Origin of the sequence: Rhizobium sp. Root149 (assembly GCF_001427345.1) — a bacterium.
Classification (GTDB): domain Bacteria; phylum Pseudomonadota; class Alphaproteobacteria; order Rhizobiales; family Rhizobiaceae; genus Neorhizobium; species Neorhizobium rhizoryzae.
In genome coordinates this window covers 393138-450160 of the sequence record NZ_LMGD01000021.1, presented here as the reverse complement: position 1 = coordinate 450160, position 57023 = coordinate 393138, and the positions used below count along the sequence as shown (strand labels likewise).

General features: G+C 58.5%; 53 protein-coding genes (1 of these 53 only partly in view). 30 read left to right on the top strand and 23 right to left on the bottom strand.

Going from position 1 to position 57023, the window contains the following annotated elements:
• Window positions 1-214: 214 nt before the first annotated feature.
• From ASD54_RS17560 to ASD54_RS17550, 3 genes are read left to right on the top strand one after another with little or no spacing between them, the layout of a single operon-like run.
• Complete coding sequence (locus tag ASD54_RS17560; protein ID WP_062555893.1) at window positions 215-1138, top strand: nucleoside hydrolase; 924 nt, start codon at window positions 215-217, stop codon at window positions 1136-1138.
• The gene (locus ASD54_RS17555; RefSeq protein WP_062555892.1) at window positions 1135-2925 is read left to right on the top strand and encodes an adenine deaminase C-terminal domain-containing protein; all 1791 of its coding nucleotides are present in this window, start codon (window positions 1135-1137) and stop codon (window positions 2923-2925) included. Before ASD54_RS17560 ends, ASD54_RS17555 begins: the two co-directional genes overlap by 4 nt.
• 60 nt (window positions 2926-2985) lie before the next feature.
• A complete protein-coding gene (locus ASD54_RS17550) occupies window positions 2986-3429 on the top strand; it encodes a hypothetical protein (protein ID WP_156379269.1) in 444 nt (147 codons plus the stop codon).
• A 13-nt stretch (window positions 3430-3442) separates the two neighbouring features.
• Here the strand turns inward: ASD54_RS17550 and ASD54_RS17545 are convergent, their stop codons facing one another.
• Window positions 3443-4177: a response regulator gene (locus ASD54_RS17545; protein ID WP_062555890.1), complete on the bottom strand. Its 735-nt coding sequence runs from the start codon at window positions 4175-4177 to the stop codon at window positions 3443-3445.
• Window positions 4178-4305: 128 nt separating this feature from the next.
• Here ASD54_RS17545 and ASD54_RS17540 point away from each other — a divergent pair, with 128 nt between their 5' ends.
• A complete protein-coding gene (locus tag ASD54_RS17540; protein WP_062555889.1) occupies window positions 4306-5058 on the top strand; it encodes a helix-turn-helix domain-containing protein in 753 nt (250 codons plus the stop codon).
• A 25-nt stretch (window positions 5059-5083) separates the two neighbouring features.
• Window positions 5084-6997 carry a PAS domain-containing sensor histidine kinase gene (locus ASD54_RS17535; protein WP_062555888.1) on the top strand — a complete coding sequence of 638 codons (1914 nt, stop codon included), beginning with the start codon at window positions 5084-5086 and terminating at the stop codon, window positions 6995-6997.
• A 21-nt stretch (window positions 6998-7018) separates the two neighbouring features.
• On the opposite strand, the gene ASD54_RS17530 is transcribed toward ASD54_RS17535, so the two are convergent.
• The 3 genes from ASD54_RS17530 to ASD54_RS17520 all read right to left on the bottom strand — a co-directional run bounded on the left by ASD54_RS17530 (window position 7019) and on the right by ASD54_RS17520 (window position 12473).
• Window positions 7019-9208 carry an EAL domain-containing protein gene (locus tag ASD54_RS17530; protein ID WP_062555887.1) on the bottom strand — a complete coding sequence of 730 codons (2190 nt, stop codon included), beginning with the start codon at window positions 9206-9208 and terminating at the stop codon, window positions 7019-7021.
• 106 nt (window positions 9209-9314) lie between these two features.
• Entirely contained in the window at window positions 9315-11069 is a 1755-nt protein-coding gene (locus ASD54_RS17525; protein ID WP_062555886.1) for an ABC transporter ATP-binding protein/permease, read from the bottom strand.
• A gap of 198 nt (window positions 11070-11267) precedes the next feature.
• Window positions 11268-12473: a pyridoxal phosphate-dependent aminotransferase gene (locus ASD54_RS17520; protein WP_062555990.1), complete on the bottom strand. Its 1206-nt coding sequence runs from the start codon at window positions 12471-12473 to the stop codon at window positions 11268-11270.
• A 284-nt stretch (window positions 12474-12757) separates the two neighbouring features.
• Here ASD54_RS17520 and ASD54_RS17515 point away from each other — a divergent pair, with 284 nt between their 5' ends.
• The 4 genes from ASD54_RS17515 to ASD54_RS17500 all read left to right on the top strand — a co-directional run bounded on the left by ASD54_RS17515 (window position 12758) and on the right by ASD54_RS17500 (window position 16050).
• The gene (locus tag ASD54_RS17515; protein WP_062555989.1) at window positions 12758-13531 is read left to right on the top strand and encodes an ATP-binding cassette domain-containing protein; all 774 of its coding nucleotides are present in this window, start codon (window positions 12758-12760) and stop codon (window positions 13529-13531) included.
• 87 nt (window positions 13532-13618) lie between these two features.
• Window positions 13619-14401, top strand: a complete 783-nt coding sequence (locus ASD54_RS17510) for a transporter substrate-binding domain-containing protein (protein ID WP_062555885.1) — start codon at window positions 13619-13621, stop codon at window positions 14399-14401.
• Between the two features lie 108 nt (window positions 14402-14509).
• Complete coding sequence (locus ASD54_RS17505; RefSeq protein WP_062555884.1) at window positions 14510-15241, top strand: ABC transporter permease subunit; 732 nt, start codon at window positions 14510-14512, stop codon at window positions 15239-15241.
• On the top strand, window positions 15238-16050 hold the full coding sequence (locus ASD54_RS17500) for an ABC transporter permease subunit (protein ID WP_062555883.1): 813 nt from the start codon (window positions 15238-15240) through the stop codon (window positions 16048-16050). The genes ASD54_RS17505 and ASD54_RS17500 overlap by 4 nt, the downstream gene beginning before the upstream one ends.
• Here ASD54_RS17500 and ASD54_RS17495 read toward each other — a convergent pair.
• Window positions 16034-17215 carry an MFS transporter gene (locus tag ASD54_RS17495; protein ID WP_062555882.1) on the bottom strand — a complete coding sequence of 394 codons (1182 nt, stop codon included), beginning with the start codon at window positions 17213-17215 and terminating at the stop codon, window positions 16034-16036. The two genes, ASD54_RS17500 and ASD54_RS17495, sit on opposite strands and share 17 nt — an antisense overlap.
• Window positions 17216-17222: 7 nt before the next feature.
• Entirely contained in the window at window positions 17223-18596 is a 1374-nt protein-coding gene (locus tag ASD54_RS17490; RefSeq protein ID WP_062555881.1) for an LLM class flavin-dependent oxidoreductase, read from the bottom strand.
• 90 nt (window positions 18597-18686) lie between these two features.
• Between ASD54_RS17490 and ASD54_RS17485 the strand changes: the two genes are divergently transcribed.
• Window positions 18687-19256, top strand: a complete 570-nt coding sequence (locus ASD54_RS17485; protein WP_062555880.1) for a helix-turn-helix domain-containing protein — start codon at window positions 18687-18689, stop codon at window positions 19254-19256.
• A 113-nt stretch (window positions 19257-19369) separates the two neighbouring features.
• Here ASD54_RS17485 and cydB read toward each other — a convergent pair whose 3' ends face one another.
• From cydB to ASD54_RS17470, 3 genes are all read right to left on the bottom strand, one after another.
• Window positions 19370-20374 carry a cytochrome d ubiquinol oxidase subunit II gene (cydB, locus tag ASD54_RS17480; RefSeq protein WP_062555879.1) on the bottom strand — a complete coding sequence of 335 codons (1005 nt, stop codon included), beginning with the start codon at window positions 20372-20374 and terminating at the stop codon, window positions 19370-19372.
• The gene (locus ASD54_RS17475) at window positions 20364-21791 is read right to left on the bottom strand and encodes a cytochrome ubiquinol oxidase subunit I (RefSeq protein WP_062555878.1); all 1428 of its coding nucleotides are present in this window, start codon (window positions 21789-21791) and stop codon (window positions 20364-20366) included. Before ASD54_RS17475 ends, cydB begins: the two co-directional genes overlap by 11 nt.
• A 218-nt stretch (window positions 21792-22009) precedes the next feature.
• Window positions 22010-22825: an endonuclease/exonuclease/phosphatase family protein gene (locus ASD54_RS17470; protein WP_062555877.1), complete on the bottom strand. Its 816-nt coding sequence runs from the start codon at window positions 22823-22825 to the stop codon at window positions 22010-22012.
• Window positions 22826-22915: 90 nt separating this feature from the next.
• Here ASD54_RS17470 and ASD54_RS17465 point away from each other — a divergent pair, with 90 nt between their 5' ends.
• A complete protein-coding gene (locus tag ASD54_RS17465; RefSeq protein WP_244484787.1) occupies window positions 22916-23866 on the top strand; it encodes a UPF0104 family protein in 951 nt (316 codons plus the stop codon).
• Here the strand turns inward: ASD54_RS17465 and ASD54_RS17460 are convergent.
• Window positions 23840-25333: a phospholipase D-like domain-containing protein gene (locus tag ASD54_RS17460; RefSeq protein WP_244484786.1), complete on the bottom strand. Its 1494-nt coding sequence runs from the start codon at window positions 25331-25333 to the stop codon at window positions 23840-23842. The genes ASD54_RS17465 and ASD54_RS17460 overlap by 27 nt on opposite strands.
• A gap of 92 nt (window positions 25334-25425) precedes the next feature.
• Window positions 25426-25584, bottom strand: a complete 159-nt coding sequence (locus tag ASD54_RS26985; protein WP_165134491.1) for a hypothetical protein — start codon at window positions 25582-25584, stop codon at window positions 25426-25428.
• 97 nt (window positions 25585-25681) lie between these two features.
• Between ASD54_RS26985 and ASD54_RS17455 the strand changes: the two genes are divergently transcribed.
• Complete coding sequence (locus ASD54_RS17455; protein WP_062555987.1) at window positions 25682-26188, top strand: ferritin-like domain-containing protein; 507 nt, start codon at window positions 25682-25684, stop codon at window positions 26186-26188.
• A gap of 2 nt (window positions 26189-26190) precedes the next feature.
• Here the strand turns inward: ASD54_RS17455 and ASD54_RS17450 are convergent, their stop codons facing one another.
• Window positions 26191-26385: a hypothetical protein gene (locus ASD54_RS17450; RefSeq protein WP_062555875.1), complete on the bottom strand. Its 195-nt coding sequence runs from the start codon at window positions 26383-26385 to the stop codon at window positions 26191-26193.
• A 180-nt stretch (window positions 26386-26565) separates the two neighbouring features.
• Window positions 26566-26778 (bottom strand): hypothetical protein, encoded by a 213-nt coding sequence (locus ASD54_RS17445; RefSeq protein ID WP_062555874.1) that lies wholly within the window; start codon window positions 26776-26778, stop codon window positions 26566-26568.
• 431 nt (window positions 26779-27209) lie between these two features.
• Between ASD54_RS17445 and ASD54_RS17440 the strand changes: the two genes are divergently transcribed.
• The 7 genes from ASD54_RS17440 (at window position 27210) to ASD54_RS17410 (ending at window position 36862) form a co-directional block, all read left to right on the top strand.
• Window positions 27210-28997 carry a sensor histidine kinase gene (locus tag ASD54_RS17440; protein WP_062555986.1) on the top strand — a complete coding sequence of 596 codons (1788 nt, stop codon included), beginning with the start codon at window positions 27210-27212 and terminating at the stop codon, window positions 28995-28997.
• A complete protein-coding gene (locus ASD54_RS17435) occupies window positions 28994-30367 on the top strand; it encodes a sigma-54 dependent transcriptional regulator (protein ID WP_062555873.1) in 1374 nt (457 codons plus the stop codon). Before ASD54_RS17440 ends, ASD54_RS17435 begins: the two co-directional genes overlap by 4 nt.
• 212 nt (window positions 30368-30579) lie before the next feature.
• Window positions 30580-31560, top strand: coding sequence for a tripartite tricarboxylate transporter substrate-binding protein (locus tag ASD54_RS17430; RefSeq protein WP_062555872.1), 981 nt, complete (start codon window positions 30580-30582; stop codon window positions 31558-31560).
• Between the two features lie 233 nt (window positions 31561-31793).
• Window positions 31794-32255: a tripartite tricarboxylate transporter TctB family protein gene (locus ASD54_RS17425; protein ID WP_062555871.1), complete on the top strand. Its 462-nt coding sequence runs from the start codon at window positions 31794-31796 to the stop codon at window positions 32253-32255.
• Window positions 32256-32265: 10 nt separating this feature from the next.
• Complete coding sequence (locus tag ASD54_RS17420; protein ID WP_062555870.1) at window positions 32266-33771, top strand: tripartite tricarboxylate transporter permease; 1506 nt, start codon at window positions 32266-32268, stop codon at window positions 33769-33771.
• A 258-nt stretch (window positions 33772-34029) separates the two neighbouring features.
• The gene (locus ASD54_RS17415) at window positions 34030-35721 is read left to right on the top strand and encodes a sensor histidine kinase (protein WP_062555869.1); all 1692 of its coding nucleotides are present in this window, start codon (window positions 34030-34032) and stop codon (window positions 35719-35721) included.
• Between the two features lie 91 nt (window positions 35722-35812).
• On the top strand, window positions 35813-36862 hold the full coding sequence (locus ASD54_RS17410; RefSeq protein ID WP_062555868.1) for a DNA topoisomerase IB: 1050 nt from the start codon (window positions 35813-35815) through the stop codon (window positions 36860-36862).
• Between the two features lie 71 nt (window positions 36863-36933).
• Here the strand turns inward: ASD54_RS17410 and ASD54_RS17405 are convergent, their stop codons facing one another.
• Both ASD54_RS17405 and ASD54_RS17400 read right to left on the bottom strand, forming a co-directional pair.
• Window positions 36934-37494 (bottom strand): type 1 glutamine amidotransferase domain-containing protein, encoded by a 561-nt coding sequence (locus ASD54_RS17405; protein WP_062555867.1) that lies wholly within the window; start codon window positions 37492-37494, stop codon window positions 36934-36936.
• Window positions 37495-37529: 35 nt separating this feature from the next.
• A complete protein-coding gene (locus ASD54_RS17400; RefSeq protein ID WP_062555866.1) occupies window positions 37530-37727 on the bottom strand; it encodes a hypothetical protein in 198 nt (65 codons plus the stop codon).
• Window positions 37728-37967: 240 nt separating this feature from the next.
• Between ASD54_RS17400 and coxB the strand changes: the two genes are divergently transcribed.
• From coxB to ASD54_RS17375, 5 genes are read left to right on the top strand one after another with little or no spacing between them, the layout of a single operon-like run.
• Complete coding sequence (coxB, locus tag ASD54_RS17395) at window positions 37968-38972, top strand: cytochrome c oxidase subunit II (RefSeq protein WP_244484785.1); 1005 nt, start codon at window positions 37968-37970, stop codon at window positions 38970-38972.
• Window positions 38969-41488 carry a cytochrome c oxidase subunit I gene (gene ctaD, locus ASD54_RS17390; protein ID WP_062555865.1) on the top strand — a complete coding sequence of 840 codons (2520 nt, stop codon included), beginning with the start codon at window positions 38969-38971 and terminating at the stop codon, window positions 41486-41488. Before coxB ends, ctaD begins: the two co-directional genes overlap by 4 nt.
• Before the next feature lie 4 nt (window positions 41489-41492).
• Window positions 41493-41876, top strand: a complete 384-nt coding sequence (locus ASD54_RS17385) for a hypothetical protein (RefSeq protein ID WP_062555864.1) — start codon at window positions 41493-41495, stop codon at window positions 41874-41876.
• The gene (locus ASD54_RS17380) at window positions 41873-42514 is read left to right on the top strand and encodes a cytochrome c oxidase assembly protein (RefSeq protein ID WP_062555863.1); all 642 of its coding nucleotides are present in this window, start codon (window positions 41873-41875) and stop codon (window positions 42512-42514) included. Before ASD54_RS17385 ends, ASD54_RS17380 begins: the two co-directional genes overlap by 4 nt.
• Window positions 42514-43557 (top strand): c-type cytochrome, encoded by a 1044-nt coding sequence (locus ASD54_RS17375; protein ID WP_062555862.1) that lies wholly within the window; start codon window positions 42514-42516, stop codon window positions 43555-43557. Before ASD54_RS17380 ends, ASD54_RS17375 begins: the two co-directional genes overlap by 1 nt.
• Window positions 43558-43784: 227 nt before the next feature.
• On the opposite strand, the gene ASD54_RS17370 is transcribed toward ASD54_RS17375, so the two are convergent.
• Entirely contained in the window at window positions 43785-44051 is a 267-nt protein-coding gene (locus ASD54_RS17370; protein WP_062555861.1) for a hypothetical protein, read from the bottom strand.
• 119 nt (window positions 44052-44170) lie between these two features.
• Here ASD54_RS17370 and ASD54_RS17365 point away from each other — a divergent pair, with 119 nt between their 5' ends.
• Window positions 44171-44449, top strand: coding sequence for a hypothetical protein (locus ASD54_RS17365; RefSeq protein WP_062555860.1), 279 nt, complete (start codon window positions 44171-44173; stop codon window positions 44447-44449).
• Window positions 44450-44734: 285 nt separating this feature from the next.
• Window positions 44735-46816 (top strand): glycogen debranching protein GlgX, encoded by a 2082-nt coding sequence (gene glgX, locus ASD54_RS17360; protein ID WP_062555859.1) that lies wholly within the window; start codon window positions 44735-44737, stop codon window positions 46814-46816.
• Window positions 46817-46935: 119 nt separating this feature from the next.
• Here the strand turns inward: glgX and glgA are convergent, their stop codons facing one another.
• Window positions 46936-48402, bottom strand: a complete 1467-nt coding sequence (gene glgA / locus ASD54_RS17355) for a glycogen synthase GlgA (protein WP_062555984.1) — start codon at window positions 48400-48402, stop codon at window positions 46936-46938.
• A gap of 317 nt (window positions 48403-48719) precedes the next feature.
• Complete coding sequence (locus ASD54_RS17350) at window positions 48720-49199, bottom strand: DUF2934 domain-containing protein (protein WP_082547259.1); 480 nt, start codon at window positions 49197-49199, stop codon at window positions 48720-48722.
• Window positions 49200-49293: 94 nt separating this feature from the next.
• On the opposite strand from ASD54_RS17350, the gene ASD54_RS17345 reads away from it, so the two are divergent.
• Entirely contained in the window at window positions 49294-49515 is a 222-nt protein-coding gene (locus ASD54_RS17345) for a hypothetical protein (protein ID WP_062555857.1), read from the top strand.
• 47 nt (window positions 49516-49562) lie between these two features.
• On the opposite strand, the gene ASD54_RS17340 is transcribed toward ASD54_RS17345, so the two are convergent.
• The 3 genes from ASD54_RS17340 to ASD54_RS17335 form a co-directional block, all read right to left on the bottom strand.
• Window positions 49563-50060: a ferritin-like domain-containing protein gene (locus tag ASD54_RS17340; RefSeq protein ID WP_062555856.1), complete on the bottom strand. Its 498-nt coding sequence runs from the start codon at window positions 50058-50060 to the stop codon at window positions 49563-49565.
• A 154-nt stretch (window positions 50061-50214) separates the two neighbouring features.
• A complete protein-coding gene (locus ASD54_RS26665; RefSeq protein WP_156379266.1) occupies window positions 50215-50391 on the bottom strand; it encodes a hypothetical protein in 177 nt (58 codons plus the stop codon).
• A gap of 164 nt (window positions 50392-50555) precedes the next feature.
• Window positions 50556-50927, bottom strand: a complete 372-nt coding sequence (locus ASD54_RS17335) for a hypothetical protein (protein WP_062555855.1) — start codon at window positions 50925-50927, stop codon at window positions 50556-50558.
• A 165-nt stretch (window positions 50928-51092) separates the two neighbouring features.
• On the opposite strand from ASD54_RS17335, the gene ASD54_RS17330 reads away from it, so the two are divergent.
• Window positions 51093-51899 (top strand): Ku protein, encoded by an 807-nt coding sequence (locus ASD54_RS17330; RefSeq protein ID WP_062555983.1) that lies wholly within the window; start codon window positions 51093-51095, stop codon window positions 51897-51899.
• 3 nt (window positions 51900-51902) lie between these two features.
• On the opposite strand, the gene ligD is transcribed toward ASD54_RS17330, so the two are convergent.
• Both ligD and ASD54_RS17320 read right to left on the bottom strand, forming a co-directional pair.
• Complete coding sequence (gene ligD / locus ASD54_RS17325; RefSeq protein WP_062555854.1) at window positions 51903-54389, bottom strand: DNA ligase D; 2487 nt, start codon at window positions 54387-54389, stop codon at window positions 51903-51905.
• A gap of 3 nt (window positions 54390-54392) precedes the next feature.
• Window positions 54393-55265, bottom strand: a complete 873-nt coding sequence (locus ASD54_RS17320) for a Ku protein (protein ID WP_062555853.1) — start codon at window positions 55263-55265, stop codon at window positions 54393-54395.
• A 193-nt stretch (window positions 55266-55458) separates the two neighbouring features.
• Here ASD54_RS17320 and ASD54_RS17315 point away from each other — a divergent pair, with 193 nt between their 5' ends.
• Together ASD54_RS17315 and ASD54_RS17310 are read left to right on the top strand one after the other, a co-directional pair.
• Window positions 55459-55962: a sigma-70 family RNA polymerase sigma factor gene (locus tag ASD54_RS17315; protein ID WP_244484784.1), complete on the top strand. Its 504-nt coding sequence runs from the start codon at window positions 55459-55461 to the stop codon at window positions 55960-55962.
• A gap of 128 nt (window positions 55963-56090) precedes the next feature.
• Window positions 56091-57023: the start of a glucose/quinate/shikimate family membrane-bound PQQ-dependent dehydrogenase gene (locus ASD54_RS17310; RefSeq protein WP_062555981.1), read on the top strand. 1416 nt of this gene lie beyond the right edge of the window; the window shows 933 of its 2349 coding nt (coding positions 1-933); its start codon is at window positions 56091-56093; its stop codon lies beyond the right edge, outside the window.

Genomic DNA, 57023 nt, shown 5'->3' with positions numbered 1-57023 from the left:
TGGTTGTGATTTGTAGTACGTTTCTAGCATTCAGCATCCCCCGATTCAAAGCTGGTCAGGTTCGCGACCTGTTCCTCATTGCCGGTCCTACTCCGGAAGCGGCGGAGTTTGCCCGGTCGTCGCGCGCGATGCACACGGCATCAGGTCTTTTCCGTGTCATCGTGCGCGGCCTTTTTGGGTCGCAGCCACGCCCATCCCTGCCGGGAGCGGCTTGATGGGCGTGTGGATCGACACCGACATGGGTTTCGACGACATCGTTGCCTTGCTGGTCGTTTGTCACAGCACGGAGGTCATCGATGGCGTGTCGCTGGTTTTCGGCAACGCACCGCTTGCGCAGGTGGAAAAGAATGCCGCTGGCGCCGCTTATGTTTTTGACTGGCGCTTTCCCATTCATCGCGGTCGGGCACTGCCTGTTCTGAGCGTTCTTGAAACGGCACAGAGCATTCTCGGAACCGGAGGCATGCCGTCAACGGGGCTGCATCTGCCGATGGAGTTGACCCTCGATGACACGTCCTCCGCTTTCGATGCCTTGTCCGGCTATCTTCAATCGGGCGAAGACCGACGCATTCTCGCGCTTGGTCCACTGACCAATCTGGCTGCACTCGTTCTTGCCCGACCCGAACTGGCGTGTCGCATCGGCGAGCTTGTCTGGATGGGCGGAGGACTGACAACCGGCAACCATACCGCTTCTGCAGAATTCAACGCACTGGCCGATCCTGAGGCGCTTGCCATCCTGCTTGCCCAGAATGTGCCGGTCCGGATGGTGGATCTTGACCTTTGCCGAAAGGTGCTGGCCGGTCCCTCCGACGTTCCTTCCATCCGCCATGCGGGTGGCAAGAACGCGAGACTGCTTGCCGATCTTCTGGAAGGCTTCATCAATATCGCCATCAGCCGCGGGCGTAGCGCCATGTCGCTTTACGATGCCGTTGCAGCCGTTGCCTTCACGCGGCCGGAGCTCGTGTCCTGGCGAGCGGCTCGCCTTGACGTAGAGCTTTCCGGCACCCACACCCGTGGCAGGACCGTGATCGAGTCCCGCACCGGCCGGTCACCCTTCAACGCCTTTTTTGCGCAAGACATCGATGTCGATGCCGCGCGCGATCTCATCTTGCAAGTTCTGAAAGTCGAAGCCAGCCGATGACCCGCCCCTTTGAACTGATGGATCTCAACCTGCCGGAACTGCGTCGCAGGGCGGTGCAGGCTGCGCGTGGAGAGGTGCCCTTCGACTGTCTCCTGAAAGGCGGTACGGTTCTCGACGTCATTACCGGCGAGAGACGGCTAGGCGATGTCGGGCTTGTCGGTCCCCTGATCGCAAGTGTCCATGAACCGGGTCGGTTCGAAAACGCCGCTTCCGTTGTCAATGCCACTGGAACCTTCATTGCTCCGGGCCTGATCGACACGCATATGCATATCGAAAGCTCGATGGTGACACCCGCTGCCTATGCCCAGGCCGTCGTGCCACGGGGCGTGACCACAGTGGTCTGGGACCCGCATGAGTTCGGTAATGTCGTGGGAATAGCCGGTGTGAACTGGGCGGCCGATGCGGTGATCGATCTTCCGCTTCGTGTCATGCTGCTTGCGCCATCGTCCGTGCCATCCGCGCCGGGACTGGAGCGGGCAGGTGCCGATTTCGACGCGACCGTGCTGGAGGATCTGCTCGCCCGGCAGGAGATTGCCGGTATCGCCGAAATGATGAACATGCGCGGCATCATCGAAGGCAATGCCCGTATGGAGGGCATCGTCCAGGCTGGCCTTACGACGCGCAAGCTTGTCTGCGGCCATGCGCGTGGGCTGTCCGGACCCGATCTTCAGGCATTCGTCACGGCAGGCGTTTCGTCCGACCACGAACTCGTTTCCGCCGATGACCTCCTGGAAAAGCTGCGCGCCGGTTTGACGATCGAGCTACGGGGAAGCCACGATCATCTGCTGCCGGAATTCGTTGCCGCGCTCAACCGGCTGGGGCATTTGCCGCAAACGGTGACGCTGTGTACCGACGACGTCTTTCCCGATGACCTTCACAAGGGCGGTGGACTGGACGATGTCGTCCGACGGCTGGTCCGCTATGGCATGAGACCGGAATGGGCGCTGCAGGCTGCGACAATCAATGCTGCACGCCGGCTCGAACGGCAGGATCTTGGCCTGATTGCACCGGGTCGCCGTGCCGATCTCGTGCTGTTCGAGGACCTTGAGAGCTTCGAAGCGCGTCGTGTTTTCGTTTCCGGGCGCGAAGTGGCGGCCGGAGGTGCGCTGCTTCAGCCCGCTCTCGAGGCATCGAGCGAAATTCTGCAGGGGACTGTCAAGCTTTGCCACCTGTCGCCGGATGATTTCCGAGTTGCAGTCGACAGTCCCAATGCGCGGCAGGTGAAAATTGCCACGATCGATCGTCCGCGCTTCACGCAGTGGGGAGAAGCGATCGCCGACGTCGTCGATGCTCACGTTGTCCCGCCCGAGGGAACGACGCTGATCTCGGTCATCCATCGTCATGGATTGGCCGAGCCGATCGTACAAACGGGCTTCCTCACCGGCTGGGGGGATTGGCGGGGCGCCTTTGCGTCCACCGTCTCTCACGATAGTCACAATCTGACAGTTTTCGGGCGCAATCCTGTCGATATGGCGGTTGCGGCCAATGCTGTCATCGATGCCGGTGGCGGCCTGGCGGTTGTTTCGGACGGCATCGTGCAGGCGCTGCTTCCGCTTCCGCTGGGCGGACTTGTGTCGCAGGCTCATCTCGGCGAGGTTGCTGCGCAGTTTTCCGCAGTCCGGCAGGCCATGGATGGAATTGTCGACTGGCAACCGCCTTATCTGGTCTTTAAAGCCTGCTTTGGTGCGACGCTCGCGTGTAACGCAGGTCCGCACCAGACGGATCTCGGTATCGCCGATGTTGAGACCGGGCGTCTCCTGCCTTCCCCGATCCTTCAGATTTTTTGACCTGCAAATTTGTCGCAGTTGATTCTGCGCAAAGCATATCTGATTGTCGCAGGCTATCTCATGATCAAGGACAAGCGCGCCAGTGATGGGTCGCGCGTCGAGACGAAGGGGGTAATGCCCCTCGAAGGAATGATCATGGATCTTGCCTATCAAGTTGCCGACATGACGATCCCGGAAATCGATCGCGCGTTTCCGCTTGCCACGGCTGGCCGGATTGCAACGGATCTGTCGCAATGGCGACAGTTTTGCGAAACCATTATCAAAGGTCATGACCAGCCTGACCGTAACGAGCGGCTGATCGTTTGTGCCAATGGACGAGGTTATCTGAAGGCTCTGTGCATGACCCGGGTGATGCAGACCGAAGAAGGACCGGTTTTGGACGTCCCGGTGCAGGTGATTGCGACCGTCGTCGACGAAGAGGGCGTTCGCCGGGCAATGCATGATGGTCTTGTCGCGCTGGCCTACAAGACCGGCAGTGTGTTGCGGGAGACTGCCGCAGCCTGAACGGCCATCGGTCTCAGCCGTTGTTCTCACCGGTGAAGATGTAACCGACGCCACGAACCGAACGAATGAAGGTGGGCTGCGCCGGGTTGGGCTCGATCTTCTTGCGTAAGCGCGCAATCTGGGCGTCGATAGCCCGATCATAGGCATCGAATTGCCGACCGCGCGTCTGATCCATCAGCATTTCACGCGTCAGCACGCGGCCTGCATTGCGGATCATGACGGTCAGCATGTCAAACTCACCGGTCGTCAGCTCGATTTCCTGCTGGTCCGGATTGAGAAGGCGTCGGCGGTGGATTTCCAGCCGCCATCCGTCAAATTCAAGTGTCTGGCCTGGGTCCGCGTGGCTCTGTGCAGGTTCCGCCGGTTTGCGCCTTCGCAGGATGCTTCGTACCCGCGCAAGCACTTCGCGAAGATGGAAGGGCTTGGGAATATAGTCATCGGCGCCGACCTCAAGTCCGATGATCCGGTCCAGTACGTCATCGCGGCCTGTCAGCATCACGATCGGCACATCGGAGCCTGCCCTGACTTCCCGCGCCAGCGCCAGCCCGTCCTCGCTCTGCGGTAGCACCAGATCGAGCAGAATGAGATCGATAGTGTGGTCGGCAAGCGCCTTGCGCATGCCGTTGCCGTCTGCGGCGCCATGGACCACGAAGCCTTCGTCTTCGAAATAGCGCGTTACCATCTGACGGATACGCGGATCATCATCCACGATGAGAATCCGTTCCGCACGCTTCTCCACCATCGCCATCCCGCTGACCTGACTGGTATTTTATGCTGTTACAAACTGTTACACGATTTCACCAACCGTAACATGACAGGCATCCTTCTGTCACCGCCGCCCGACATATTGAGGTCATCAAGACAGAGGGATAGATCATGTTTTCGACAGCTTCCACCACACAGGCGACGATTGCGGCCATGGCAACCATGAAGCCGCAACTGGCAACGATGGAAGAGCTGTTTTCTACTTCCCCGCGCGAGACGCTGGATGTGGGCGAAGGCCTGTTCTGGGAAGGCGACCGCGCGCAGCACATTTTCGAAATCACGGAAGGCGTATTGCGCATCTTCAAGATCATTGCCGACGGGCGCCGCGTCATTACCGGCTTCCTGTACGCTGGCGACATGGTGGGTCTGTCGCTCAAGAATGTCTACCTCTACAGCGCGGAAGCGGTCACGCCGGTCAAGGTTCGTCGCCTGACACGAAAGGCGTTTCAGGATGCGATCGAGAATTCGCCAGAGCTTCGTCCGCAGCTTTTTGCGCTGATGTGCGATGAGATGGCGGCAGCTCAGGACCAGATGGTGCTTCTCTCGCGAAAGAGTGCCGAGGAACGTCTCTGCAGCTTCCTGATGATGCTCGGTCAGCGCCAGTCCGGGCAGACCCAGATGCCAAGGACCGTTGAACTGGCCATGAGCCGTCAGGACATGGCCGATTATCTCGGGCTGACCATCGAAACGGTATCACGTACCGTCACCAAGCTTATCCAGCGCGGCATCATCACGCCGAACGGTCGCCATGCTTTCGACGTCACCAAGCCGGGAAAACTTCTTGCGCTGTGCGGTGATGGCGATAGTTATGAGGACTTGGGGGATCGTGCCGTCAAAACCCGGCAGGCGGTATGGCCCCACTGATTGGACGAAAGGTTGACAGTCAAGCATGGCAGAGTTTCGAACCCCCGACACCGGCGCGGTTAACAGTGCGGGTTTGTTGTCGCTGCTCGATCCGGTCAATCTCATCGTTCATACCGCGCAAGGCGTGATCAGCGACTGGAGCACGGGAAGTGCTGCGCTCTTCGGATGGACACGCGACGAGGTCATCGGCCTGCATGTCACCGAGCTTCTATCACCGAAGCCCGGTGTTTCGCTTGAGGATATCGCGTCTTCGATCCGAGCGGACGGATCGTGGAAATCCAATCTCGAATATCGTCACAAGGACGGCCATACGATTTCGGTGCTCAGCCGCTGGATACCGTTCGGACGCGATGAGGACGGCACGGATCTCCTCCTGCAGTTCAACGAGGATTTTCGCGCAGCCGCCACGATCCAGGAAAACCTCGCGGCGCGAGAAGCGCATTTCCGCTCGATCCTCCAGACCGTGCCGGAAGCCATGGTGGTCATCGACGAGGTGGGTACCATCACCTCCTTCAGCACGACCGCGGAAGATCTTTTCGGCTACGAAGCGCATGAGGTCGAAGGCCGCAACGTGCGCATGTTGATGCCGACGCCCGACCGCGACAATCATGACAATTATATCCGCAACTATCTGCGGACCGGACAGCGCCGCATCATCGGCCTGGGTCGAGTGGTGAAGGGGCTGCGCAAGGACGGATCCACCTTCCCGATGGAACTGGCGGTCGGTGAGGCGATTTCCAGTGGCAAGCGCATCTTTACCGGCTTCATCCGCGACCTCACGAGCAGGCACAAGATCGAGGAGGAACTGCGGCAATCCCAGAAGATGGAGGCCATCGGCCAGCTGACGGGTGGTCTGGCGCATGACTTCAACAACCTGCTCACCATCATCAGCGGCAATCTGGAAATGCTGGAAATGCGGGTGCGCGATCCCAAGGCGCAGGTTCTGCTGCGAGAAGCGCAGGGCGCGACCGATGACGGGGCAAAGTTGACAGGACAACTGCTTGCATTCGGCCGCCGCCAGCCGCTCAATCCGCGCCTGACCGATCTGGGGCAGATGATTTCCAGCTTCTCGGAACTGATCCGCCGCACCATCGGGGACCAAGTGGAATTGCGCACGGTTATCCGGGCCGGGGAAAACGAGGCGCTGGTTGACGGACCACAGCTTCAGAACGCGCTTTTGAACCTCACTCTCAATGCCCGTGACGCCATGCCGGGTGGCGGACTGCTGACCATCGAGGTGAGCCGCAGCCATCTGGATTTTGACTATGCGCAAATGTACCCGCAGCTTCGGGCGGGCGATTATGTACTGGTGTCGGTCACCGATACCGGGATGGGCATGACGGATGAAGTCAAACAGCGCGCCTTTGAGCCATTCTTTACGACCAAGACCATGGGGGCTGGTACAGGGCTTGGTCTCAGCATGGTCTACGGTTTCGTCCGGCAGTCTGGCGGACATATCCAGATCTACAGCGAGCCGGGTCAGGGAACCAGCATCCGGTTGTTTTTGCCTGCCGTGCAAGGAGCCGCTGCATCCGGCCATGCGGAAGACATATCCGCGCCAGTCATTGACTATCCCGGCGGCGACGAGGTCATTCTGGCGGTCGAGGATGATCCGCGTGTTCGTCGCGTTGCCGTGGCCCGGCTCGAAAGCATGGGCTACAAGGTCCATGAAGCATCAAACGGTGTCGAAGCACTCGACGTACTGGAAAAGCACGACGATATCGCTCTCGTCTTCACCGATATTTCGATGCCCGGAATGTCGGGAGATCAGCTGGCGGAACATGTGCGTGAGCGATGGCCCGACATCCGCATTCTCTTTACATCGGGCTATGCCGAGCCGGAGGTGGCTGGAAAAGAACTTGCGGCTGACGAAAGCTGGCTGAAAAAGCCCTATACTGCGCGCGAACTTGCCGTGCAGCTTCGCGCCCTGCTGGACTGAAGTTTTCCGTCTGGGGGGCTGTCAGGTCTTTCGGCGGGCCTGCTTGGCTGGCGGCTTGGCGCGTGAGGCAAGCATGGCCTCGATATCTGCCGCGGGAAGGGCTTTTCCGTAGAGATAGCCCTGGCCGTAATCGCAGCCCATCAAGCGCAGGGCAATCTGCTGATCCAGCGTTTCGACGCCTTCCGCAATCGTCTTCAGACCCAGATCGTGGCTCAGCATGATGAGCGCGCGTGTGATTGCCGAATCTCTCTGGCGTGTCAAAAGATCGCGCACAAAGCCACGGTCGATCTTCAGCGTTGTGATCGGATAGCGCTGGAGAGAGCCGAGCGAGGCATAGCCGGTGCCGAAATCGTCGAACGCGATGCCGATGCCCAGTTCACGCAACTCACTGATCAGTTCGTAGGCTCTGCCTTCATCCTCCAGCGTGGCGGTTTCCGTGATTTCCAGCTCCAGCCAGCGAGGATCCACGCCATGCTCACGCGAAAGACGGCTGACCTGTGCCGGAAGATCGCTTCCGCGCATTTGCGACGGAAACAGGTTCATGCCCATCTTGATCGGTGGCAATCCCTTGGCGACCCAGGTACCCAGTTGACGGATCGCTTCGTTCATGACCCACGCGCCAACATCGAGACTGAGGGCGCTCTGCTCCAGGGCTGGCAAGAAGTGCCCGGGCATCAACAGACCTTTTTCGGGATGCTGCCAGCGGATCAGCGCTTCGATGCCTGAGAGTTCGCCGGTTTCCAGGAGTACCTGCGGCTGGTAGTGCAACACGAATTGCTGCTTGCGCAGCGCTTCCAGCAGCTCGTCTCGAGCCACACGGCGCTGCTGCGATGTCTGCTCAACATGGCCCTCATATGCGATGGCGCTGTTGCCGCCTGTCTTTCGCGCATGCGCCAATGCAAAATCCGCATTCGCCATCCACTCACGGGCATTTGCCGTATCCTGGCGCAAGGCATAACCGAGCGCGGCTCCGAGCTTCAGCTTCATGGACCCCAGATCAAAGGGGAGAACCATCTCCTCCATGACTGCCTGGGCCAGAACGTGCGCTTCTTCAAAGGTCTGAGCCGATTGAACGAGCAGACCAATCTGTTCCTCGCCAAGCCTTGCAATAACACTTTCCTTGGCCAGAACGCGCGGCAGGCGCACGGCGATATTCTGGAGCAGCGTATCAAAGATGTCCTGGCCGAGCCGGTCTCCCGTTTCCTTCAGGCCGTCCAGTTCGATCAGTAAAAGTGTACCCGCAACATGTGTCTGGCAATGCTGATCGATCAGTTCCTCGAAGCGGTGACGGGTATTGAAACCGGTGACTGGATCCTGGTTCGCAAGGCGCAGGAGACGCTTGTCGCGTTCCCTCCGTTCCGAAATGTCGTTGATAATGGCGCCGATCCCCATGCCGGCTGCATCGTTCCATGCCGAAAGCGTAATTTCGATCGGAATCTCGCTTCCGTCGCTCCGCCGTGCGAACACCTCCACCGTCTTGCCATCAAGAAGTGGACCTTTCTTGTCGGACAGTTGTTCAAAACTCTGATGATGGGAGGCACGAAACCGCATGGGAATGATGATTTCGACGTCTCTGCCGATCAACTGCCCACGCTCATAGCCCAACAATTTGAGCAGACTGTTGTTGACGAACTGGATACGGCCCTGACGATCCACGGAGATCATGGAGAGTTCGGTCGCATTGATGAAGCTTGCAGCGGTCTGGCCCGGAAAACCCTCGCGGCGCTCTTCATAGTGGTTCATCAACAGGCGCGCAGCCTGTTGCAGACGCTCATAATCCGACGTTGAAAATTCCGTTCTCGCCCGGGTGTCGGCAATACAGAGCGCGCCCATCGTCTCGCCGCTGAAGGTTTTCAACGGAGCGCCGGCATAAAAGCGTATAGAGGGATCACCCGTCACGATCGGAAGATCCTTCACCCTGTCATCGGTCTCGGTGTCGAGGATGACGAGAGGGCTGCCTCCTTCGACTGTCAGATTGCAGATGCTGTCCTCGCGCGGCATCTTTTTCAGGTCTGCGCCGACGCTTGCCTGGATGATCTGCGTCTTGTCATCGATCAAGGAAATGTAGGCGATCGGAGCACTGCAGAAGTTCGCAATGAAGTCGCACAGGGAGCGGGAAAACAGATCAGGGCTCGAATCGCCCAGCCGGAACTCTTCGATCAGTTCCCTGCGCAGACGTGACCGCCCGTGTCCATGTTGCTTGCCCGGCATAACGCCCTCAACTCAATCTATGGGTGCTAGTTTATCAGTTGAAACCTTATGAAACACATAACGCATTTATCAATTGTGCCGGTTTTGCGTCATTTTGCATGCAGTTCTAGTAGGGCTGAAGATGTATCAGTCGTGTTGAACTTGGCAGAAATGTCTCTGACCGTCCGACATAGATGATTGCCGCCTCCGACATTGTATTCAGGATTGCAAGGAGTTCGGACTGGGTTTCCGTTTCCAGTGCCTCGAACGCATCATCAAGAACAATCCATCGCGGCTTGACCAGCAGAGCATTTGCGATGCGAAGGCGCATCTGATCATCTTCCTGCAGGACACGCTCCCATCTTTCGCGAGCCGACAACTTTTCCGTCAATCGGTGGAGGCCGACTGCTTCAAGTGCATTGCCCATCGCGTCCGGCGTGTAGGTGGCGACCGGCATCGGGTAGGTGAGAACTTCCTCCAGAGTTGCGTCCGGGAAGAACCCCTTCTGCGGGACCAGGAGCATCGAGCCGGATTTCGGCAGGCGGATCGTTCCCTTGCCCCAGGGCCACAGCCCGGCAATCGCCTGGAACAAGAGGCGGCGGTTGGCTCGCGGATCGCCGTTCACCATGATCCGTTCACCGGGCAAGATCACATATTCTCCGTCGAGCCGCAGCCCACGGTCACCACCGGAGCTGTTGGGTCTTGGCGACAGGAGCAGATCCTTCAGGGTCAGTTGCTCCGCCTCATCCTCTTCAACAGTCAATGTTTCCGGTTCTGCATGCTCGTTGTCGAGATCGATCAACGCCCTTCGAAACACCGAAACGCGATAGAGAGCGGCTTTCCAGTCGGCAATCGGACGGAAGTTATCGATATACCAGCGCAGCGCCGTGTTGACCTGGTTGAACGCACCGACCGCCATCATCAGACCGCCAAAGGAAAGGCCGCCACTGAAATAGACCGGTGCCGCAATCAGGATCGGTGCGATGGTGGTGAGCCAGCCGAACCCGGCAGACACCCACGTCAGATTGGTATAGGCAAAGGCCAGCCGCCGGATGATGGCGAGAACCTCGCTGATGGCCTGCTGGATCCGCCGCCGCTCGCTGTCTTCGCCATTGGTCAGCGTAATCGCCAGCATGTTTTCGTTGGTCCGCATCATGGTGAAGCGCAGCTCGGCTTCCTGGGAGTAGCGCTGCGTGTTCAGTGTCGGCAGCTTGCGGCCAACATAGTTGCTGAGCATTGATGCAGAGCCCGCATAGAGTAGAGCTGCCCAGACCATATAGCCTGGAATGGCGATCTGCCGACCGTTGAAGGTGAAGGCGAAATCGGCCGAAAGCACCCAGAGGACACCGATGAAACTGGCCAGAAGGATGGTGGCGTTGACCAGCCCGATGGCAAGCGTCGTCGTCAGTTCCGCGAGATTGCGCGCATCCTCATGAAGCCGCTGATCCGGGTTGACCCCGATCTTGCCGAGGCTTGCCAGTCTCAGGGCCCTTCGCGGATGCATCCATTGATCGACGAGGTCTCGCGTCAATCCTTCGCGCATGAACAGTGCCGTCATCTGGTTCAGCCAGGCCTGGATGACGTTCAGCACAAGCAAAGAACCGGCGATGATGAAGAAGACCTTCAATTGCTCGAAAAAACCGTCGAGATCACGTTGCTCAAGCGCATTGTAGAACGGCGTGTTCCAGTAATTCAGACGGTATTGCGCATAGACAGTGGTCAGAATGATCGTCAGAAGTCCAACGATCAGCAAAAGCACCTTGTTTCTGACTTGAGACGACCAGAATGCGCCGGCCATCATTCTCAATTGGCCGCCAAATGTGAAGGGCGGGTAACCCGTATCCGGGTCTATCTGCGATGTTTTCGTCTCGATACTTGCCATTACGCGGTCCGGGCAGAGGCTTCTGCTGCGCCTGTTATCGGGGGCTAAGTGTTAATTCTAAATCACCAAGCTTGCCGCTGACGGACCTCAAATCCGTCAGGGTTACCCAATATGCAAGGCGAGCGAGAAAATGACCGCAACAGAGGGATGTTCCGGTCACATCAATGCCGCCTGAACCGTAGCGAAGGTCACAGATGGTCAGGCGCCCAGATGCGCCCGTTCTTCGGCGGGCATGGCGGCCAGCCGTCCGGCAAGGCTTGCCATGCGGCGGACCGCTTCTTCCAGCACGTCATCCGGAACGGTGAGTGAAATCCGGATGAACCCTGCCGCCTGATGGCCGAAGGAAGAGCCTGGCATGACTGCCACCTGCTCCTTGCGCAACAGCTCCCAGGCATAGTCGGCGCCTCCAAGACCGGTGGCGGTAACATCCACCACCACAAACATGCCGCCTTCCGGCATCATGGGCTTCAGGAGGTTGCTGCCGGCCAGCGTCTTCTGAACGATTGCGGCACGGCGGCTGTAATTGTCGCGCATGATGCCTGCCGTCTCGAAGGGGCGGGAGAGCGCCAGTGCAGTCATGTCAGAGATGAAGGGCTGCACGCCAAACAGCATGGTTTCCGATACCGGCAGAAGTTTCTCGCAGAACTCTTCCGGTCCCGCTGCCCAGCCGCTGCGGAAGCCCGGCGCTGCGTGGGATTTGGAAATCGAAGAGACGACGATGGTACGCTCTGCCAACTCCGGCATGTCGAAGGGAGAGGCAAAAGCATCGCCGAAAATCAGCTGTTCATAAACCTCGTCGCACACGATCCAGAGGTCGTGCTTCTTGCAGATTGCGCCTATGGCCGCGATTTCCTGTCCGGTGAGGACGGCACCGGTCGGGTTGTGCGGCGTGTTGAGAAGAAGGACGCGGGCTTCCGGCGTGACTGCGCGCTCCAGATCCTCAGCCTGCATGTGGAAGCGGTGCTCAGGCCGCAGGGGAACAGGGATGAGATGCGCACCCGTGGAGGCGATTACGCCTTCATAGGTCGCATAGAGCGGGTCGCCGACCAGAACTCCATCACCAGCTTCTGCCAGTCCCATCATGACCGCGTAAAGTGCCGATTGTGTGCCCGGAAAGCAGAGGAAGTTCTTTTCGCTGACACCGGGTCGCCGCTTCGAATATTTCGCAATCAGGGCTTTCAGAACGGCAGGCTCGCCGCGTCCGTTCGAATAGCGGGTGCGGCCTGCATACATGGCTCGCGAGCATTCGGCGAGCAGATCTTCGTGCGGCGGCAGATCGGGTTCACCAATGGTGAGCTCAATGATGGGCTGCCCCTCCGCCTTCATGCGTCTGGCCGTGGCGTGCAGAGCCCAGCGGCCTGAGCCGAGATCCGCAAGACGATCGGTTATGGATGCATAGCGCACGGAAAACCCTCCGTTGAAATCGATGTGAGGCCGTTTAACCCGATCCTCCTGCCACGGCAATGCACCCATGCAAACTGTTGCGTCCCGGATACGGGGAACACACCCAGCAAAGTTCTGGATACTCGCTTGCGAGCCGGGAGCGAGACTTTTAAGTGCTTGAGTAATTTTCGAACAAGTGCAAAAGTCAGTGCTTATTTGCAGCGCCAGCACTGCCTCACAAGAAGAAATGCTGGGGGAAAATGGACAAGGTTGATCGGCAGATAAATGCCGACGGTGAAGGTAACATGACGGACAAGGCGCAAGCCATTGAAGTTCGCGATCTGTACAAGCGTTTCGGCCCGCTGGAGGTTTTGAAGGGGGTTTCCCTCTCTGCCAGCCAAGGGGATGTGATTGCCCTGATCGGTGGGAGCGGATCAGGCAAATCGACCTTTCTCAGATGCATCAACATGCTGGAGCTGCCGACAGCCGGCAGCGTGACCATCCACGGCGAAACGATCGAGATGAAGCAGGACGGTCATGGCGGGCTGATGCCGGCCAATCGCCGCCAGATCCAGCGCATCCGTACCAAGCTCGGCATGGTGTTCCAGAGCTTCAACCTCTGGCAGCATATGACAGTCCTGCAGAACGTCATCGAGGTCCCGGTGCATGTACTCGGTCAGCCGAAGGATCAGGCGATTGCCGTTGCAGAGACCCTGCTTCGTCGCGTGGGACTTTACGAAAAGCGCGATGCCTATCCGGCATTTCTGTCCGGCGGCCAGCAACAGCGTGCTGCCATTGCCCGTGCGCTGGCCATCCAGCCGCTGGTGATGCTGTTTGACGAGCCGACCTCGGCGCTCGATCCTGAGCTGGTTGGCGAGGTGCTTTCCGTGATCGGCGATCTCGCCAGGGAGAACCGCACGATGATCCTGGTAACCCACGAAATGAAATTTGCGCGACAGGTGGCAAGTCACGTCATCTATCTGCATGGCGGCGTTATCGAGGAGCAAGGCCCGCCAGAGGCTATCTTCGACAACCCTCAATCGGAGCGGCTGAAGAAGTTCATCAGCTCCATTCACTGAGCAAGCATTTCCACGAAAAGTGTCATTGCGGTTTTCCGTCCGGACATGCGTAAAAGCAAAACCAGAAAAATCTCGAAAGGGGAAATCATGAAAAACTTCGTTCGCACCACTGCCCTCGCGCTCTGCATGACAGCGGCAGCCTTTGCCTCGGCCTCCGCGCAGGAGGTCAAGGTTGGCGTCGATTCCGGTCCGTACCCGCCATTCAGCTCGCCGGATGCCAGCGGCAAGTGGGTTGGCTGGGAAATTGAAATCATGGATGCGCTGTGCGCCGAAGCCAAGCTGAAGTGTGTTCTGACGCCGCTCGCCTTCGATGGCCTCATTCCTGCGCTCACCTCGAAGAAGATCGACGCCATCATGAGCTCGATGTCGATCACCGACGAGCGCAAGAAGATGATCGATTTCTCCGATAAATATTACAACACGCCGACCGCCGTCATCGGTCCGAAGGGCGTGAAGTTCGAGCCGACGGCTGAAGGCCTCAAGGGCAAGATCATCGGCGTTCAGGTTTCGACCATCCATGCCGAATATGCCCAGAAGTATTTCGGCAAGGCAGTTTCCGAGATCAAGGAATACCAGACGCAGGACGAGGCCAATGCGGACCTCGCAGCCGGTCGCCTCGATGCGATCCAAGCCGACCTGATCACGCTCGACGCCTTCCTGAAGACAGATGCCGGCAAGGCCTGCTGCGAGCTGAAGGGTAACGTCAAGGACGATCCGGCTATCCTTGGCTCGGGTGTCGGCGTTGGTCTTCGCAAGGAAGATACGGCCATGAAGGACAAGTTCAACGCAGCCATCAAGGCCATCCGTACGAACGGCACCTACGACACGATTTCGAAGAAGTATTTCGACTTCAACATCTACGGCAAGTAAGCAGATCTTCTTTGTGGCCGGGTTCTTTCAGTTGAAGGAACCCGGCTGTTTGCTTATTCTGGATTGAAACGTACTGTTTCAATAATCTAGCCCTGAAAGTCTTCTCCCATGGGCGCAACAAGTTTTGACTTGAGCCTTTTGTCCTTATCTTCCCCCGGCTGGGGTGGCGTGCTGCTCATGGGCCTTTTGATGTCCCTGCAGGTGGCCATCGGTGGCTATCTGCTCGGGCTTCTGATCGGTATCGGCGGCGCGGCGGGAAAGCTCTGGGGCGGCCCCATTCTGCGCGACCTTCTCGAGGTTTACACGACCGTTGTGCGCGGCGTACCTGAACTCGTGCTGATCCTGATCCTGTATTATGCCGGCACCGATGCGGTGAACCAGTTGATGCAACTTCTCGGGCTTCCCGCGGTCGACATCAGCGGGCTGACGGCGGGGATTTTCGTGATTGGCGTGGTACAGGGCGCCTATTCCACCGAAGTCCTGCGCGGTGCGATTCTTGCGGTGCCTCCGGGTCAGCTGGAGGCGGCGCGTGCCTATGGTATGTCGCCTCTGCTTTCGCTTCGTCGCATCACCTTTCCGGCCATGTTGCCCTATGCCATTCCGGGCCTTTCGAACCTCTGGCTGATTGCTACGAAGGATACGGCGCTGCTGGCGGTCGTCGGTTTTGCCGAATTGACGCTCGTGACGCGGCAGGCGGCTGGCACGACCAAGGCCTTCCTCACCTTCTTCCTTGCGGCGGGTGCGCTCTATCTCATGGTAACCCTGGTTTCCAACCTCATCATCGGGATCATTGAAAAGCGGGCGCGTCGCGGTTTCGCGAGACCGGAAGGTGCCGCATGAGCGAGGTAACCGCTATCCCCGCTTATCAGGCTCCCAAGGCGCGCAGCCTTTTCGAGCCGCATCGCATCTTCCTGATGGTCCTTTTTGCGATCATCCTGCTTTCCATGGCCTGGTTCATGCGCTGGGACTGGATTCCCAAATACCAGACGCGTCTGCTCTGGGGCATCTGGGAAACCATCGTCATGCTGTTTTCGACAGCGATTGCCGGGTTCATCCTCGCCGTGCCTCTGGGGCTCGTGCAAGTAACGGGACCAAAGCCGCTGGCCTGGCTTGCGCGAGGGTTCTGTACGCTGATCCGTGGTACGCCGCTTCTGCTTCAGCTCTGGCTATTGTATTACGGCCTCGGTTCGCTGTTTGCGCAGTATCCGGAAATTCGTCAGTCCTTCCTCTGGCCTTATCTGCGTCAGGCATGGCCCTACGGCTTTGCCGCCTTGACCATCTCCTTTGCGGCCTATGAAGGCGAGGTCATGCGTGGCGCCTTTGCGGGTGTGCCGAAAGGGGAGCTGGAAGCTGCCAAGGCCTATGGCATGGGGCGTTTCACCATGTTCCGCCGCATCTGGCTCCCGCGCGCAATCCAGCGTACGCTGCCGACGCTGACGGGCGAAACCGTGATCCAGCTGAAGTCGACGCCGCTGGTGGCAACCGTGACGGTGGTGGATGTCTACGCCGTGATTTCCAAGGTGCGGCAGGATACGTTCCTGACCTACGAGCCGCTTTTGCTGCTGGCCGCCATCTATCTCATCCTGACCGGCATTCTTGTTTTCTCATTCCGGCAGCTGGAGAAGCGTATCCCTAACCGCGGGGTTTGATCTTCAACATCGCCCAGGCTCCGAGGAAGGGGCCTGGCGCAAGGAAGGCAAAACACCATTGCCAGCTTCCAAGGAGCGAAGCGAGCTTTGGCATCAGCCAGATGCTGACTACGGTCAGGGCAAAGCCGATACCCATCTGGAAGGACAGGGCGGTGCCGACAAGGTGCCGCTCGGATACTTCCGTGGCCGCTGCCGAAAACTGGGCACTGTCGCCGATGACTGTTATCCCCCAGATCAGCACGACGATCATCAGCAGCCAGAAGGGGCCGTTGAACAGGAAGCCGACCAGAAGCGCACAAGCGCCAGAAGCCAGCATAAAGCCGGCCGTCGTTCTGGCACGCCCGAACCTGTCGGATAGAAGCCCGCCTGCAATGCAGCCGATGACGCCTACAGACAGAGCTGCAAAGGTTGCCAGTGATCCGGCACCCGCCGGACCAGTGGAAAAACCTGCCGGTGCCGCCTTGAGAAAAGCCAGCAGCCAGGCCCAAAGGGCATAAAGCTCCCACATATGGCCGAGATAACCGGCGTTCACGAGCATCAAGTCGCGATTGCGGATGATCTGGCCAATCTGGCGCGGGTCAAAGATGGCCCGGGCAAAGGGGTATTGGCCTTCTTCTATCCTGAAAAGGAAGATCGCGGTGGCCACGCAGGCCGATAGCGAGGAGAAAAGGACCACCAGCTGCCAGTTCAACCCCGATGTGAGGCCACGGAACAGATGCGGCAGGGAGGAGCCTGCTGTCAGCGCTGCGATCACGAACCCTAATGCAAGGCCTCGGCCCTGCTGAAACCATGTTGCAGCCAGTTTCATGGCGGGCGGATAGACCCCGGCAAGCGCAAATCCGGTGAGGAACCGGCAGGCTATCGCGCCAGCAAAGCCCGGTTCCAGCAGCAATGCGGCATTGGCCAGCCCCGCCAGTGCGGCGGATGCGGCGGCCAGACGGTTCATCCGCACGATATCCGGCAAATTGACGAGGCTGGACAGAAGCGCGCCAGTCACGAAGCCGATCTGTACGCCATTGGTCAGCCACGCCGAGGAGCCTTCCGGGAAGGCGAGAGCTGCGCTCATCTCCGGTGCAATGGCCGTTGCCGAAAACCAGCTCGACAGGGACAGGACGACCGCAAGACATACCCATCCAAGGAAGCGCCAGCGATTTTCCTGCGCCATCTGCGTTTCAATCTCTTTGACGGAAGGAGGCTGCCGTGTGGCTTTCGGGTAGCCGAGCGTTTCCGAACAGCTTTTCGCGCAGCGTGCCTTCGCGATATCCGGTCTTGTAGACACCACGCTCCTGCAGGATCGGGATGACATAGGCTATGATGTCGTCGAAGCACTCCGGCACCACGGTGCGCGACAGGTTGAAGCCATCAATGCCTGCCTGTTGGCTCCACGCCATCAGCTGATCGGCAATCTCTTCCGCAGAGCCGACCATGGGCGGTTGGCGGCTTCCCAGCACCATCTGCTCCAGCAGCTTGCGCTTGGTCCATTGCGGTCCGGCGCTGCGGCTGACCGCTTCAACGTTCGAGACAATGGCATTGCTCTTGCCGGTTTCGATCGGTTCGTCGAGATCATATTTCGCGAAATCGATGCCCAATGAGGCGCTGGCATGCACAAGGGCGGCCTCCGAACTCACATAGCGACGATACTCCTCGAATTTCTCTTGCGCTTCCTTCGCTGTTCTGCCGGTGACGATGGTGGCCCCCATGAAGACCTTGATGTCGCTGGCGGAGCGGCCCAGTTCAACGGCCTTTGCCCTGATGTCATCGACGATGGCGCGAACGCCTTCCATCTTCTGGCCGTTGACGAAAACGCATTCCGCATGGGTCGCGGCGAACTGTCGTCCGCGCGTGGAAGAGCCCGCCTGATAGAGAACTGGCGTGCGCTGCGGCGAGGGGCTGGAAAGATGCATGGCGTTAAGGCGGTACTGCTTCCCCTCATGCCGGATGGCACGAACCTTTGCCGGATCGGCGTATAGATGGTTCTCACGGTCGAAGCGCACGGCATTATCCGCCCAGCTTTCTTCCCACAGGCGATAGACCACCTGCATGTATTCATCCGCCAGATCGTAACGGTCGTCATGGGCGGCCTGCTGGTCCAGCCCGATGGCTTTCGCAGCGCTATCGAGATAGCCGGTCACGATGTTCCAGCCGATCCGCCCGCCCGTGAGGTGATCGAGCGTGGACATGCGGCGCGCAAACAGGAACGGCGCATCATAGGTGAGGTTCGCCGTGACGCCAAAGGCCAGATGCTTCGTCACCGCCGCCATGGCTGGCACCAACAGAAGCGGATCGTTGACCGGCACCTGCGCGGCCCCTTTGAGGGCAGCATCGGCATTGCCACCGTAGACATCGTTGACGCCCACCACATCGGCCAGGAAGATCCCGTCGAACAGCCCTTCCTCCAGCCGTCGGGCATAGTCCATCCAGTAGGAGATCTCGTTGAAGCGATGCGACTGATCGCGCGGATGCGCCCAAAGACCTTGCTGGATATGCCCGACACAGTTCATATCGAACGCGTTGAAGCGAATTTCCTGTTTCGTTCGATCTGCCATGGTTCCCTCTGGTGCCGTTTACGGTCGGCCGGGTGTTTCTTATAGATTTCATTTCGTCTACTATAGGAGACGAAATTTGAGGATTGCAAGATGGATCTGCATGAACAGCAGACAGCGGCGGCGATTGCAGAACGTATCCGGCTGGAGCGGGAGGAACGGGGCTGGTCGCTGAGCGAGTTGGCCGAGCGTTCCGGCGTCTCGAAAGCCATGATCAGCAAGATCGAACGGTGCGAGGCAAGCCCGACCGCGACGGTTCTCGGGCGGCTGTCCGGCGCCTTCGGGCTGCCTCTGTCGCGATTGCTGGCGCTGGCCGAGCAGGCAAGCGAAAGATTGATGCGTGTCGACCGACAGGCCATCTGGAAAGACCCGGAAACGGGCTATACGCGCCGCGCTATCTCTCCGGCAACCGGCAACGGTCTGGAATTGCTGGAGGTTACTCTTCCGGCAGGCGTTCGCATTCCCTATCCGGCCTCCGCCTTCGCCTTTCAACGGCAGCAGATCTGGGTAACCGGCGGTGAACTGGAATTCGCCGAGGGTGAGGTGGTCCATCACCTTCGCCAGGGGGATTGCCTGGAACTGGGATCGCCGCAGCCGTGCGTGTTCTTCAATCCGGGCAAGGTAGAAGCGCGCTATGTGATTGCGCTGACCCGGCGGCTTTAAACCTTATGCGCCGAGCCAGAGCTTGATGATGAGGCCGACGATGCCGACGGCCAGAACGCCTGCCATCCACAGACCGACGAACCAGAGAATTTGCCTGACTTTCGTCCCTGCCATCAGTGGTAGCCTTCCTCCGGATCGATCTTCCCGCGGAAGACCCAATAGGCATAGGACGTGTAGATCAGGATGGCCGGGACGAGCACGGCGGCTCCTACCAGCAGGAATTTCAGGCTTTCGTCCGGGGCTGCCGCATCCCAGATAGTGACGGAGGTCGGCACGATATAGGGGTAGAAGCTGATGCCGATGCCAATATAGGCCAGCACGAAAAGGCCCAGCGCGCAAAGGAACGGGCGGGTGTCCTTCTTGTGCTGCAGGCCCGTGACAATGCCGTATAGTCCAGCGGCGACCAGTAGCGGAACGATGACCGTAAACAGGGCGCCGGGATAGAGAAACCACCGGTCGAGATATTCAGGTTTCAGGAATGGCGTCCACAGGCTGACAATGCCCATGGCGGCCACGGTGCCGAAGGCCGTGACGAATGAAAACCAGCGCGCCCGTTCTGCAAGTTCTCCCGTCGTTCGCATCACCAGCCATGTTGCTCCAAGCAGCGCGTAACCGATCAGGAGCGCAAAGCCCGTCATGATGGAGAAGGGCGTCAGCCAGTCCCACCAGCCGCCGGAATAGGCGCGATTGGCAACCGGAATGCCCTGCACGAGTGCGCCAAGCGCCACCCCTTGCGTGAAGGCAGCGACGGTGGAGCCACCGGCAAAGGCCCAGTTCCACAGCCATTCGGCCCGTTTTGTCCGCCAGCGATATTCGAAGGCCACACCGCGGAAGATCAGGGCCAGAAGCATTGCGATCAGTGGCGCGTAAAGGGCTGGCAGAATGGTGGCATAGGCGAGCGGGAAGACTGCGAGAAGTCCACCGCCGCCCAGGACAAGCCATGTCTCATTACCGTCCCACACGGGCGCGACGGAATTCATCATGACATCTCGGTCATGCTTTTCCGGAAAGAATGGAAACAGGATGCCGACACCGAGATCGAAACCATCCAGCACCACATAGGCGAGAACGGCAAAGGCAATGATGGCTGCCCAGATGAAGGGAAGATCAAGCTCCATGATGGGCACCTCCGTGTTTGGCATGGTTTTCGGCAAGTGCCGGGGCAGGCGTAATGCCCGCGCTGCGGATCGGGCCCTGGCCCAGATGCGGTTCCGGGTCACGCGGCAGGCGGCCCATGAGGCGCAGGATGTAGAAGGTGCCGGCACCGAAGACGAGGAAATAGACGATGACGAAGGCGACAAGCGAGGCGCCGACAGCCGGGGCGGAGACTGGCGAGATTGAATCCGCCGTCAGAAGGTGGCCGTAGACCGTATAGGGTTGGCGACCGACTTCGGTGGTAATCCAGCCCGCCAGAACAGCAACGAAACCTGCCGGACCCATGACGAGCGCAAAACGATGCAGCCATGCGTTCTGGTACAGCGTGCCGCGGAAACGGCAATAGAGGCTGAAGAGACCGAGACCCAGCATGGCAAAGCCCAATGCAATCATGACCCGGAATGACCAGAACACGACTGCGACCGGCGGCTGCTTGTCACGCGCAACGGTGTCCAGACCGTTTAGCGGGGCATTCAGATCATGCTTCAGGATCAGGCTCGAAAGCTTGGGGATCTGCACGGCATAATCGATCCGCTGGTTTTCCTGATCGGGGATGCCGAACAAAATGAGCGGCGCTCCATCCGGATGGCTCTCGAAATGGCCTTCCATGGCCATGACCTTGGTGGGCTGATGTTCCAGCGTGTTCAGGCCGTGCATGTCCCCGGCGAAGATCTGGATTGGCGCGACGACGGCAATCATACCCATGGCCATGGAGAACATGGTGCCCGCGCGCAAGGGAGCGGTGCGACGCAGCAGATGCCAGGCACCGACGGCACCAACGACCAGGGCCGTGGTGAGATAGGCAGCCAGAACCATATGCGTGAAGCGGTAGGGGAAGGACGGGTTGAAGATAATCGCCCACCAGTCGGTCGGCACGAACTGCCCCTTGTCATTCATGGCAAAGCCAGCGGGGGTCTGCATCCACGAGTTCACCGACAGGATCCAGGTTGCTGACATTAGCGTCCCGAAGGCCACCATGAGGGTTGCGAAAAAATGCAGGCCGGGGCCGACACGCTTTCGTCCGAACAGCATGACACCGAGGAAACCCGCCTCCAGGAAGAAGGCGGAAAGCACTTCATAACCCATCAGCGGCCCGATCACCGGCCCTGCCTTATCCGAAAAGACGCTCCAGTTTGTGCCGAACTGGTAGGACATGACAATGCCGGATACCACGCCCATGCCGAAGGCCAGCGCGAAAATCGTTTTCCAGAAATCGAAAAGTTCCAGATAGACCGGCTTCTTCGTCCACAGATACAGCCCTTCCAGAACGGCCAGATAGCTCGCAAGCCCGATGGAGAAGGCTGGAAAGATGATGTGGAAGGATACGGTAAACGCAAACTGGATTCGCGCCAGAAGCGTTGCGTCAAAGTGCTCGAACATTGTCTCGCCCTCATTGTGGACCTCGTCCCCCGAAATCCTGTTAATGAGAGCTATGTGGCTGTCGCTTGACGTTTAGCAATAGGAAGTTTGGCCGCAGGCGCGAATGGTCGCACGTATTGCGCTATGTCAAAGAAAGGGCGCCTCCTCGAAAAACGAGGGGACGCCCAAGGGGGGAGGTTCTATGACGCTGCCGCTCTGGCTCTCGCCTGTGCGACAGCTTAAAAACGGCTCGGCGGCATCATTGTTCCGTATCCTGCAAGATTAATCAAAGATTGAGCAGAAACTTCCACAACTGCCAGCAAGGGCAGATGGTCGGATGCGATCCGGGTGGCCTCGTTCCTGACGGCTTCAGCGGACAGGATGCGCGGACCATTTGCAGTAAAGATATGGTCCAGTCTCAACAGCGGAAAGCGCGAGGGAAATGTCGGATCGGGGCGTCGTCCCGTCTGCTGCTTGGGATCCTGCAGAGGTTTCAGCAAATTGCGATAGGCTGCGGATGACGGAATGGAGTTGAAGTCGCCCATCACGATGAGGGGTTTATCCACGCAGTCGGGGTGACCGATCCAGTCCGAGCCTGTCAGTTCTTCCGTCTGCCGCAGGCGATCGCGTCGCAACAGGCCAAGATGGGTGTTGAAGACGTTGACCTTCACTGCGCCCACCTCGACCTCAGACCATATTGCTCCGCGGGGTTCTCCATAGGATTGCAGGCCGCCCGCCCGGACCAGCCGCACCGGCAGCGCGGTCAGAAGCGCATCTCCGTAGAGCTCCTCCTCGACGCTGAGAGCCGGGTGAAAATGAAAATCCATCTTCAGCCGATTGGCGATGACTTCCGCCTGGTCGATGCCGCCGCTTCGACGCCGGCGAACATCCAGTTCCTGCAGGCCGATGATATCCGGCTTCAACGACGCGATCACGTCCGCGACGCGACCTGGATCGAGCTTTCGGTCGGTGCCCACGCAGCTGTGAACGTTATATGAGAGAATTCGAATGGTCCGGCTGCTCCGAGGCGCCGTATTGATGTCAGGTTCGATCATGACGCGGGGAACCCCTTGAGGCTGCGTTTCGTTCCCTCAAACCCTGTAACTGCGGTCCTTTGCGACGAAACGGAAGGACGAGGAGACATCGTGAGACGGCATCTTCTTCGTATACTCATTCTGCTGATCATCTGTGTGGCGCTCGTTCTGGTGTATCGCAGTCTCAGTCGCTACAGTCTGGAGGACATTACATCCTCACTATCGCAAATTCCGTCCTACCGGATCATAACCGGCTTCCTCTGCGTCATTGCATCCTACATCTGCCTCTCGCTCTTCGATTATCTGGGCTTGCGCTATGTCGGAAAGGGGCAGGCCTATCCAAGGGCGGCGCTCGCATCTTTCTGTGCCCTGTCCATCGGCCACAATGTGGGGGGAGCCGCTCTTTCAAGCGGCGCCGTCCGGTATCGGTTCTACACGCGTTGGGGACTGAGCGGGGATGAGGTTGCGAAAGTCATTCTGTTCTGCGGTGCGACCGTTCTGCTGGGCCTCAGCATGTTGGCGGCCATTGCGCTGATCTTGATGCCCCCGACCGGAGAGACGATCCTGCAGCTTGATCCCGGTCCGCGAAAACTGCTGGGGCTGGCATTTCTTGCCTATCCGGTTGCCTATGTCATTTGCTCGATCTGGGGTCGCCCACCCCTGAAATTCCGCTCCTTCCGCATGGAAATGCCGACCACGTCCATGTGTATCGCGCAAATTGCTGTGGGGACGGTCAATTTCGGCTTCGTAGCTGCTGCTCTGCATCAACTGCTGACCGCCTTCACCGATGCGGGCTATCTGCAAGTGGCAAGTGCCTATGTAACAGCAACGATTGCCGCCATGCTCAGCCATGTCCCGGGAGGGTTGGGGGTTCTGGAGGCGACCATGCTGATGGTGCTGCCTGCCGGCGCATCCATTGGGTCTCTGGTTGCTTTCCGCGTTCTCTACTACTTCGTGCCGCTTCTCATCGGCGCGCCGCTGTTTCTGTTGACAGAGATTCTGGCGCGCCGGGAAGGTCCGGGTCGTTCCGAGCCGTCAGGTGAAGCTGCGCATCAGGCGTGACAATGCCCAGCGCGTGCCGACCTTCAACTGGCGGAATGGCCAGAAGGGTCGGCGCGGATCGATCAGCGAGGTGCCGATCAGCGAATCCGTCTCTCCGTGCAGCACATCGACGTTGAAATGACGCAAGCCCCGACGCTGATTGTTCAGCCGTTCGATCGTGCGGATCAACGAGCCAGTTTCCTCGACAAGGCTGGCAACGGCTTCCGGCGTCGAGCCGAGATGTTCAGCGAGGAGATCATGACGAAGATCGAGGACAGCCTTTCGATCTTCTGCCTTCTCGGGTTCGAACGCCAGATCGGATTCCGTATCCAGACCTTCGGATCGGTTATTGAGGTTGGATGATCCAATGCGGATGAAACGGTCATCGATGATGACAAGCTTGGCATGGACGATGATTTCCGTCTCCTTGCCTTCTTCATCCTGTGTCACCGAATAATAGACGCGCAGGCGATTATAGCGGTCATGACGTTTCATGCGCCGGATGAGACGGGTCCGATTATGGCCCATCATCAGCTTTTCCAGAAAGCCGTGCGATTCCTGGGTCACGAGGATAATGATTTCCGGTCCATCCGCCTCCGCAAGCCGATCCATGATCGTGCGCGCAACGGCAAAGGAGGCGAGATATTGCGATTCCAGATAGATGTGGTTCCGCGCGGCGCGCAGGGCATCATGCGTCAGCTGGATGGCTTCGCGACGTCCGCGGCGACCGTTCCACTTCAGCGGTTCGGTGAGAGCAAGGGCGACGGGGCAATCGGTCAAGACCGGTGCCAGGTCCGTCGGCCAGAGATCGTCAGAACTTGGCTGGCCAGGCGCCAGTTCCTGCTTCGTCGCCCATTTCCAGCGCTTGCGGCATGCATCGCCCACCAGCCTTGCGGCATCGCCGGATACGATCGACTGCGCATCGTGAACAGGGCCGTAGCAGGTTCCATCCGGCGAGCAGCGCAGCTTGTTCGGAATGGAATGATTGCGATCGTCCCAGCGGCGGGCGGTCAGGTCTATGCCGCCGAGGAAGGCAACCGTATCGTCGACGCAGACCATCTTCTGATGGTGGCTGGCGCGGATTGGGTGGCGGAAGTCGAATTCCATAATGATGCGGGGATGGTCGTTCCAGCCCGTCTTGCGGAATATCTTCAGGCTCTTGCCGGAATAGACCGGTCCCATGCCCCAGACCAGAATGCGGACGATGAGATCCGGCTGGGAATCCACACGCTGGCGAAGGATCTGGCCAAGCGTCGGACTGCCAGGAACCTCGGGCTGAAGGCGGATATGGGGGTTGAAGTCCCAACCGACGATGAAGATCGAATGACGAGCCTTGTAGAGAACCTGCTCGAGCCTGCGATAGTATTCCGCACCGTCGATCAGGAATGCCGCCTTGTCGCATCTTGAACTGCGCCAGGCATTGCGGCCAGGCTGAACGATGCTGCCTGTTGCCGATGTATCCGTTTCTGCCGATGATCTGTAGTCCACGGTCTTCACCCCTTCGCTATCCGTGCCGCAACAACGCATCGGCCGCGCGCGGGTTCCGTGGCGGCCGATGGTGGATGGCGAAGGGCTTTTCTTTAGCGAACCTGCATGGGGGGATCGCGCGTCTCATCCGGGTTCGGAACCGGCTCCTCGTCCGGTAGACGGTCGGGTTCCGGCTCCTCGATGGGTGGTTCGGGCACCCATGTGGGCGCCGGCATAGGAGGCTGCTCGCTGGGATCGCGGGGATCGGACATCCACTTTTCCTCTTGGTTTCTGCTGACACCAACCCACATCAGTGGAAATGGTTCCGGCCGAATGCTGGTTGGCGGGTTCGGGAAAAAGGAGAATGCAATGACCCATGCTCGAGATCATTTCGCCGTCTGGCTTCGTGATGCGCATGCCATGGAAGTTCAGGGCGCGACCATGCTGCGCAGCCAGATCGGCCGCATCGAGAACTATCCGGACCTGCGCGAGCGGTTGCAGGAGCATCTTGGTGAAACCGAAGACCAGGCCCAATCTTTGCGGGAGTTGATGGAGCGTGCACCCGGTCCGCAGTCAGTGCTGAAGGATGTCGCCAGCAAACTGTCGGCGACCGCGCAAGGTCTCACCGGCCTGCTTGCCAGTGACGAGATCGTGCGTATCTGCACCAGCATCTACAGCTTCGAGCATACGGAAATCGCCACGTATCGCGTACTCTATGCAGCCGCCGACGAGATCGGCGACGGCAAGGCTGTCGATGTATTGGGTAAGATTATCGAACAGGAGAAAGCCATGGCTGACTGGATAGAGAGCTATCTGGACGGCGTGACCCGCCTCTATCTCATGCGTGAGGAACGCGACCTCATCGCGAAGCGATGACTTCATCGCGCCTTGAAACGCTGGGTCAACTCATCCGGATCACGCACACCGGCCTGGTACAGTTCGATGATCTGTGCTGCGATGTGGCTTGCATCGCTTGACCGGATTTCTATGCCTTTTGTTTGTCTGATGCCGTCAAAGATCGACTGGAGAAACTCCAGGTCGCGTGGTTCGAGTGTGGATTTGTCAAAATTCATATCTCGCCTCCATGAGGAGGGCGAAAGTCACCGGGCGCATGGGCCACGGTCTTCCAGCCGCCGATGCCCGTTCAATCAATCGACGGTAATATGAGTGTACGCTTATCAACGAGGAATGCAACCGGACGCATCTTCACGAAATCCGAAGTGTTCGTGAAGGTGCGGCCTTTTTCCTGTTACTCAGGAAAGCTTGTTGGAATCGTGATCCTGATATTGCTCGGTCTGGATCGCCTTGCTGTCGAGCCCACGTTCGCGGGAATGCTGAGCCTTGTCGCGATTGGATAGAATCATGTTATCGTTGACCTTATCCTTGTCGAGATCGGTCATAGCGCCGGCGCCAGATTGCTTTCCGTGTGAGCTTGCGCCGATATGTTTCGAACTTGCATTGGCCATTCTTATCTCCTGCGTTTCAGGCTTACGCTCACCAAACCGCCTGCTGCGCCAATTGATCCCGTTTCCGAAGCAACTTGTATCTGCCTGAGATTTCAGCCACCCTTTAGGGTGAGGACCCAATCATCTTGTTGAAATGGTGTGAGGCGATCCGGATGAGATACAAGGCGAAAAACTTGAGGCGTTGCTTATGCACCGGCGAGGCTTTTCAACGAAGTAGGTCGCCGGATCGACCATATCCAAAGGACACGCGAACGGCTTCAATCTGCTTTGTCGAGGCTCTCGAATGGGTATGGGACCCATCCATCGAGCCTCTTCTCGCATATTCTTGCCGTTCATCGTGCCATTTCAATAACATGATTGAGTCCTCACCCTAGTCGGGACCAGGAGGATAAGGGTTGGGGAAGCGATATCTGTCGGCATTGGTCGGCTTTATCCTGATCGGTGTCGTTTTCGCCATCCACGGCGGCGACATCATCAAGGCGCGCTATCTCGCCGAAGCAGCGACGCAGGGCGGTACCACCTTGAGGCTGGCCGTGTCGGCGCTCGAGGGGCACCTCAAGCGTTATGAGGCACTACCGGCGCTGATTGCAGATCAGCCTGACATCGAGGCCCTGATTCTCCAGCCGGACAACCTGATCCGCCGTCATTCCACCAATCTCTATCTCGCCAACATCAATGCGCTTCTGAAATCCTCCGACATCTATATGCTGACAATGGACGGCGAGACGATCGCCGCCAGTAACTTCGACCTGCCCACCAGCTTTATTGGCCAGAATTTCAGCTACCGTCCCTATTTCCAGGAGGCGGCCAAGGGCAAGCAGGCCCGCTTCTATGCGCTGGGCACCACATCGGCCAAACGCGGCTATTATTTTTCTTCGCCCATCGAGATTGGCGGCATCGTTCGGGGCGTGATCGTCTTCAAGGTCGATATCGATGTGCTGGAAGCCTCATGGGAAGGAGGGGATGCACGCATCTTCGTGTCCGATCCCGAAGGCATCATTTTCATGACGGGCAGCCCGCACTGGCTCTATCATTCGATCCTGCCGCTCACCGAAGAGAGAATTGCCCGAACCTCCGCCTCACGCCGCTATTCCGATGCCGTGCTGAAACCGCTTCCCTTCACCGAACGCGTCGAGGATGGCCACCGGATCATGAGCGTTGCCGAAGCCGGTGGAACGCGCGATTACCTGGTGCTGTCTCAAAGCATGCCGGATGCGGACTGGACCGTGAATGTGCTTACGGATACGGCCTCGGCGCGGGCGCAGGCCCAGACCGTCGTGATTGCCGTTCTGCTGGTCCTGTGTCTGGTGGGCCTCGGTGTTGCAATCCTGATGCAGCGCCGCGCACGGCTGGACGAGCGGCTGCATCTGCAGGAGGCCGCCCAAGTGGAACTGGAGCGCCGGGTCGAGGAGCGCACAGCGGATCTCGCGCGGGTCAACACCCGCATCGAGGAAGAGATCGCCGAACGCCGCGCAACGGAACTTCAATTGCGCCAGACACAGGCAGACCTGATCCAGGCCGGAAAGCTTGCGGGTCTTGGCCAGATGTCGGCCGCACTTTCCCACGAATTCAACCAGCCGCTCGCGGCAGCCAAGACCTATTCCGACAGTGCGGATGTCCTGATCGAGCGTGGCAGGCTCGAAGAAGCGCGCGACAATATCCGGCGTATTTCGGCGCTCATCGACCGGATGGCCTCCATCTCGCGTCACCTGCGCAATTTTGCGCGCAAACCGAACGAGAAACTGAGCGGCGTGGCGCTGGATGACGTCATCCGCGATACGCTGGAGATTGTCTCGACCCGCCTGAAGAGCGCGCAGGCGGAGATCGATATGTCGCTTCCCCGCGATATCCCGCCCGTACTCGCCGGGTCCATTCGCCTGCAGCAGGTTCTGGTCAATATCATCACCAATGCAGCGGATGCGGTCGAAGGTCTCGACGACAGGCGTATCGAACTGACGGTCGATGTGGATGAGATGGTGCATATTCGCGTACGCGACCATGGCGCGGGTGTCGCGGCGGCGATCAGCGAGCGCATTTTCGATCCGTTTTTCACCACCAAAGGTGTTGGCAAGGGCTTGGGACTCGGCCTGTCCATATCCTATAACATCATCAAGGATTTCGGTGGCAGCCTGAGCGTCGCGAACCACCCGGATGGCGGGGCGGTCTTCACGATCTCGCTCATGGCGGCAACCGGGCAGGTGGGCCTAGCGGCGGAGTGAGCATGCAGCGTGTATTACTGGCGGATGACGAGGAGGAGCTTCGCCGTTCCACAGCCCAGGCGCTGGAGCTTTCCGGCTTTCAGGTCCAGACCCTTGCGAGTGCCGAACAGGTTCTGGAACTCATCGGCTACTCCTTCGAGGGCGTGATCGTCAGCGACATTCGCATGCCCGGCATGGACGGCATGACCCTGATGCAGCGTGTCCGTGAACTGGATGCCGAAATCCCCGTCATTCTGGTCACCGGTCATGGCGATGTGCAATTGGCCGTCAAGGCCATGCGCGAGGGCGCCTATGATTTCATCGAGAAGCCGTTCACTACGTCGCATCTGGCTGGCGTGTTGCGCCGTGCTCAGGACCGCCGCAACCTGGTGCTGGAAAATCGGCGGCTTCGCGCAGTCGCGGGCAAGCGCGACGATATCGAGACTCGGCTGCCGGGGCGTACGCAGGTCATGGTCGATCTTCGCTACCAGATCCGCGCCATCGGTGCCGCGGATGCCGATACGCTGATCATTGGCGAGACAGGGGTCGGCAAAGAGGTGGTGGCGCGCGCCTTGCACGATGTCAGCGCCCGCGCCAACCGTCCCTTCATTGCCATCAATTGCGCGTCGCTGCCGGAAACCTTGATCGAGAGCGAACTTTTCGGGCATGAGGCAGGCGCGTTTCCCGGCGCGCTCAGACCTCGCTACGGCAAGTTCGAGCACGGGCGGGGCGGCACGATCCTGCTCGATGAAATCGGGTCCATGCCCATCGATCTCCAGGCGAAGTTCCTGCGCGTCCTGCAGGAAAGGGTCATCACCCGGCTGGGCTCCAATGAGCCGGTAGGACTCGATGTGCGTTTCATTGCAACGAGCAAGGTGGATCTGGAGGCAGAGGTTGCCGCGGGCCGCTTCCGCGCCGATCTCCTTTATCGTTTGAACGTGGTGACCCTGCGGGTCCCCTCTCTGGCACAACGCCGGGCGGACATCCCGCTTCTGTTTCTGCAGCTCGTTCGCGAGGCGGCGGCTCGCTATGGCCGGGAAGACATGGATGTGCCGCAGGAAGTGGTCATGTCCGTTGCGCAACGGGACTGGCCGGGAAATGTCCGTGAATTGCGCAATGCAGCCGATCGTCTCGTTCTTGGCCTGGACATGCGACCCGGCGATGGCGGCGCGCTGGTCAAGCCGGAGAGCGGTCGCCTGGCCGACCGTGTTGCGGCGTTCGAACGGAACATCATTGCCGCAGCAATCTCGGCCAATGGCGGCGCCCTCAAACCCGTCTACGAGCAGCTGGGAATCAGCCGAAAGACGCTTTACGAGAAAATGCAGAAGTATGGTCTCGACAAGAAACTTCTGTCTCCGGACGGGCTTGCGGAACTGGGCGAAGAGATCTGATGGACCAATTGACGGCGTGATGGGTGGAAATCCACACATGGGGTGATGGGCTTGGGGCGGAATCCACCCATGATCACGCAGGGACAGTCACACTTGTGACCATTCGGTGGCAGGAAGCGGTTGCTCGCGCCCACGATCCTCAGCCACATAGTCGCCATCCGGTCGTTGCGGGAGGAGCCGCGACACCGTCGATTGTCATGAGGAGGATGACCATGAAGCTTTTTAAGGCTCTCGCTTGCGCAACTGCATTTGCCGCCGTTGCTTTCTCGTCCGTTGCACAGGCTGCCGGTTACCCTGAGCGGTCGATTACCATGATCGTGCCGTTCTCTGCAGGTGGCCCGACCGATACGGTTGCACGCCTTGTTGCAGAATCCATGTCGAAGGATCTCGGTCAGCAGATCATCATCGAAAACGTCGGCGGCGCTGGCGGAACACTCGGTGCCGGCCGCGTGGCGAAGGCGGATGCAGATGGTTACACGCTGCTCCTTCACCACATCGGGATGGCAACCAGCGCGACCCTCTATCGCAAGCTGCCCTATGATACGCTGAAGGACTTCGAATATGTTGGTCTCGTCACTGACGTGCCGATGACCATCGTGACCCGCAAGGACATGGCAGCAAAGGATCTCAAGGGTCTCATCGAGTTCGCCAAGGCCAACAAGGACAAGGTGACAGTAGCCAATGCCGGTATCGGTGCCGCATCCCACCTGTGCGGCATGATGTTCATGAGCGCGATCCAGACCCCTCTGGTCACTGTGCCTTACAAGGGTACGGGCCCTGCGATGACCGACCTTCTGGGCGGTCAGGTCGACATCATGTGCGACCAGACGACCAATACGACGAAGCAGATCCAGGGCGGTACGATCAAGGCCTATGCCGTGACGTCGCCCAAGCGTCTTGACGTCCTGAAGGATGTACCGACGGCCGTCGAAGCAGGATTGGCTGGCTTTGAAGTCGGCATCTGGCATGGTGTCTACACGCCGAAGGGAACGCCTGCCGCTGTCAACGAGCGTCTGTCCAAGGCGCTGAAGGTGGCGCTGAAGGATCCGAATGTCGTTGCCCGCTTCGCTGAACTTGGAACCGTGCCGTCCCCTGAAGCGGATGCCACGCCCGCTGCCCTGAAAGCCAAGCTCGAGGGTGAAATCACTCGCTGGCAGCCGGTGATCAAGGCTGCAGGCCAGTACGCGGACTGACATCGACTTGATTGCCGCACACTCTGGGAACAGGTGTGCGGCACTTCTCTTCTCGCGGCTGGCTCGAACTGTGTGTCATGCGGATCATGACGCTTGCCTGTCGCCTGCCACGTCTGACGCATCTGTCTCCGAATAAGGGATCGATATCCCGGCGAGCACAATGCGGGGAGCTTCAAAGGGTTAGAGCGTCGTCAATGTGTCCGGAAGGATGCCCGGCGTTCTGGGGAGGCATCATGAAATCTGTTGAATTTGACAAGACAAACGCCGCCTGTGGCGCGCTGTTTGTCGCCATAGGGCTGTTTTTCGGCTTCGAGTCGCTGGATCTGGAACTGGGCACGGCGTTTCGCATGGGGCCGGGTTATTTTCCGTTCCTGCTGGCCTGCGCGCTCGTGCTGCTGGGTGGCATTATTCTGTTTCAGGCGTTCCGCGTCGAACATGAGGGCATCGGCCCGATTGCATGGCGAGGGCTTTTCTTCATCCTGCCGTCCGCGATCTTCTTCGGCCTGACCATTCGCGGGCTCGGTTTCGTGCCGTCGCTGTTCCTCACGGCCTTCATTGCAAGTTTCGCCTCATCCAGAATGACGCCCATTCTGGCGATCCTGCTCTCGGCCGGTTTGACAGTGTTTTCGGTCCTGGTGTTCGAATACGGCCTCGGCCTTCCATTCCGCACATTCGGCCCCTGGCTTGGCTTCTAGGAGATAGCCGATGGATCTTTTCAGTAATCTTGCACTTGGTTTCTCCACCGCAACGTCGCTGGCAAACCTGTTCTTCTGCCTGATCGGTGTTCTTCTCGGAACCCTGATCGGCGTCCTGCCGGGTATTGGCGCGACCGCGACCATCGCGATGTTGCTGCCCATCACGTTTCAGCTGGAGCCGGTTTCCTCGCTCATCATGCTCGCCGGCATTTACTACGGTGCGCAATATGGTGGCTCGACTACGGCCATCCTCATCAACATGCCGGGCGAAAGCTCTTCCGCCGTGACCGCCATCGACGGTTACCAGATGGCGCGCAAGGGGCGGGCAGGGGCGGCCCTGGCCATCGCCGCGCTCGGCTCCTTCTTCGCCGGTACGGTCTCCACTTTCCTGGTTGCCATCTTCGCTCCGCCGCTGACGAAAATCGCCCTGCAGTTTGGTGCTGCGGAATATTTCTCGCTGATGGTGGTCGGTCTCGTCTCGTCCATCGCGCTTGCATCCGGCTCCATCATCAAGGCGCTCGCCATGGTGGTTCTCGGCCTGCTGCTCGGGCTTGTGGGCACCGATATCTACTCCGGCACGCCGCGCTTCACGCTAGGCATTCGCGAATACTCGGACGGTCTCAACTTCGTCGCTGTCGCTGTCGGCGTCTTCGGGATCGCGGAAATCCTGCGCAATCTTGAAGGCGAGAAGAACAGAACCGTCCTGATGTCGAAGGTCAGCGGCCTTCTGCCGACGAAGGCGGACTTCAAGGAAATGTTTGCGCCGGTGCTGCGCGGAACGGCCATCGGTTCTGCTCTGGGTATTCTGCCCGGTGGCGGTGCGATCCTGGCCGCCTTTGCATCCTATACGGTTGAAAAGCGTGTTTCGAAGAAGCCGGAGGAATTCGGCCATGGCGCGATCGCGGGCGTCGCGGGTCCGGAATCGGCCAACAATGCCGGTGCCCAGACTTCGTTCATTCCGCTTCTGACGCTTGGCATTCCGGCAAACCCGGTCATGGCGCTGATGGTCGGTGCGATGATCATCCAGGGCATCGTTCCCGGTCCGAACGTCGCGACCGAGCAACCGGCCCTGTTCTGGGGTATCATTGCTTCCATGTGGATCGGCAATCTGATGCTGGTCGTGCTCAACCTGCCGCTCATCGGGCTTTGGGTGAAGCTTCTGACGATCCCGTACTACGTGCTCTTCCCCATCATCATGGCCTTCTGCTCCATCGGGGTCTACAGCGTCAACTCGAACGTGTTCGATCTCTATGCAGTCGCCTTCTTCGGGTTCATCGGCTACGTCCTCGTCAAGCTGCGGTGCGAACCGGCGCCCCTTCTGCTCGGCTTCGTGCTGGGGCCGCTTCTGGAGGAAAACCTGCGTCGCGCCATGATCCTGTCGCGCGGTGATCCGACCACCTTCCTGACGCGACCAATCAGCGCGACACTGCTGGTGATAGCCCTGGGTGTTCTGGTCGTCGTGCTGCTGCCGAGTGTGCGCAAGAAGCGCGAGGAAGTGTTCCAGGACGAAGAATAGTCTGCCGGACAGTCAAACAAACCGCCGCCGCTCTTTTACCAGAGCGGCGGCGTTTTCGTTTTACAGGTGAGAGTTGTGACGTATTTGAACCAATACGTTGTCACATTGTATCCTGTACGGTGAACCTCTCTTGGTTCCGTGAGCGATCTCGGATAGAAGTATCGAATAGGTCGCCGGAAGCACCACTGCGGGGGGATAGAGACGATGATCGCCATGATGGTGATGTTCAGCCAAGGCTTCAGGACGTAACCTCTCCACATGAAGAGGTTTTCGGGACTTCTGCCGACTGCTCCGATTGGAGCCTATCTGGTTGCATTGGCGGCTGTCATTGCCCTGCCGTTGATTGCCTTCGTGATCTTCCTCATTCTGCGGCTGGAAGCGCAGCAACGCGCCATTCTCAACGCTGATACGCAGGACGATGCCCGCACCATTGCGCGCGCCATCGATCAGGAGTTGCGGGATGCAATCACGACTCTCAAGCTGATCTCCACATCCCCGGAACTCGATACGAACGACCTTGGCGGCTTTCATAACAGAACGCAGATGAGTCTTCGGGGAAGCTCCCGCTACGTTCTGGTTGCCGATGAGAAAGGCCTGCAGCTTCTCAATACCCGCGTCGACTATGGAACACCTTTGCCCCTGTTATCCGACCAGGAGACCTTTACGCTTGCAAGGCAGACGGACCGTATCCAGGTGTCAAACATCTTTTTTGGCAATACCAGCAAGCGCTGGGTCTTCAACGTCATTCTGCCGCTCGACGGACCTGCGCGTGTTTCAGGGGCCGCAGCGCTCATCCTCACCCAGAATGCGGAGGACCTGCAGCGGTTGATGTCCACCGAGGGTTTGCCGAAGGGGTGGTCTGTCGGCGTTCTGGACAGGCGGGGCCATGTGGTGACTGCCACAAATGCAGCCGCCGGAGATCCGCCGCCGATATCCTTTGCCACGCAAGCCCTGATGACCGGCAATAGCGGAACCATAGAGGATGTGAACGGCAGCGACCGACTAATGTACGGCTATGCCAAGCTTTCGCCCTGGGACTGGAAGATCGTTGTCTGGGGTCCGATCAGCACGGCTCAGGCGACCATCGTTTCGACATGGCGCTACTTCGTCATCGGCAGCGCCACCTTCCTGACCGTTGGTTTACTGATCGCCTATCTGCTCGGGCGCCAGTTGCGGACGCCCATCCGGCAAATCGCGGAAATGGCAGAGCGGATTGGCCGGGGTGAAATCGTATCTCCGGTAGAGACGCGCATAGCTGAGGCCAACCAGGTTGCCATTGCACTGTCCAATGCCTCGTTCGATCGTAGCGAGGCTGAAGATCGCGCGCATCTGGTCATGCGAGAGCTGGTGCACCGGACGAAGAACATCATGACCCTAATCCAGGCCATGATGCGCCAGTTGGCGCGCAAGGAAACGAATATCAACGCGTTTCAAAGCGCCATTGGCGAACGGTTGCAGGGTCTTGGCCGATCCATCGAGATGCTGGCGCAGGAGCAATGGGCAGGCGTCCCACTGATGCGCGTCGTAGCACAGCATCTTGAATCCTTCGCCGAAGCTCAAAGCAGGGTGGATGTTGCCGGTCCGGATTTTGTTCTGCGCGCCGAAGCCGTGCAGAACCTCGGTCTGATCCTTCACGAACTGGCGACCAACTCGGTCAAGTACGGTGCCTTGTCAGCGCCGGAAGGGCGGGTTTCGCTGAGCTGGAGGGTTGACGAGGCCGAGGAGGGGGAGCCACGCATCATCATCGACTGGGTCGAGCAAAATGGTCCGCCTGTGCAGGAGCCCGCAACGACCGGTTTCGGAACGACGATCATCAAACGGCATGCGGCGGCGGCATTCAGCGGGCATGTGGAAGTTGATTATTCGGAACACGGATTCCGCTGGACACTCTCCGGTCCGCGCCGTGTTTTCGAGCGTTGCCCGACAGAGGCGCAAAAGGAAGACGCCTGATTTCGGGCACTGTCGTCATCCCTAACCGGAATTTCAAAATTACACATTTCCTGTAGAGGAACGAAGCAATAACATCCGGCGTTTGGCGCACATGGATGTCACAAGCACGCTTGAACCCGCAAAACCACTTCTGGATACGATCGGCCTCGTCTATGTCAGCGATGCGGAGCCGGGGATACGGCGCCTGCGCAGGGGCAAGGGCTTCTGCTACCGGATGCCCGACGGATCGCTTCTCTGCGAAGGACCCGAAAAACAGCGTATCTCGGCGCTCGGTCTTCCGCCAGCCTATGAAAATGTCTGGATCTGCCTGGACCCGAACGGCCATCTTCAGGCAACCGGGCTGGATGCGCGCGGGCGAAAGCAATACCGTTATCACTCTGCGTGGCAGACCTTTCGCAGTGAGCTGAAATACGACCAGCTCGGTTCCTTCGCCGATGCACTGCCGCGTATCCGGCGCCGGATCGAGCGCGATCTCCTGAATGGACTTGATCGGCAAGAGGCTGTGCTCGCGGCTCTGGTCTCGCTTCTGGATGTCACGCACCTTCGCATCGGCAACCGGGCCTACGCCAAGCAGAACAAGACCTACGGGGCGACGACGCTTCTGAAGCGGCATATGAGCTTCAGCGAAGATGGAGTACTGCTGAAGTTTACCGCCAAGGGTGGCAAGCGCGTGCGCCATACCATCCGTCATCCGAAGCTGCAGCGCCTGTTCGAGCAGATCGCCGATTTGCCGGGCCGGCAGCTTTTTTCCTGGCTGGATGAAGAGGGCGTGGCCCACCCTGTGGATTCCGGTCGCCTAAATTCCTATCTAGCGTCCTGCGCGGGCCTGACGGTTTCAGCCAAGACTTTTCGGACCTGGGGCGGCTCTCTCGCGGCCTTCACCGCAGCAACCCGCGCCGTCAAACAGGGTGAGAAGGTTCGCATCAAGATGCTGACTCATGCCGCTTCCGAAAGGCTGCAGAACACGCCTGCCGTATGCCGAAACAGCTATATCCACCCGACGGTTCTTGCGCTCGCGGAAGACATTTCGCCGCTCCAGCGCCTTATGGAGAAACCTCTGGCCGCCGACGCAAAAGTGCGCGGCCTGCGCGCCGAGGAACAGTGGCTGCGCGCTTTCCTGAAGCTGTCGAACGCCGGATGATCGACTGAGCTTGATGATTGATACGAAAAAGGCCGCTACGGAAGCGGCCTTTTTGCTAGACGTTGAGATGCTCAGGCAGCCTGACGCTTGTGGCGACCTTCCTGGACCTCTTCTACGATCTTTGCCACGAAGGCCTGAAGATCTTTCGGGGAACGGGATGTGATGATGCCGTTATCGGTCACGACTTCCTTGTCTTCCCAGGACGCGCCCGCGTTTTTCACGTCGGTCTTGATCGAATGGTAAGAGGTCGCCTTGCGGCCGCGCAGAGCATCGGCCTCTACCAGCAGCCATGGGCCATGGCAGATAGCCGCAACCACCTTGCCGGTCTTGATGAAGTTGCGGACGATGTCGACCGCCTTTTCTTCCGTGCGGAGGATATCCGGGTTGATCTGCCCGCCCGGGATGACCAGCGCGTCATAGTCATCGTGCTTGACCTGATCGACCGTGATATCAACCGGTACGGTGTCGCCCCAATCCTTCTCGTCCCAGCTCTTGATTTCGCCGGGCTTCAGCGAGGCGATCTTTACATCTGCACCATGCCTGCGCAGCTCTTCCAGAGGCACGCGCAGTTCAGAGCGCTCATAGCCGTCGGTTGCGAGAATAAGAATACGTGCGGAACCAATGTCAGTCATATTTATATAATCCTTTGTCAGTGATTGAACTTGTGTCAAGGACGTCCGGTCGAAAGGTCACGACCATTGATGGAAGCCGGTACGCTGATTTGATCGCGCGGCTTGCGTGGGAAAGGCAGGCTCACGCTTTCCGGTGAGACAACATGCAAGTGCGGGCGATCAGCACCTGTTGGCATGTCCATCTTGCCGCTTTTGCTCCAGAACTCTCTCAAGCGTTTCACCAGATTTTCCATCGTCGTTCTCCCATGGCCGTCTGTGGTGGCGAAGATCTTGCTGCCTTCTTGCGGTGATCAAACCCGCAAAGTGTAATTTAGGTTCCTGTTAAAAAACGGATCCGATGTCGGGAACAAAGTTGGCAGGCCAACGTTTACGGGCATTGGTGCGGTCATCAGGGATGATCAAACTTTCTCTGATTGAGCCGGGGCAGTATGAATGTTGAGCGATTGGCAGGGGCGGCCAACCGATCACGAGAGGTGATCCATCACCTCCGTCTTGTTTCTCTTGCAATTTGTCTTCTTGGCCTGAGTTCGTGCAGCGGCGTTCAATCGGCGCTCGATCCTGCTGGTCGGGAAGCGGAAGCGGTCGCGACCCTGTTCTGGGTCATGGTTGCAGGCGGTGGCCTCATCTGGCTCTGCGTCATGGGTGCCTTTCTGTTTGCCGGTCGCTTCAAGACGCAACCGCTGACCGAACGCCGCGCAGGCGGCATCATCGTCTTTGGTGGCGTTGCCTTTCCCGTTGTGGTGCTGGCGGGCCTGATTGCCTATGCAGTCTGGTTGATGCCTGCCATGCGGCCCTGGTTTGCGGGCGAGGGCGAAGGTTTGCGCCGCATTGAAATCACCGCCGAGCAATATTGGTGGCGAGTCCGTTATCTCGATGACAAAGGGCAGGTGCTGCGCGAGAGCGCCAATGAAGTGTTCATGCCGGTCGATGAGCGCGTGCTGTTCGTCCTCAAGGCAAAGGACGTCATCCATTCCTTCTGGATTCCCTCGCTTGGCGGAAAGATGGATGCCATTCCGGGACGAATGAACAATCTTCAGCTCGAAGCCACGAAGACCGGCAGCTATCGTGGCGTCTGTGCTGAGTTTTGTGGCACGGCTCATGCGCTGATGGCCTTCACCGTCGAGGTTCTGGAAAAGCAAGCGTTCGAGGACTGGCTGCAGCCCAAGGCGAGCCCAACGCCGGTTTCAGCGGCCCAAACACCCGATGCCGGGGGGCTTGACGCGTTCCTCAAGAACGGGTGCGGGGCCTGCCATGCGATTGATGGCACGCCAGCGCAAGGTGCTATCGGACCCAATCTGACCGGTTTTGGAACACGGCCAACGCTTGCCGCCGGGACTTTGCCCAATACGACCGGTCACCTGATCCGCTTCATCAAGAACCCTGATCTCATCAAGCCGGGCGTCAATATGCCCTCCTACAACATGCTGCCACAGGCGGAAGTCGAGGCGATCAGCCTTTACCTGAAAGGACTGAAATGACCGGCAAGCTTGGCCCCCTCCTTCCGCAGGATCAACGCGAGGCGCAGGATAAGCGCCTGCGCGACGTGTGGAAAACCCCCTCGGGCTGGCGCTACTGGACATCGGTCAACAATAGCGAAATCGGCCTGTGGTACGGCTGTACGGCCTTCATTTTCATGCTGTTTGCAGGCGTTCTCGCGCTCTTGATCCGGCTTCAGCTTGCCGTTCCAGAGAATACCTTTCTCAGCGCCAATTTTTTCAATCAGGCCTTCACCCTGCATGGCACGGTGATGATGTTCCTGTTTGCGGTGCCGATTTTCGAAGCCGTCGCGATCTTTCTTTTGCCGTCGATGCTTGGCGCGCGCGAGCTTCCGTTTCCTCGGCTATCCGCCTTCGGCTTCTGGAGCTTTGCGATCGGTGGTGTTTTCGTTTGTGGCTCGATCTTCTTCGGTGCTGCACCCAATAGCGGCTGGTTCATGTATCCGCCGCTTGCAACCGACAAGGAGCAGACAGGCATTGGCGCCGATATCTGGCTACTTGGGCTATCCTTCATCGAAGTGGCATCGATCGCTGCTGCTGTGGAACTGATCGTCGGCATCATGAAGTGCCGCGCTCCCGGCATGCGCGTCAATATGATGCCGCTCTTTGCCTGGTACCTGCTCATTGTGGCAGGCATGATCCTGTTTGCCTTTCCGCCACTGATTGCGGGGGATCTGCTGTTCGAGATGCAGCGCATGTTCGACTGGCCCTTCTTCGATGCGGAGCGCGGCGGTGATCCGCTCTTGTGGCAGCACCTTTTCTGGATTTTCGGCCACCCGGAAGTCTACATCATCTTCCTGCCAGCCATCGCGCTGATGGCGATGATCGTGCCGACCTTCTCGCAGCGACCCATCGTCGGCTATTCCTGGATCGTTCTGGCGGCGGTGGGCACCGGCTTCCTGAGCTTCGGGCTCTGGGTCCACCACATGTTCACCACCGGCCTCCCGCAAATTTCGCTGGCCTTCTTTTCAGCCGCATCGGAAGCGGTTGTCATCCCCACCGGCGTGCAGATCTTCGTGTTCATTGCCACCATGCTGGCGGGCCGGGTCATCTTTTCGGTACCAATGCTGTTCGGGGCAGGGGGCCTTGCCATCTTTATCATCGGCGGCCTGACCGGCGTCATGGTGGCGCTGGTGCCTTTCGACTGGCAGGCACACGATACCTATTTCATCGTTGCTCACCTGCACTATGTGCTCATCGGTGGCATGCTGTTTCCGGTCACGGCGGGCATCTATTATTTCTACCCCTTCTTCAACGGCAAGAAGCTCTCGGATACCTGGGGCAGGATCGCCTTCTGGCTGATGTTCGTGGGCTTCAACGTCGCCTTCTTCCCCATGCATTTCGCCGGCTTGCGCGGCATGCCCCGGCGAGTGTTCACCTATCCCGCCGAGATGGGATGGGATTGGTTCAACCTTATCTCCACCGTCGGCGCCTTCGTCTTTGCGGCCGGCTTCCTGATCGTGGTGGCCGATGTTGTACGGCCAAAGACCAGACAGGCGCCAGCCAAGCCCAATCCATGGAATGCGGGCACGATGGAGTGGTTGAACCAGCATGAGGAAAGCTGGGGCATTCGCTCAATTCCCATCATTAAAAGCAGGTATCCGCTGTGGGATCAGCCTGATCTGCGAAAGAACATCGAGGATGGCCGCTACTATCTGCCAGACGCAGAGACGGGCCATCGCGAAACGCTGGTGACATCAGTGCTGGATGGTGCGCCACAGCAGGTTTTGCGCGTCGGAGGGTCATCCTATGTCACGATGATCGCCGCGTTCCTGCTGGGCGGTGTCTTCATTGCACTCACCTACGAATGGTGGTGGACCACGATCATCTGCGCCATCGGCACATTGATTGCCATTCTCTACTGGCTGTGGACGGGGACGGCGCAGATCCCGGAAGCAGAGATGCGCGATGCAGGACTTGGGGAACGCTTTCCGCTCTATGTATCAGGTCCCGCATCCGTCGGCTGGTGGGCGATGTTCATCACCATGGTGGGTGATGGCACCGCATTTGCTAGCCTGATCTTCGGCTATTTCTTCTATTGGACGATCCATGATGATTTCACGGGAGGGCAGGTCGGTCCAGGCTGGCAATGGCCGCTGGCGGCAGCGGCGCTGTTCGTGATTGCCTGGGGCTGCATGCTTCTGGCGCGCTTTGCCAACACGCGCAATCTCGCCTCCACGATGCGGCTATCGATTGCTGTCTCCTTCCTGCTGACGATCGCCGGTGTCGCAGCCGGTCTGATGGGGCCTTACCAGCATGCCATGGAGCCGACATTGCATGTGTACCCCGCCACCGTCTGGATCCTCGCAATCTGGACCTCGACGCACGGCGCTGTGGCTCTCATCATGCAACTCTATTGTCTGGCACGCAGCTATGCCGGCTACCTGACGGCAGACTACGATCAGGATCTCTGCAATGTGGTGCTCTATTGGCACTTCATGGTGTTTACCGCCGTGGTGACCTATCTCACCATCGGCCTCTTCCCGGAACTGAGGTGAAGCGATGAAGAGCTTCATTCCGCGCGAAGTCGAAACATTGTGGACGTTGTTCACGGCCCCTGCCGTGTGGGCGCTCCACTTTCTTGTCTGTTATGTTGCCGCCGCCATCTACTGCGCCAAACCCGGATTTCTCGGGCTTGGTTTTCTGGACCTTCGATGGCTGCTCGGCGGCCTGACATTTGTCGCGCTCGCCTTCATCGTGCTGGCAGGCTATCTCGCCTGGCGACAATGGGGGTTCGGCTCTGGCGATCCGCCCCATGACGAGCCGACCCGCGATGACCGCAAGCTGTTTCAGGGGTTTGCCACGCTGCTTCTCTGCGGCTTGAGTTTCGTGGCCGTGATCTATACCGCAATTCCGCTGATCTTTCTGGCGGAGTGTCAATCATGACCGTCAAGCGATCGTGCCTTGTCGCCGGATTGCTGATCGTGGCGCTTGCCTGGCTTTTGCTTGCACTCGGCGACAAGACATCCTTTTCCATCCATATGATCGTGCACATGGCGGTGGTCGCCGCTGCCGCACCATTCATGGCCTATGGAATGGCAGGAGGCAGTCTCGATTTCGTATCGCGTAGTCGCCTACTCACGCCCGTCACGGCCTCCATGCTGGAACTGGTCACCGTCTGGGGGTGGCATTTGCCTGCCGCGCGTGAATGGGCCGAAACATCAATGCTGGCTCGAGTTCTCGAACAGGCATGCTTCCTCGCTGCCGGATTGATCCTGTGGCTTGCATGTCTTGGCGGCACCGACCCCGAACGTGACAGCAAGCGGTTGGGCGGCGTTCTCGGCCTGCTTTTCACCTCCATGCACATGACGCTCCTGGGGGCGCTTCTGGCGTTGTCGCCGCGTCCGCTTTACGGGGCTGGTGAAGTCACCTGTTTCGGGATCGTGCTGTCGGCCGGTCAGGACCAGCAGATCGGCGCGGTCATCATGCTGATGGTTGGAGCGGCCGTCTATCTTGCCGGTGGTGTTGCGCTGCTTGGGCGCACGCTACGTGAACCTGAACCAAACCCCCTGGGAGATCGCTAATGGTCGTTCGCTGGAAACACGTCCTTCTTGCTTTTCTGGCCGCGGTTATCCTGGGCTTCGGGTTTGCCTGGTCAGGGCTGATGGGCGTTGGAGCACGCGGCGGGCATTGGGCGGTCACGGACTGGTTTCTCCACTGGGTGATGCGCAACTCGGTCCGAACAGCCGCCCTGCAAACCGAGCCGCCGCCTTTCGATAATCCCGAAATGCTGAAACTGGCCGCCGGACATTATGAGCAGGGCTGCGCCTTCTGCCATGGGTCTCCGGCTGAGGAGCGCTCCGCTGTGTCCCGCAACATGCTGCCCGAACCTCCCGACCTGAAAGAAAAGGTACCTGAGTGGACGAAAGCTGAGCTGTTTCACATCGTTCAAGACGGCGTGCGTTTCACCGGCATGCCTGCGTGGCCAGCCCCGCATCGGGAAGACGAGGTGTGGTCGATGGTGGCGTTTCTCGAGCAGGTTCCGCAGATGTCGGCGGAGGATTATCGCCAGTTGGCCGGGCTGGATGTGACTGGCGGCAGCAATGCCGTGCTGGACTGCCAGTCCTGCCACGCGCCAGAGCGACTGAACGGTAAAAGCCTGATTCCAAGCCTCGCTGGTCAATCGGAAACCTATTTGCGGGAAAGCCTGTTTGCCTATGCGGATGGTCGACGTCTGAGCGGCGTGATGCAAACGGCGATTGCCGGTTTGTCGAAAGAACAATTGGCGTCTCTCGCCAGAGACTATGCCAGCATGCAGCGTGGTAGCGTCGCAAACCATGACGCCAATCCTCGAGGAGCTGATATCGATAAGGGCCGCGAACTTGCTGAAAAGGGGCGAGCGGCAGATCGCATTCCGGCGTGTCTCACCTGCCACGAGCGGGCGGATGGTAACCCGAGTTACCCCAAGCTTTCAGGCCAAAGTGTGCCTTATCTGACCAATCAGCTACGCCTGTTCCGTCAGGAGCACCGTGGAGGAACTGTTTTTGGGCACCTCATGCTTCCAGTGGCGAACAATCTGACCGACGCAGACATCGAGAATGTCGGCGCCTATTTCGCGTCGAAATAAGAATGATCCGACGCAGCACAGGACGTTCAGGCCGCTCAAACCGGCACGATGAACATGTAGCAAGCTGCGACTGCGAAAACGAAACTGGCGGCTTCAACCCATTCGCGTGACATGACGACTTCTCCCTGACTGTGTGTCCTCAAAACGCTCCTTCCGTTTTCAGGTTCCACAGAATTGCCACAGGTGTGAAGAATGGGCCGAAACTCTGTCTGAAAAATGACAGTCTCTTAAGAATTTGCAGCCATATGGCGGGCCCGTGCTGCCTCTACAATGGACCGGATCTCGCGTGCCATTCCTGCCTCGAGCACCAGGCCTTCGGTCGGGATGACGCCCGGATCTTCCTCATGATTTTTATAGCTCGCGTCATCGCGGATACTGGCGATGAAGCGGTCAATGGCGCGGTCTCCGCCCATGAGCGCTGCAACGAGGTCTATCATCAGCTCTCGATGTGCATTCACGCGTCCTTCGAGTTCTTCCGGTGTCAAAGCGGTCATTCGTGGCTCCTTCGATTGAGAAGTGACTGCATCGGAGCGAGATAGTGCCCTGCAGGGATTTGGGAACAATGCCGTAAACAGCTGAGTTACTCTGCAACACACTCTCTGGAGGACGCACAATGGCAGGACATGCCGCACTGGGTGAAATTTCCCCGGGCAAGGACATTCGGGACCGTCTCATTCTTGCGCTTTACGCTCAACTCAAGGCGGAGCGCGATACGCGTGAAGCTCTTGAATATGTCATCCGAAAAGGCGCGATTTCGCCTGAGGTCCTGGAAGCAATCGCTGCCGATCCTATCCCCGGTGCCGCTGAGGCGGATATCGCAGCGGTCGACAAGATCGTCTCCATGGACCGAACGAAGACGCAAGGCCGTCATCAAGAGGAGCGAGCACAATGAAACGGACGATTGGTGCCATAGCGCTTCTTGCTTTGCTGGCCGGATGCGATTCTGATCAGCAAAACACGCGCAGCGATACGGATCCCGTAACAACAAAAGGGCAGGGGACCGCACCTGCCGAGCGGGATCCTACCCCTCAATCGGGCACGGGCGGAGACTCCCAAAGCAATAACCAGGGCATGACGACGACACCGAAGCCATAATGCCGCCCAGATTTCGCAAGGCAAACGGGAACGAAAAACCATCTCGCGCTTTTGATTGTGCAAAGCAACAGCAGGGTGCGGTATGGACACGAAGTCACATAATTTTACGATCGAATCTGGCACTTGGCTGGAACGGGGTGCCACGTTTGACGGTCAGGGAACGAACTTTGCGCTGTTTTCAGCGCATGCGGAGCGCGTGGAGCTCTGCCTGTTCGATCCCACCGGCAAAACCGAAATCGCACGGTTGACCCTGCCTGAGAACACACATGAGATCTGGCATGGCTATGTGCCTGGCCTCAAGCCGGGCCAGCTCTATGGCTACCGTGTGCACGGCCCCTACGACCCGGAAAATGGCCACCGGTTCAACCCGAACAAGCTTCTGCTCGACCCCTATGCAAAGGAGCTCTTCGGCACGTACGAGTGGAACGACGCCCATTTCGCCTACGATATTTATCACGACGACAAGGATCTTACCTTCGACGAGCGCGACAGTGCGCCGTTCACGCCGAAGTGCCGGGTGATCGATCCCTACGCCATCGACTGGGAAGGCGACAACCGTCCAAATGTCCCCTGGCCGTCCGCGATCATTTATGAAACGCATGTGAAGGGCTTTACGCAGCTCAACCCGGCCATCCCGCAGGATCTGCGCGGCACCTATGAGGGCATGGGACACAAGGCTACGGTGGACTACATCAAGAGCCTTGGCATCACCTCCGTCGAGCTCTTGCCAGTCCATGAATTTCCTGACGATCAGCACCTTCTCGACAAGGGCCTAAAGAACTTCTGGGGCTACAATTCGATCGGCTTCTTTGCGCCTGCCTCCCGTTACTACGGCCCGAAAGGCATACAGGGCTTCCGCGACATGGTGCGAAGCTTCCACGATGCCGGCATCGAGGTCATTCTGGATGTGGTCTACAACCACACGGCGGAAGGCAATGAGCTTGGTCCGACGCTCTCCTTCAAGGGCATCGATAACTTCTCCTATTACCGCACCCTGCCGGACAATCATCGCTACTATATCAATGATACCGGCACCGGAAACACGGTGAACACCTCCCACCCGCGCGTATTGCAGATGATCATGGATTCGCTGCGCTACTGGGTCGAGCACATGCATGTCGACGGGTTCCGCTTCGATCTCGGGACCATTCTCGGGCGTGAGCCCGAAGGGTTCGATGAGCGCGGTGGGTTTTTCGATGCCATCACCCAGTGCCCCATCCTCTCCAAGGTCAAGTTGATCGGCGAGCCGTGGGATATCGGTCCGGGCGGCTATCAGGTTGGTGGCTTCCCACCCGGCTGGGCAGAATGGAACGACAAGTATCGCGATACGACCCGCGAATACTGGAAGGGTGACCAGAATACTGCACCTGATTTCGCCGCTCGTCTGCTTGGTTCCGGCGATATCTACGACCTCAGGGGCCGCCGTCCGTGGTCGAGCGTCAACTTCCTTGCAGCGCATGACGGTTTCACGCTCAACGATCTTGTTTCCTACAACGAGAAGCACAACGACGCGAACGGCGAGGACAACAACGACGGCCACAATGACAACCGCAGCTACAACTACGGTGCGGAAGGCCCGACGGAAGATGAGGGCATCAACGCTGTCCGTGAGCGTCAGAAGCGCAACTTCATCGCCACGCTCCTGCTTTCGCACGGCACGCCGATGCTGTTAGCCGGTGACGAATTCGGCCGAAGCCAGATGGGCAATAACAACGGCTATTGCCAGGACAGCGAGATCTCCTGGCTGCAGTGGGAAGGCCTGCCGGACACGAACGAGTCCCTTCGCAAGTTCACGAAGCAGATCATTGCGCTTCGTCACAAGCAGCCGATCTTCCGCCGCGAAAGCTGGCGCGATGGAATGGAGGTGAACTGGTTCAACGCTGGCGGGGGCTACCAGCAGCCGGAGCAATGGCTGGAGGGCACAACGCTTGGCCTGCATCTTGGCCGTCGCGATCTGGAGGGACAGTCAGGCATCTGGTCGGATGTGCTGATGCTGTTCAATCCCTTTGAAGGAACAGTACCCTTCAAGATCCCGCCGCTGAACAAGGGGCGCTGGATCCTCGAACTGACGACGGCGGATCCTTCAATCCGAGGGCAAGAGATCGATCAGGACGAAGACTACGAACTGGAAGGTCGAAGCCTTGCCGTGTTCCGACGCGGTTAAGTGATCCGCAAAGTGGCAAAGGGCCGGGCTTGTCCCGGCCTTTTGCTGAAGAGTTGTCAGAGCAAGGCCAATAAAAAAGCTGGCATCGCGCCAGCTTTTTGCATGCCATCAGATCGGTTTCATCGATATCGCCGCTGATCTGTCGCCTCCTGCCGTCGAGCCAGCAGGTTATTGTAAATGGCCGCGTATTTCTCGGCGCTCCGTTCCCATGAAAAGTGCGTCTTCATGCCCTGATGCTGCAACCGCGCCCAGTTGCGCGTATCTCCGTACGTATCGAGCGCACGACGCAAGGCCAGTCGCAAGCCATCCGTATTGACCGGATGGAACTGGAAGCCGGTTGCAACCCGCGCCGACATGGCGGCGTCGTTTGCATCGATGATCGTCTCCGATAGCCCGCCAGTGCGGGAAACGACTGGCACGCAGCCATAGCGGAGCGCGTACAGCTGTGTCAGGCCACAGGGTTCAAACCGAGACGGTTGAACGATAGCATCCGACCCACCCTGGATGAGATGGGCTGTCGGCTCGTCATAGCCGGTGTGCACGGCCATCCTTCCCGGAAACCGGTCTGCGGTACACCTCAGAATACGTTCGATCTCGTGATCGCCCTGGCCGAAAACGATAATCCTGCCGCCCTGGTACAGCACCTCGTCCGCCGCTTCCGCGAACATGTCCATGCCTTTTTGCCAGGTCAGCCGGGTGATCGCCGAGAAAACAGGCCCATCGCCCTGTTCCAGCCCAAAACGCTCCAGAAGTGGTGCCCGGTTCTCGCGTTTGCGCTTCAGGCTGGTGGAATCGAAATTCCTTGGCAGAAACGGATCCGTTGAAGGGTTCCAGATATCCATATCGATGCCGTTTACGATGCCACGCAAGGACATCACGCGCTGATTGAGCACGCCATCCAGCCCCATGCCGAAGCGGCTGGTCAGGATCTCCCGGGCATAGGTTGGACTGACGGTCGTAATCATGTCCGACGTTTGCAGGCCACCCTTGAGATAGCTGATATCGCCGAAATATTCGAGGCAATTGGTGTTGAACAGATGTGGCGGCAGATCCAGCGCCGGGAGACGATCGGCACCATATTGGCCCTGAAAAGCGAGATTATGGATCGTCAGAACGACCGGCACGTCGCATCCCGCCTCCCGCATGTAAACGGAGGTCAGTGCGCTCTGCCAGTCATGCGTGTGGACAAGATCCGGTTGCCAACCCGGAAGTGCTCCATTGGCCACATTGGCTGCAGCCTTGGACAGGACTGCAAATCGCAACCAGTTGTCGTGATGATCTTCTCCCGCTCCGTTGATATAGGGGCCGCCGTCACGATCATAGAGGGTAGGGCAGTCAAGGATTAGAAGGTCCAGACCCTCATGCTCAGCGCGAAACAGCGTAGCACGCTGGCCAAGCAGGTCCTCGAAGCTCGTGAGCGGAAGGAGGTCCGGCAGCTTGGCAAGAACGGAAGGGTAGCCGGGAAGCATCGTCGTCGTCTGTATCGCGCAGTTTGCCAAAGCTTTGGGAAGAGAACCCGTAACGTCCGCCAGACCCCCGGTCTTGATGAGGGGGTACATTTCGGACGTCACGGAAAGCACTTTCATCGGCTCTAATTCTTTCATCCTTGCGCGGGAATACCTCGACTTTTCAATGATTTCATCACGCCGAAATCTGTTTTCGAAATTGACTGGCGCGTTCATCATGTCGATGTCCTTCCTTCACGCATCGGTCGGTCCGCACAAACGCTTTCATCGGGCCGAACCGCGCGAAATGAAGCCGCGTTCCAATGGTTGGAGAAAATTAGAATGAGTTTCGACGCGCGCATTTTCGATTGATACGTCCAGATGCAATACGGGATCGTCCGCCGCAACGCGTGCGACGGCACAAAGATATGAACGGGGAACGACCGGCCTGAGCTAAATCAGGCGGGTTGAGATTTGCGCGGCTTTCGAACCGGGTTCGCGTCGACCGCGGGCTTTGCAGCGGCGATTTTCGAAACCGCCTTTGCTTCTGCCTTTTTCAGGGAAACTCGTTTTTTGTCCACAGGCTTTGCTTCATCGAACTTGCCTGCGTCGGAATTCCTTATCGCAGGTTTTTCTGCCCGAGGCTTTGTTGAATTACCCTTCGACGCGGACGGCTTCTCTTCTGCGGAACCAGCGCTTGCCTTACGCTTTGCAGGCGCCTTCCCGTTGCTTTTTTCACGGGCCTCATATTCTGCGCGGGCCTGAGCCCAGTGCTCGTCATGTTTTCCGTGGGGCTGGCCGTCGGCCTCCCACAGCTCATATGCACGCTGCTTTATCCAACTTTCGGAGTCCGCCATATTCCTCTCCATTCGCCCAACACCGGTAACGTTAGCAAAATCGAATAGGTTCCACGTCCAGGTTGATTTTGTGCACTGCATCGAAAACTGGCAAGGCTAAAAATTAATTTTTTAGAAGGCGGGAACTTATGTGGATGTCGGCAGTTTGGGAGCCGAGCTTGGGAGGGCTCAATCGATGGAAAAATGCTTTGATATCATTCCGCATTCCTCGGGCTGGATCTACGTGATCGACGGTAAGGCTTCCGCTTCCTATCCGTCCTATTCTCTTGCACTTAAAGCTGCGCGGCTACATGCCTTGCGCGAAACCGACACGCTGCGCCGGATCGTCTTCCGCCGTCAGGAACTCAACGGTCAGATGATTGCAGTCAAGCCGGAAGGGTCTCGTCCCGCGGTCTGATCAGATCGAAAGCTTTGGGCCGACCAAACCGGTCGGCCCAACGAGGCTCAGGCCGCTTTCTTCGCAGCCGAGTTCAGCGTTGTCTGTGCGAGCTTGCTCAGCTTTTCGTCTGTCGCACTTTCTTCCTTCAACGTTTCGGAAAGCAGCTGCGCGGCTTCGTCAAGGCCAAGCTGTTTTGCCCAGGCACAGAGGGTGCCGTAGCGCGCAATCTCATAATGCTCGACTGCCTGGGCAGCTGCCAGAAGTCCCGCATCCAATGCCGGGGTTCCCTTGAACTCTTCAAGGATTTCTTCGCCCTCGGAAATGATGCCTTCGATTGCATCGCAGGTCTTGCCGCGTGCCCGCTTTCCAATCAGTTCGAATACCTGTTGAAGGCGCTCGATCTGGCCATCGGTTTCCTCTTTGTGGTCGAGAAAGGCCTGCTTCAACTGCTCGTTCTGGGCGCCGCGTGCCATCTTTGGAAGGGTCTTCGAGATTTTTCGCTCGGCATAGTAGATGTCTTTCAGTGTTTCATGAAAGAGGTCGTCAAGCGTCTTCGTTGCCATGTGTTTCTCTCCGCTCGTGGTTGTGAGTGCCTCAAAGCTGGCGGCCTCCTAACAGGCCGATGCAGGCCAGGTTCCACGGCTTGGGAGAGAATTTTCTCAGCGGACTACCCACGACGGGGTATCGAGCCGATCCATCGGAAAGATCAAGACATCATCAGTCTTGGTTATCGAGCTTTTCAGCAAGTGCGCGTTGCAGCTCATGCGCAAGGTCCATCAGCCGCTCCGGCACTGCCTCCTTCTCAATCTCACTCAAAAGGTCGGCGATCTTCGGTCCGACTGTTCGAAGACGCTGCGCTTCTTCCTGATTGGTATTGCCTGTCACTTTCTTCATCCTGACCTCTCGGCTTTCCAGCAAGAGATTATCAGTGATCTCTCAAGTAAGAGGGAAAGCCCTGATCCTGCATCCTTGTCAAGGTTGTGCAGTGCACAGAGAGGCGCCCGCTGACGTCTATGGCAGCGGGCGTTGCAGGGAGGTATCGATTTACGTTGGGACGATCAGTGGGTCCGATCGCGGCCCGGAATGGACGTGATGGTTGCTGAAACGGGGTCGCTTGCCGGGAATGTGTCTTCCAGACCTTCGTTCAACTGCTCTTCCTGGGCTGCCTTGGAGGGGCGATTATCTGTCGCCATGGTCGAAGATTGAGCCTGCTTGCGCTCTCCTTCAACCATTTTGTCCGGCAGGGCGTCGCTTTCGACAATCCGGCTCAGAAATTCCTTTGCCTTTGAAACAGCGTTGTTACGGTTGATTCCATCGGTATCCGAGCGAAGAGTTACCGAGACGACGTCGCCGTTATCTCCGACGAATTCAACCGTATAGCCGGCATTGCCGCTGCCTTCCGCGATGACCTGAGTGCCAACGATGCTCATTTTCTCCGCCTTTCCGTGAAACAGATTTCGTGTGTTCGATCTGCTTCGCAAACGGATAGTCCTGTTCATTTGTTCCGTCTGCGAGATGACTGGTCGCAACGACGGAACCGACAGCTATCCCGGCGGTTAATGTCGGGAGTTCCGGTATTCAAAGAAGGAAACGCCGTGGCGCCGCATGTTTTCTGGAAAGGCTATCTCAAACTTTCGCTCGTGACCTGCCGGGTGACGATGGCGCCAGCCGTTTCAGAAAGTGGAAAGGTGCGATTTCACAATCTCAACGCCAAAACGCACAATCGAGTCTTGTCGCAATATGTCGACGGCGTCACCGGCAAGCCGGTCGATGACGATGATCAGGTGAAGGGGTTCGAACGGAGCGAAGACGACTATGTGCTGTTCGAGGACGAAGAGCTGGATGATGTCGGTCTCGAAAGTACTCGCACGATAGACATCGAAGCCTTCGTTCCCTCCGGTGAGATCGGCTGGATCTGGTATGACCGTCCGCATTTTCTGGCGCCGGACGACAAGGTCGGCGAGGAGGCATTCTCCGTCATCCGTGAAGCCATGGCTGCCACCGGCATGGTTGGTATTGCGCGGCTTGTCATGTATCGCCGGGAGCGTGCTGTGATGCTGGTGCCGGACGGGAAGGGCATCATTGTCTGGACGCTTCGATATGGCGATGAAGTGCGAGATGCGGACGCCTATTATCAGCTGGCACAGCCCGGAAAATCCGATGCTCAGCACTTGTCGCTCATCAAGAAACTGATCGGCGAACGCATTGAGAAATGGGATCCTGCCATGGCGGACGATCCGGTTCAGGACAAGCTGCTCGATATCATCAAGCGCCGAAAGAAGAGCAAGAAGACGCGAGCTACGCCCTCGAAATCCGGTGCGAAGCGCTCCGACAACGTTGTTGACATCATGAGCGCGCTGAAGAAGAGCCTTGACGACGAGCGCCGCGCCAAGGGGAAGTGAATACTACTTTTTGTCGGGGCGATGGTTAATCGGCGCTTCCGCCTTTCGGAAATCTGCCCAAGGGTCCTGACGGAGTGCGTTCAATCGGGCGCTTGCGTTCTCAACTGTAAAATGGGCCGGGCCTATTCCTTGGCCAAGCTCATTCCAGTCAATCGGCATGGAAACGGGCGCGCCCGGTCTGGCACGGGTCGAATAGGGGGCAACGGCAGTCGCGCCACGGCCGTTTCGCAGATAGTCGATCAGGATCTTTCCCTTGCGCTTGGACTTTGTCACGGTCGACACATAGAGGTCTGGACTGTCTCCCGCCATGGCATCAGCGAGGGCTTTCATGGCGGCCTTTACCGTCGGCCATATTGCTTTCGGCTTTACCGGAGCAACGATGTGGAGACCCTTGCCGCCGGATGTCTTCAGGAAACCGGTGAGGCCCATATCTGCAAACCTCGAGCGCACTTCTCCGGCTGCTGTCATGACCGCCTGCCAGTCTGTACCCTCGCCGGGATCCAGATCAATGATGACCATGTCGGGGCGCTCCCAATCGGAAACACTGGAACCCCACGGATGAATTTCGAGCGTTCCGCCCTGCACAAGACCGAGCAGCCCATCGAGATCTCGGATGGTGATGTTCTGCTCTCCTTTTTCGTCGGCGGGATCGATCACCAGTTTCGCATTCTTTGTCATGCCTTTCCATCCATGCTTCTGGAAGAACAGAGGCTTGGTGATGCCATCCGGGCCCCGAACCAGAGACAGCGGACGATTGACCACGAAGGGTGCTATGAAAGGCCATACCTCGGCGTAATAATCTGCGAGGCCTGCTTTGGTGACCCCGGCATCCGGCCAGTAGATGCGATCCGGATGCGTGAGCTTGACGCTGCGCTGGACGTCGCGAGTTGTGTTGTCCTTGTCCCGGTCAGGCCCTGTTTCCCGCACGACCGCGGTTGCCTGCTTGTCCTCCCGCAGGCCCCGAAACGATGCGTGCCGCAGATGGGCATCTGCCGTCCAGCCGCGAAACTCCACCTCGGCTACCAGCTTTGGTTCGACGAAGACTACATTGCGGCGTTCATCTGCGGTCAGTTTTGTCTCGAACGGCGCCCGTTCGGTCTCAAGCGGCGCAAGTGTCTTGAACAGGGAGCGCGCCGATGCGGTCGAAAAGCCGGTTCCTACCCGGCCTGCATGTTGCAAGACGCCATCCTCGTAGTAACCCATGACCAAAGAGCCGATGGCTGACTTCGAGACCGTGGATGGCACATAGCCTGCGATGACGAATTCCTGGCGGGCGGAGCATTTGGATTTGACCCAGTCCCGTCCGCGACCGCTTTTGTACGGAGCGTTCGCGAGCTTCGAAATTATGCCTTCGAGACTCAGGCGACAGGCGTGCTTGAGAACCAGCCCGCCTTCATCCCTAAAATGTTCGCTGTAGCGCAGATTGGCAGGGCACTCGTTCAGCAGTCGTTCCAATGCCGCCTTGCGATCCATCAGCCGCGCCTTGGTCAAATCCTGTCCGTCAAGATAGAGGAGATCGAACAGATGAAAGACAAAGCGTTCTGACCGTCCTTCGCTCAAGTCCTGCTGCAGCAGTGAAAAGTCCGTTGCGCCACTGCCGGATTCTACGGCCACTTCGCCATCGATGATCGCCTGACGAGCGGGGAGGCCTTGAAGCGCCTTGTTGATGTCCGTGCCGAAGCGCTTGGTCCAGTCGAGACCGGTCCTGGTCAAAAGCCTGACGACACCGTCTTTGATATGGGCCTGCAGGCGATAGCCGTCCAGTTTCACCTCATGCAGCCAGCGTTCTCCGGACGGCGCGGATTTGACCAGTGTCGCCAGTTGAGGTTCGACAAAGTCGGGCATGGCTGCCGTCCGTGCACCTTTGATACCGACGGTTTTCTCTTCAGGTTTAGAGGCCTTTTCCGGCGCCTTCCTTGTTGGGGTTTTCGACGGCTTGGTTTTGAGGTCAAGGCCCGTCTTCACGGAGGTGGGCCTCTCCTCCAGAATGTCGGCGTCTGTCTCCGTTCGGGCAAACTCATCTTCCGCCTTGATCAGAAGCCAGTTCTCACGGCTCTCTTCCGGTTTTCCAGCCATGCGGACCAGATGCCAGCGGCCCTCCAGCTTTTCTCCGTGAAGCGCAAATTCCAGATGACCCTTTTTATAGGCCTTTTTAAGATCGCCGATCGGTTCCCACGTTCCTCGATCCCAGACAATGACCTGACCCGCACCGTACTGGCCCTCGGGAATCGTGCCTTCGAAAGTGCCGTAATCGAGCGGATGATCCTCGACATGCACCGCAAGCCGCTTTTCGCCCGGAACGAGACTTGGGCCTTTGGTGACAGCCCAGCTTTTTAGCACTCCGTCCATTTCCAGCCGGAAATCATAATGCAGCCGCCTTGCCGCATGTTTCTGGATGACGAAGCTGTTGCCCGCTTGCCTTGCCTTCTTGCCGCGTGGCTCCGGAGAGGTCTTGAAGTCGCGCTTGTCGTTGTATTGTGCAAGAGACATTGGTCAGCTCGCTTTCCGGGTCGCAGGCCGTGCAGCGCGCTTCGGTGACTTCTTGTCGGATGCAGCCCTGGACGCTTTACGCTTTGGCTTCTTCTCGCTTTCCTTCAGGCCGGCGCTCATGCGAAGCGCTTCCATCAGGTTCACCACATTCGTTTCCTTGGGCTTGGGCTTCTTCGGTGGCTTGCGGCCTTCGATCTTCGCTTTCACGAGTTCCTGCAGAGCGTTCTCGTATCGATCCTCGAAGGCTCCCGGCTCGAAGCTCCCGCGCTTGGTATTGATGATATGCTGTGCCAGATCCAGCATTTCGCCTTCGATCTTGAACTCCTTGATGTCGGCAAATGCCTCGCTTGCAGATCGGACTTCGTAGTCGTAGTTCAGCGTTGTGGCGATCAGTCCATCGCCGTGTGGTCGAATGAGCAGCGTCCGCAGGCGTCGAAACAGCACCGTGCGTGCGAGCGCTGCCGCACTTTTTGCCTCCAAGCCATGCCGGATAAGGTCAAAAACCTCCGCCGATACCTTGTCCGCCGGGGCGAGGTAGTAAGGCCGATCGAGATAAATGGTGTCGATCTCATTGCAGGGAATGAAGGTTTCAAGGGCAAGCGTCTTGTCGCTTTCGGGCACGGCCTCGGCAATTTCGTCGGGATCAAGCAGGACATAGTCGCCGCTGGAGAGCTCATAGCCCTTGACGATGTCGTCGCGCTCGACCGGCTTGCCGGTTTCGGCATCCACCATCTGTCTCTGCACACGGTGTCCGGTGCGGCGGTTAATAATGTGGAAGCTGACCCGGTCGGATGTCGAGGCTGCGGTGTAGAGAGCGACCGCACAGCTCAGATCACCAAGGGTCAGATGGCCTTTCCAGTTCGCGCGGGGTGCCACGGCTTCTTCTCCTTCAGAACGCCAGTTCAACCGCAAAGAGAGGCTTTGGTTCCGCCAGAGCGCGAGCGCTTATCACGCGCAGGTTTTTGTACGATTTCGGACAACCTGAGATATGCTCATTTTAGCGGAACAAAATACACGGATGCGACTTTTCCCACCGCCACCCCACCAGGTTTTGGAGAGGTTTCAAACGGTGTCCGATAAACAGCTGAGTCGCGATCCTGCTCGCGCAGATATTGTCAGGCTCATTCCAGCGCTGCGCGCCTTTGCACGCACATTCTGCCGCAACCCGACGGATGCGGACGATCTTGTGCAGGAAACGCTGATGAAGGCACTCGCCAATCTCGACAAGTTCGAACCGGGTACCAAGCTGAAGTCCTGGCTTTTCACCATCATGCGAAACACGTTCTACACCCGCTCCAAGGTGCTTGGCCGGGAAGCGCCGGGACTGGAAGAATGTGTTTCCGGCGATAGCCCGATGGAAGCGACCCAGGAAGTGCAAACGCGGGCACGCGAAGTTCAGCGTGCCTTGGCGAAGCTTCCTCCGCATTACCGCGAAGTGCTGACGCTCGTTGCAATCCTGGGGGAAAGCTACGAGTCCGCTGCTGAAATTTGCAACGTGGCCGTGGGAACGGTCAAGAGCAGGCTGAACCGGGCGCGTCACCAGATCCTTCTGGAACTGGGTGAGGACGATTAGCGAAGAATCTCCCTTATCCGCAGTCATCTTTGAAAAATTCGGGAACCTTTTGGCGTGAGCTGAAGTTCACCGGGCGCGGGAGGTCGTTCGGCCTCGTTTCTCTGCACCTTTTTTTCAAGGATTTCGTTATGCCTGTTACGATCACAGCGGTCCTGTTCACATTGATCGGGATCGCGCTGGCGGCTGGCGGCGCGCAACTGCTGATGCTGGGAGGGAGTGCCTACTACCTCATCACCGGTATCGCCTTCATTGTTACCGCCATCCTGCTTTTTCTTCGCCGCGCAGAAGCCCTTTGGCTCTACGCCCTCATCATTCTCGGTTCTCTGGGCTGGGCCATTCTCGAAGTCGGCCTTGACTGGTGGCAACTTGGTCCGCGCGGCGGCGTCATCATCGTGGCTGGCATGTGGCTTCTCACGCCATGGATCCGCAGGCCGCTCGGCTTTGTGAGCCCGAACACCGGTCATCGCTATAGTGCGGGTGCCGCACCGCTTGCCGCATCGGTCGGCCTTGCGGTTCTCATTGCCGTCATTTCCATGTTTGTGAACAGCAATGACCTTTCCGGCAACTTGCCGACAGACAAGATTGCGGCTGCTCCGGCGCTGGGTGGCAATGTGCCTCCGGGCGAATGGCACCAGTATGGCCGGACGCCCTATGGGCAGCGGTACTCTCCTCTGGACCAGATAAACGTTCAAAACGTCGCCGATCTTCAGGAGGTCTGGCGCTACCAGACAGGTGACGTAAAGCTGCCTGAGGATGTTGGAGAGACGACCTATCAGGTAACCCCGCTCAAGATTGGCAATTCGCTTTACCTCTGCACGCCACACAACTGGGCGATCGCTCTTGATGCGACGACTGGTAAGCAGAAATGGAAATATGACCCCAATGTCGGGTTGAATCCCGACCGCCAGCATCAGACCTGCCGCGGTGTGACCTATTACAAGGACCCGCAGATTGCCGCCGGTCAACCCTGTGCCGAACGCGTCTATCTTCCGACATCGGATGCGCGGCTGATCGCACTGGACGCGGCAAACGGCCAGGTTTGCCCTTCATTTGCGGAGAAC

What these genes read in the sequence shown, in the direction of transcription:
- ASD54_RS17400 (WP_062555866.1), bottom strand. Translation starts at nt 37,727, where the DNA reads ATGGAAAATCTGGTGAAACGCTTGAGAGAGTTCTGGAGCAAAAGCGGC.
- ASD54_RS17430 (WP_062555872.1), top strand. Translation starts at nt 30,580, where the DNA reads ATGAAGCTTTTTAAGGCTCTCGCTTGCGCAACTGCATTTGCCGCCGTT.
- ASD54_RS17505 (WP_062555884.1), top strand. Translation starts at nt 14,510, where the DNA reads ATGGGCGCAACAAGTTTTGACTTGAGCCTTTTGTCCTTATCTTCCCCC.
- ASD54_RS17510 (WP_062555885.1), top strand. Translation starts at nt 13,619, where the DNA reads ATGAAAAACTTCGTTCGCACCACTGCCCTCGCGCTCTGCATGACAGCG.
- ASD54_RS26985 (WP_165134491.1), bottom strand. Translation starts at nt 25,584, where the DNA reads ATGTCCGATCCCCGCGATCCCAGCGAGCAGCCTCCTATGCCGGCGCCC.
- ASD54_RS17420 (WP_062555870.1), top strand. Translation starts at nt 32,266, where the DNA reads ATGGATCTTTTCAGTAATCTTGCACTTGGTTTCTCCACCGCAACGTCG.
- ASD54_RS17540 (WP_062555889.1), top strand. Translation starts at nt 4,306, where the DNA reads ATGTTTTCGACAGCTTCCACCACACAGGCGACGATTGCGGCCATGGCA.
- ASD54_RS17470 (WP_062555877.1), bottom strand. Translation starts at nt 22,825, where the DNA reads ATGATCGAACCTGACATCAATACGGCGCCTCGGAGCAGCCGGACCATT.
- ASD54_RS26665 (WP_156379266.1), bottom strand. Translation starts at nt 50,391, where the DNA reads ATGAAGAAAGTGACAGGCAATACCAATCAGGAAGAAGCGCAGCGTCTT.
- ASD54_RS17495 (WP_062555882.1), bottom strand. Translation starts at nt 17,215, where the DNA reads ATGGCGCAGGAAAATCGCTGGCGCTTCCTTGGATGGGTATGTCTTGCG.
- ASD54_RS17340 (WP_062555856.1), bottom strand. Translation starts at nt 50,060, where the DNA reads ATGGCAACGAAGACGCTTGACGACCTCTTTCATGAAACACTGAAAGAC.
- ASD54_RS17350 (WP_082547259.1), bottom strand. Translation starts at nt 49,199, where the DNA reads ATGCAGTGCACAAAATCAACCTGGACGTGGAACCTATTCGATTTTGCT.
- ASD54_RS17550 (WP_156379269.1), top strand. Translation starts at nt 2,986, where the DNA reads ATGATCAAGGACAAGCGCGCCAGTGATGGGTCGCGCGTCGAGACGAAG.
- ASD54_RS17450 (WP_062555875.1), bottom strand. Translation starts at nt 26,385, where the DNA reads ATGAATTTTGACAAATCCACACTCGAACCACGCGACCTGGAGTTTCTC.
- glgX (WP_062555859.1), top strand. Translation starts at nt 44,735, where the DNA reads ATGGACACGAAGTCACATAATTTTACGATCGAATCTGGCACTTGGCTG.
- ASD54_RS17455 (WP_062555987.1), top strand. Translation starts at nt 25,682, where the DNA reads ATGACCCATGCTCGAGATCATTTCGCCGTCTGGCTTCGTGATGCGCAT.
- ASD54_RS17370 (WP_062555861.1), bottom strand. Translation starts at nt 44,051, where the DNA reads ATGACCGCTTTGACACCGGAAGAACTCGAAGGACGCGTGAATGCACAT.
- ASD54_RS17415 (WP_062555869.1), top strand. Translation starts at nt 34,030, where the DNA reads ATGAAGAGGTTTTCGGGACTTCTGCCGACTGCTCCGATTGGAGCCTAT.
- ASD54_RS17500 (WP_062555883.1), top strand. Translation starts at nt 15,238, where the DNA reads ATGAGCGAGGTAACCGCTATCCCCGCTTATCAGGCTCCCAAGGCGCGC.
- ASD54_RS17345 (WP_062555857.1), top strand. Translation starts at nt 49,294, where the DNA reads ATGGAAAAATGCTTTGATATCATTCCGCATTCCTCGGGCTGGATCTAC.
- ASD54_RS17365 (WP_062555860.1), top strand. Translation starts at nt 44,171, where the DNA reads ATGGCAGGACATGCCGCACTGGGTGAAATTTCCCCGGGCAAGGACATT.
- ASD54_RS17405 (WP_062555867.1), bottom strand. Translation starts at nt 37,494, where the DNA reads ATGACTGACATTGGTTCCGCACGTATTCTTATTCTCGCAACCGACGGC.
- ASD54_RS17410 (WP_062555868.1), top strand. Translation starts at nt 35,813, where the DNA reads ATGGATGTCACAAGCACGCTTGAACCCGCAAAACCACTTCTGGATACG.
- ASD54_RS17445 (WP_062555874.1), bottom strand. Translation starts at nt 26,778, where the DNA reads ATGGCCAATGCAAGTTCGAAACATATCGGCGCAAGCTCACACGGAAAG.
- glgA (WP_062555984.1), bottom strand. Translation starts at nt 48,402, where the DNA reads ATGAAAGTGCTTTCCGTGACGTCCGAAATGTACCCCCTCATCAAGACC.
- ASD54_RS17385 (WP_062555864.1), top strand. Translation starts at nt 41,493, where the DNA reads ATGAAGAGCTTCATTCCGCGCGAAGTCGAAACATTGTGGACGTTGTTC.
- ASD54_RS17485 (WP_062555880.1), top strand. Translation starts at nt 18,687, where the DNA reads ATGGATCTGCATGAACAGCAGACAGCGGCGGCGATTGCAGAACGTATC.
- ASD54_RS17515 (WP_062555989.1), top strand. Translation starts at nt 12,758, where the DNA reads ATGACGGACAAGGCGCAAGCCATTGAAGTTCGCGATCTGTACAAGCGT.
- ASD54_RS17425 (WP_062555871.1), top strand. Translation starts at nt 31,794, where the DNA reads ATGAAATCTGTTGAATTTGACAAGACAAACGCCGCCTGTGGCGCGCTG.
- ASD54_RS17475 (WP_062555878.1), bottom strand. Translation starts at nt 21,791, where the DNA reads ATGTTCGAGCACTTTGACGCAACGCTTCTGGCGCGAATCCAGTTTGCG.
- ASD54_RS17555 (WP_062555892.1), top strand. Translation starts at nt 1,135, where the DNA reads ATGACCCGCCCCTTTGAACTGATGGATCTCAACCTGCCGGAACTGCGT.
- ligD (WP_062555854.1), bottom strand. Translation starts at nt 54,389, where the DNA reads ATGTCTCTTGCACAATACAACGACAAGCGCGACTTCAAGACCTCTCCG.
- ASD54_RS17545 (WP_062555890.1), bottom strand. Translation starts at nt 4,177, where the DNA reads ATGGCGATGGTGGAGAAGCGTGCGGAACGGATTCTCATCGTGGATGAT.
- ASD54_RS17490 (WP_062555881.1), bottom strand. Translation starts at nt 18,596, where the DNA reads ATGGCAGATCGAACGAAACAGGAAATTCGCTTCAACGCGTTCGATATG.
- cydB (WP_062555879.1), bottom strand. Translation starts at nt 20,374, where the DNA reads ATGGAGCTTGATCTTCCCTTCATCTGGGCAGCCATCATTGCCTTTGCC.
- ctaD (WP_062555865.1), top strand. Translation starts at nt 38,969, where the DNA reads ATGACCGGCAAGCTTGGCCCCCTCCTTCCGCAGGATCAACGCGAGGCG.
- ASD54_RS17375 (WP_062555862.1), top strand. Translation starts at nt 42,514, where the DNA reads ATGGTCGTTCGCTGGAAACACGTCCTTCTTGCTTTTCTGGCCGCGGTT.
- ASD54_RS17525 (WP_062555886.1), bottom strand. Translation starts at nt 11,069, where the DNA reads ATGGCAAGTATCGAGACGAAAACATCGCAGATAGACCCGGATACGGGT.
- ASD54_RS17530 (WP_062555887.1), bottom strand. Translation starts at nt 9,208, where the DNA reads ATGCCGGGCAAGCAACATGGACACGGGCGGTCACGTCTGCGCAGGGAA.
- ASD54_RS17380 (WP_062555863.1), top strand. Translation starts at nt 41,873, where the DNA reads ATGACCGTCAAGCGATCGTGCCTTGTCGCCGGATTGCTGATCGTGGCG.
- ASD54_RS17335 (WP_062555855.1), bottom strand. Translation starts at nt 50,927, where the DNA reads ATGAGCATCGTTGGCACTCAGGTCATCGCGGAAGGCAGCGGCAATGCC.
- ASD54_RS17535 (WP_062555888.1), top strand. Translation starts at nt 5,084, where the DNA reads ATGGCAGAGTTTCGAACCCCCGACACCGGCGCGGTTAACAGTGCGGGT.
- ASD54_RS17560 (WP_062555893.1), top strand. Translation starts at nt 215, where the DNA reads ATGGGCGTGTGGATCGACACCGACATGGGTTTCGACGACATCGTTGCC.